We start from the raw sequence: 55108 nt of genomic DNA on the forward strand, positions 1-55108 counted from the left end.
GCGGACCTTGCGCTCGCGGCACAATCTTTAGGACGCTGGTCGCCCTATCAGGGGCGCGGCGCGCGCGAAGTCATCCAACTGGACGTGGCCGACACCCGCATGACGCTTGAGCTGATCGACGACAGTTACAACGCCAATCCAACGTCGATGGCCGCCGCACTTGAGGTTCTCGCCGCCGCCGACGTTACCCACGACATTGGGCGGGTCAGCAAGGGACGGCGCATCGCCTTTTTGGGCGATATGAAAGAATTGGGACCTAATGGCGCGGATATGCACGCGGCTATGGCCGACCTTAATACACTTGAAACCATCGACACCGTTCATTGCATCGGGCCGTTGATGCAAAGCCTGCACGCGGCCCTTCCAGCCGAAAAACAAGGCCTCTGGGCCGAAACCGCATCCGAGATGGAAAGCGCGGTGGCGCGGCATCTGGACAGCGGCGATGTGGTGCTGGTCAAAGGCTCGCTTAGCATGAAACTTGCAGGGATCGTTGACGCGATCCGCAAAATGGGCCATCCCGGTGTCACGGGCGCAGACCCACAAGATAATGCGTAGGGACGAGTATACATGCTCTATTGGTTGACAGCACTTTCGGATGGCGGGGACTTTTTTAACCTCTTTCGCTATATCACCTTTCGGGCCGGAGGGGCGTTCTTAACGGCCCTTATTTTTGGGTTTATGTTTGGTCAGCCGCTGATCAACGTGCTGCGCAAAAGGCAAGGCAAAGGTCAACCGATCCGCGATGACGGCCCCGAGGGGCACTTTGCCAAAGCGGGCACGCCGACCATGGGTGGGTTGCTGATTGTGGGCGCACTTGTGACGTCAACGCTGCTTTGGGCACGATTGGACAACCCGTTTGTGTGGATTGTGCTGGGCGTGACGCTGGCCTTTGGGATGATCGGGTTCGCCGATGACTATGCCAAAGTATCCAAACAAAACACCGCAGGTGTGTCTGGACGTGTGCGTCTGGTCTTGGGCTTTTTGATCGCGGCGATTGCGGCGTATTTTGCCGCTATTGCGCACCCTGAGGGGCTGCAAAACCAATTGGCGGTGCCGATTTTCAAGGATGTGCTGATCAACCTTGGTCTACTGTTCATTCCGTTTTCGATCATCGTGATCGTCGGTTCCGCCAATGCGGTGAACCTGACAGACGGGCTTGATGGTTTGGCGATTATGCCGGTCATGATCGCGGCGGCGACGCTGGGGATCATCGCTTACTTCGTGGGACGGGTCGATTTTACCGAGGATCTTGGGCTGCACTATGTGCCTGGCACGGGCGAATTGTTGGTCTTTACCATGGGGATCATCGGCGGGGGCTTGGGCTTTTTGTGGTACAACGCGCCGCCTGCTGCCGTGTTTATGGGCGACACAGGGTCATTGGCTTTGGGGGGGGCATTGGGTGCGATCGCCGTGGCGACAAAGCACGAAATCGTCTTTGCCATCGTTGGCGGCATCTTTGTGGTCGAGGCCTTGAGTGTGATGATCCAAGTCATCTATTTCAAACGCACCGGCAAACGTGTGTTCTTGATGGCACCGATCCACCACCACTACGAAAAAAAGGGCTGGGCCGAGCCTCAAATCGTGATCCGTTTTTGGATTATCGCCCTTATCCTTGCGATGATTGGTCTTGCCACGCTCAAGGTGCGTTGATGACGGCGCGCCTGTTTCTTTTGACTGAACATGATGTACAGGTGCGCCCTTTATGATTCCGGTTCTTGGACTTGCGGGCGCACGTGTCGCCGTTTTGGGGCTTGGGCGTTCGGGCCTGTCGGCAGCGCGTGCGTTGGCGGCAGGGGGCGCTGTGCCGATTTGTTGGGACGACAACCCGGATGCCCAACAAAGTGCCGAGGCCGAAGGGTTTGCTCTTCTCGATCTCAAAAAACAGGGCGCGTTTGATGACATCGCGCGCTTGATCGTGTCGCCCGGTATTCCGCACCTTTACCCCACGCCTAACCCTGTGGTGGCCGCAGCACTTGCGGCAGGGGTGCCTGTCGACAACGATATTGGTCTGTTCTTTCAGTCCTTTGCGACGCAGGAATGGAACAATTTCGACACCAGCCCGCGCGTGATTGCGGTGACGGGATCGAATGGCAAATCGACGACCTGTGCGTTGATCCATCACATCATGGAATTCGCGAACCGCCCCAGCCAATTGGCTGGGAATATCGGGCGCGGGGTTTTGGATATTGATCCGGCCATTGACGGCGAAGTCGTGGTGCTGGAACTGTCGAGCTATCAAACCGATCTGGCCCGCAGCCTGACGCCGGATGTGGCTGTGTTTACCAACCTAACCCCAGATCATTTGGACCGCCACGCAGGGATGGGCGGTTATTTCGCTGCCAAACGCCGACTGTTTGCCGAAGGTGGCCCGGATCGGGCGATCATCGGTGTGGACGAACCCGAGGGGCTGTATCTGGCCAATCAACTTAGCGAAGGCGCTGCGGATGACCGGGTGATGCGTGTGTCGGGCGCGACAAAACTGACAGGGCCGGGTTGGAACGTATTCGCCAAAAAGGGATTCTTGTCCGAAACCCGCAAAGGGCGGCAAGCCGCATCAATCGACCTGCGCAAGATCGCTGGGCTGCCGGGCGCGCACAACCACCAGAACGCATGTGCTGCCTATTGTGCCGCGCGCGCGGTGGGGATTGCGCCCAAGGTGATCGAAGCCGCGTTTCATACATTCGCAGGCCTGCCACACCGCAGCCAAACCATCGCGGACGCAGGTGGCGTGCGCTATGTGAACGATTCCAAAGCGACCAATGTGGACAGCGCGGCCAAGGCACTGGCGGCGTTCAAGAACATTCGCTGGATCTGTGGCGGGTTGCAAAAAGAGGGCGGCTTGGATGCGGTGAACGCGGCCTCTGGGACCGTCAAAAAGGCCTATGTGATTGGGCGCGAAGCGGCGCAATTTGCCATGCAATTGAGCGTCGAGGCGCAGGTTTGCACCACGATGGCCGAAGCCGTAGCGTCGGCGATGGCCGAGGCAGAGGATGGTGATGTTGTGCTGTTGGCGCCTGCAACGGCGAGTTTCGATCAATACGACAGCTTTGAACGGCGCGGCGAGGACTTCATCGCCGAAGTCACCGCGCGGCTTTAGCCCAAATGAGCGCGCAGTGCGCGCACGTCATGTTTTAGGTTGCGCCGACATCGACTTTCGGTACGCCGTGGATCAGCCGTGCAAGCTGCGTGCAGCGGCCATGGCTGACGACCACGCCCATTGGAAATTGTAACCGCCCAGCCACCCCGTCACATCGACTGCTTCGCCGATAAAAAACAGGCCCGGCGCGATTTTGGATTGCATGGTTTTTGAATCCAATGTGGCGGTATCGACCCCGCCGCGCGTGACTTCGGCGGTGCGATACCCTTCGGTGCCACCGGGGGTCAGCTGCCATTGGCTGAGCGCTGTGGTCAGCGCTTCGATACGCGCGTCAGACAGATCGCCCAATCGCCCACCGAGATCAAATTCACTGCTTAGGTGTTCGACCAACCGCGTTGGCAAGTGGTGTGCAAGTTCTGTGGTCAGTGCCTTTTTGCCGTCGCTGCGTCGTTTGTCTTTCAAGATAGGGGCAAGATCTGTCTGCGGGCTTAGGTTCACTGTGATCGCTTGGCCATCGTTCCAATAGCTTGACGCTTGCAGAACGGCGGGGCCGGACAGGCCGCGGTGGGTGAACAACAGTGCTTCGTCAAAGGCGGGGCCATCGGCGGCAATTCGGGCGGGACATGCAACGCCTGAAATGGCGGCAAAGCGGCCTTCGGGAAACGTAAATGGAACGAGGGCAGGGGCGAGTTCTGTGATTGGATGCCCGAACTGACGCGCGATATTATAGGCAAACCCGCTTGCGCCCATTTTGGGAATGGATTTGCCGCCCGTTGCGATCACTGCGTTGCGCGCGGTGATTTGTTGCGTGCGTCCATCGCGGGTTAAGGTGGCTTTGAACCCATCGGGGGATTTTTCAAAGTGGCTGACTTCGGTTTGTAAATGCAGATCGACGCCTGCGTCCTGCATTAAAGTGCGCAACATGGCGACAATTTCTTTGGCAGAAACATCGCAAAACAATTGCCCCAGTGTTTTTTCGTGCCAAGCAATGTCATGTTTTTCGACCAAAGCGATGAAATCCCATTGGGTGTAACGCGCCAATGCAGATTTAGCGAAGTGCGGATTCTCGCTGATGAATGCGTTTGCATCGCAATGCATATTGGTGAAATTACAACGCCCACCGCCTGAAATGCGAATTTTTTCACCCGGTGCGCGTGCATGATCCACAACCAACACACGCCCCCCCGCATGGGCGGCGCACATCATGCCTGCGGCTCCGGCGCCGATGATAAGCGTGTCGTAGTCCATGAAGCCCTCGTGCAAGATTGCACAGAAAGGTTCAAGTCTGGCGACTTGTATACTAGTTGGGAAGGGGTAAGTTACGCGCAATCTTAATCCTGAAAGGACTCGCTCATGGCAATCATCACCCCAGGTATTCCATTTCCAAAAACTGAAATCAAAAAAGTAGGCGGCGGCACCGTCACACTTGGTGACCCACAAGGCGGCCACAAATGGCAGATCGTTGTGATTTTCCGCGGCTGGCACTGCCCCAAGTGCAAAGACTACCTTGAAATTTTGCAAGGCCTGCAAGCCGACTATCATGCCGCCGGCGTTGATGTGGTCGTCGCCACTGCAGACCCGATCGAAAAAGCGCAAAAGATGTCGGACGAATTCTGCCCCAAGATCCCTATGGGTTACGACATGACAATTCCGGAAATGCACAGCCTTGGCCTGTTGGTATCCGACCCGCGCGATGCGGACGAAACCGACCGTCCATTCCCCGAGCCTGGCGTTTTTGTCATCAACCCCGATGGCAACTTGCAGATGGTCGACATATCGAACGTGCCGTTCATGCGTCCTGACCTTGCGATGGTCCTGATGGGCATCCAATTCCACCGCGAAAAAGGCTTTCCGGTGCGTGGTATGAACCAAGCCGCTTAATCGGTTAGCGCGGGCTGGCCAAGAAGGGCTAGCCCGCGCCGCTTTTTGCAGCTATACTACGCTTTGAGTACCCCGGAGAAACTGGGGACCTGAGGCAGTGTAATAGTCAGCAAGGCGGCAGATCATGACAGAGATGGTCTATGGTGCGGTTCCTGTTCGGAACGGCGAACCCATACTTCCAAAGTGGTGGCGAACCATTGATAAATGGTCGCTAAGTTGCGTTCTGATCCTGTTTGCGATCGGGCTGCTTCTAGGCTTGGCGGCTTCGGTGCCGCTGGCGGAAAAGAACGGTTTTGCGCCGTTTCACTATGTTACCAAACAAGCAATCTTTGGCGGCGCAGCGCTGCTTGCGATGATCCTGACGTCGATGATGTCGCCTCTTTTGGTGCGGCGTTTGGCTGTCTTGGGGTTTCTGGTTGCTTTTGTGGGGCTGGCGATGCTGCCCTTTTTTGGCACTGATTTTGGCAAAGGGGCGGTGCGTTGGTATTCGCTGGGCTTTGCATCGGTGCAACCTTCCGAGTTTTTGAAGCCCGGCTTTGTGGTTGCGGCGGCGTGGATGATGGCCGCCAGCCAAGAGATCAACGGCCCGCCCGGCAAAACGTGGTCCTTTGCGCTGTGCGTATCAATCGTACTGATGCTTGCGCTTCAGCCTGACTTTGGTCAGGCCTGTCTTGTGCTGTTCGGCTGGGGTGTCATGTATTTTGTCGCCGGCGCGCCCATGCTTTTGCTGGTCGCTATGGCGGGCGGGGTCGTTTTTTTTGGCACGATTGCCTATTCCAATTCCGAACACTTTGCGCGGCGCATTGATGGCTTTCTAAGCCCAGATGTCGACCCGCGCACGCAGCTTGGTTATGCCACCAACGCCATCCAAGAAGGTGGTTTATTTGGCGTCGGCGTCGGCGAAGGTCAGGTGAAGTGGTCGTTGCCGGATGCACATACTGATTTCATCATTGCTGTGGCGGCCGAAGAATATGGCCTGATCCTCGTGCTGTGTGTCATCGCGCTTTATACGGGTATTGTGGTGCGGTCGCTGACGCGGCTGCTGCGCGAACGTGATCCGTTTATCCGCCTCGCAGGGACGGGTTTGGCGTGCATGTTCGGTGTACAGGCCATGATCAACATGGGCGTTGCAGTGCGTTTGCTGCCAGCCAAAGGCATGACGCTGCCCTTTGTCAGCTATGGTGGGTCCTCGGTGATCGCGTCTGGCATTGCTGTCGGCATGTTGCTGGCCTTTACCCGTACAAGGCCGCAGGGCGAAATAGCAGACTTGCTGGGCCGGGGGCGCAGATGACGCAGCCCCTGCTTTTGATCGCCGCAGGCGGGACGGGCGGGCATATGTTCCCTGCCCAAGCACTGGCCGAGGCCATGCTGGCGCGTGGTTGGCGTGTGAAGTTAAGCACCGATGCGCGCGGCGCGCGCTACACCGGCGGTTTTCCACACACCACACAAATTGAACAAATATCGTCCGCCACCTTTGCGCGCGGCGGGTTGCTGGCCAAGGCAATGGTCCCGTTTCGTATTGCCTCGGGTATCATGGGTGCGACGTTTAAAATGATGCAGGACAAACCTGACGTTGTTGTCGGTTTCGGGGGTTATCCAACTATTCCCGCGATGGCTGCAGCGATCCTGTTGCGCAAGCCGCGGATGATCCACGAACAAAATGGCGTGCTGGGCCGGGTCAATCGCTTGTTGACCAAACGGGTCGATGCGGTTGCGTGCGGCACATGGCCCACCGACCTGCCCGAAGGGATCGAGGGTGTGCATGTGGGCAACCCGGTGCGCAAAACGGTGCTGGATCGCGCAGAATCCGGTTATATCCCACCCGGCGATTACCCGATGGAGATTTTGGTGATTGGTGGCTCGCAAGGCGCGCGCATTCTGTCGGATATAATTCCGCCCGCGATTGCCGCCCTTCCGATGGCGCAGCTGCAAAACTTGCGTGTCAGCCACCAGGCGCGCGACGAAGACGAAGACCGCGTGCGCACCTATTACGAAGACCAAGGTATCGCCGCCGACGTGCAACCTTTCTTTAGTGATGTGCCGCGCCGTATGACCGAGGCGCAGTTGGTTATCTCGCGTTCGGGTGCGTCCTCTGTGGCGGATATTTCCGTCATCGGGCGCCCATCAATTCTGATCCCATTTGCCGCGGCGACGGGCGATCATCAGACCGCCAATGCGCGCGGGTTGGTGGATGCCGGAGCTGCGATCCTGATCCCGGAAAGTCAGCTGACGGTCGACACTGCGGCTGCACAAATCGCCGCCGTTTTTGAAAATGCTGATGGTGCTGCGCATATGGCGCGCGCCGCCTCAAGCGTCGGCAAACCCGACGCCACAGAACACCTGATTGAAATTGTAGAAACCCTCGCGCAGAAAGGGAAAACATGAACGCCGCCACTAAACTACCCGGAGACGTGGGCCCCATTCATTTTGTCGGCATCGGCGGCATTGGCATGTCCGGCATTGCCGAAGTGCTGCTGAACCATGGTTATGTGGTGCAGGGTTCTGATCTCAAGGCCTCAAAAATCACGGACCGTTTGGCAGAGTTGGGTGGGCGCATTTTCGTCGGTCAACGGGCTGAAAACATTGCAGACGCTGAGGTGGTTGTGATTTCGTCCGCCATCAAACCCGGCAACGCTGAACTGGATGCGGCCCGCGCGCGCGGTTTGCCCATCGTGCGCCGCGCCGAAATGCTGGCCGAATTGATGCGCCTAAAGTCCAACATTGCAGTGGCTGGCACACACGGAAAAACCACCACAACGACGATGGTTGCCGCTTTGCTGGACGAAGGGAACTTTGATCCGACGGTGGTGAATGGTGGCATCATCCACGCCTATGGATCAAACGCGCGTAAGGGCGAAGGCGAATGGATGGTGGTCGAGGCCGACGAATCCGACGGCACGTTCAACCGCTTGCCTGCGACCATTGCCATCGTCACCAATATCGACCCCGAGCACATGGAACATTGGGGCACCGAAGAGGCGCTGCACAAAGGGTTTTATGACTTTGTATCCAACATCCCGTTCTATGGGCTGGCGGTGTGCTGCACTGATGATCCGGATGTGCAGGCGCTTGTGGGCAAGATCACCGACCGCCGCGTTGTTACCTATGGGTTCAACACACAAGCAGACGTACGTGCGCAAAACCTGACCTATAAGGCAGGCGTGGCCCATTTCGATGTGGCCCTACAGGCTGAAGACATCGTGATCGAAGGGTGCAGCCTGCCTATGCCGGGCGACCATAACGTATCTAACGCGCTGAGTGCCGTCGCCGTGGCTCGCCATCTGGGCATGAAGGGCGATGAAATCCGCAAAGCCTTGGCCAATTTTGGCGGCGTCAATCGCCGCTTTACCCGTGTGGGTGAAATCGATGGCGTCACGATCATTGACGATTACGGTCACCACCCGGTGGAAATCGCAGCCGTGCTTAAGGCGGCGCGCCAAGCCACAACAGGTCGGGTGATCGCCGTGCATCAACCGCACCGTTTCACACGCTTGCATCACCATTTTGATGAATTCTGTGCCTGCTTTAACGATGCGGACGTGGTTGGTATCACGGATATTTTTTCGGCCGGAGAAGAGCCCATCGAAGGGGCCTCGCGCGATGATCTGGTTGCGGGCCTTATTCGCCACGGCCACCGCCACGCCCGCGCCGTGATGGGCGAGGATGACCTTGAACGCCTTGTGCGCGAACAGGGACGACCCGGCGATATGGTAGTTTGCCTTGGGGCGGGGACGATTTCGGCTTGGGCGAATGCGCTGCCAGGGCGTCTGCAAAAAGGGGCGGCATAGGGGCGATGGAGGCGAACTTGTTCAGCATACTGGCCGTTGGAACGCCTGTGTTGGCAGCACCTGTCGCGCTTATGTTTGGTTTGCGCAAGACGTTGATGGCCGTTTGCCTTGTCGGGATTGTCATATTGCTCGGGCCATATGTTTATTTTGGCGTTTGGGCGTTGATTGAGGGCGTCAGCCTGTGGGCAACGCTTAAGGCTGTGGCGGTTTCGCTGGCGCCTGCTTCTATAATTGTTGGGTGGATGTTGGCGTGGTCTGCCGCATATGGCGCAATTGCTGCGCTACTGCGTTTGTGTTGGCTGTATTGGAGAGCTGAATCATGATGATGATTGGACTTGGAGTTTTGACGCTGTCGCTGGCTTTTGGCGTGGCATGGATCAACACGCGCATTGCGGGGTTGTTCTGGGTTGCAGCTAACTTTCTAGGCTATCAATGGGCGGTTGAGGTCACCAAACTGGGTCGCGATGATGTTGTCATGGCAGCGAACCTTACTTTGGTGCTGCTGATTGTCTATTTTTCCATCATGGGATTTTCCGGTATCGCAGCCGCCTATGTTGCCAAACGCGCGCAACGGCAGGCGGTGGTATGACCTTGGCTTTGGCGGGCATTGCTTGGGTGTTTGCTGCAACCGGCGTGGCGATGTTGCCAATGCGCTTACAATACATGCCGGGCGTTGCGTTGCTGGTTATTGCGCCTTTGCTGATCATTTGGATCGGTGTGGCGGTTTCTTGGTGGGCCGCTGTGCTGGCGCTGGCTGCGTTTGTTTCGATGTTCCGCAATCCTTTGCGCTTTTTCTGGGCAAAGTTACGCGGCCAAAACCCACAATTTCCACCGGAGTTGCGTTCATGAGCATATCCATCATTCTTGCCTGTCTTTGGGCGCTGATTGCCAATGTGATGGCGATGTTCCCCAGCAAGGACAATCACTGGACCAATGCCTATTGGCTGATTGGCATCGGCATTCCAATTCTAGGTTACGTCACATGGCAACATGGCCCATTGGCCGGTTTGCTGGTGCTGGCTGCAGGGATGAGCGTGCTGCGCTGGCCTGTTATTTACCTAAGCCGTTGGATCAAATCACGGTTGGCGCGATGACTTTAATTGCAGTGACTTCACTTTTTATCGGGATCTGTGTGGGCTTTGTGCTGGCACGACGCTTTGCGCTGCGCACGCTTGTGGGCTTGATCCTTGGATTGGTCGCTTTGATCGCCTTTGCAGCTTTGGCCCCAATTGACAGCCTGCCGGGCGAAGGCCGTGCAGTATTGATCGTCGCCTTTTTGATTGCGCCCCCTATGGCGTCGGGCATGTTTGGTGGTGCGGTGATTGCGTGGCTGTTTCGTGATCGAACGACGCGGACGTGACGCCCGCAAAAATGAAAGGCATTGCCGCGATATGAGCTCTTCTCTTCCTTCTGTACGGGGCAAACTGACCGCGCAACGCGACCTGTCATCGCTGACTTGGTTGCGTGTTGGCGGACCTGCCGATTGGTTGTTCCAGCCCGCCGATGTGGATGACCTAAGCGATTTTCTAGCCGCGTTGGATTCAAACGTGCCGGTGTTTCCTATGGGCGTTGGATCCAACCTGATCGTAAGGGATGGCGGCTTGCGCGCTGTGGTGATCCGGCTTGGGCGGGGGTTTAACGCAATCGAAGTTGACGGCGACACGATTACTGCCGGCGCCGCCGCTTTGGATGCCCATGTCGCGCGACGCGCGGCTGATGCAGGCCTTGACCTGACCTTTTTGCGCACAATTCCCGGCACCATCGGTGGGGCAGTACGTATGAATGCAGGCTGCTATGGCAGCTATACGGCGGATGTGTTTGTCTCGGCCCAAGTTGTGTTGCGGGACGGGACCGTCCGCACTGTTACTGGTGATGCGTTGAACTTTCAGTACCGTCAAAGCGACTTGCCCGAAGGTGCAGTGTTGACCCACGTGACATTGCGCGCGCCTTTAGGGGACGCCGACGCGCTGAATGCGCGGATGGATGATCAGTTGGCCAAACGCGACGCCACACAACCCACCAAGGACCGCAGTGCTGGATCGACCTTTCGCAACCCGGCTGGGTTTTCTTCAACCGGGCAGGTGGATGACGTGCATGACCTCAAGGCGTGGAAGGTGATTGACGATGCAGGCCTGCGTGGCGCCACAAGGGGTGGTGCCCAAATGAGCGAAAAGCACTCTAACTTTCTGATCAACATAGGTGACGCCACGGCTGCCGATCTAGAAGGATTAGGCGAAGAGGTGCGAAAAAAGGTTTACGATTCCAGTGGTATCACGCTAGAATGGGAAATTATGCGCATAGGTGATCCGGTTTAAGGAAGCCATGCGTCAGGCAGGCCGAAAAAACGTGTAAAAAGCGTATAAAAACAACGGCACAATAAACGAGGGTCCGCAAAAGGGCCCCGGGAACAGAGGCACATGGCGGGTCAGTCGAGCAGGACGACTCCGAAAGTGGTGGTATTAATGGGTGGCCCCTCGGCGGAACGCGAGGTGTCACTGGCCAGTGGGAAACCCTGCGCTGCCGCACTCCGGAGTCAAGGATATGAAGTGGTCGAGGTCGATGCAGGCCGCGATCTTGCTGGCGTTTTGCTGTCTGAAAATCCTGATGCAGTTCTGAATTGCTTGCATGGTCCATGGGGTGAAGATGGCTGTGTGCAGGGTTTGCTCGAATGGCTGCGCATTCCTTATTCCCATTCTGGGGTGCTGTCGTCGGCACTTGCGATGGACAAGCAACGAAGCAAAGATGTGTACCGCGCCGCGGGATTGCCTGTGGTGCACAGTGTGATCGCACCCGCAGCCGACGTGCGCGCGGGTCACGTGATGTCGGCACCTTATGTGGTCAAGCCGAACAACGAAGGATCCAGCGTCGGCGTCTATCTGGTGCACGAGGCGGCCAACGGACCGCCACAGTTGGCGGATGATATGCCCGAAAACGTGATGGTCGAAGCTTTCGCGCCGGGGCGCGAATTGACCACCACTGTGATGGGCCAGCGCCCCTTGGGTGTTACGGATATCATCACGGATGGTTGGTACGATTACGACGCCAAGTACAAACCCGGCGGATCGCGCCATCAGGTGCCTGCCAATGTGCCGACCGAAATTTACGAGCTGTGTCAGGATTATGCCGTGCGTGCCCATAACGCATTGGGCTGCCGGGGCATCAGCCGCACTGATTTTCGCTGGGATGAAAGCAAAGGGGCCGCGGGCCTGATCTTGCTGGAAACCAATACGCAACCCGGTATGACGCCCACGTCTTTGACGCCCGAACAGGCGCAAGTGGCGGGCATCTCATTCGAAGAGCTCTGTTCGTGGATGGTGGAGGACGCCTCATGTCAGAGGTAACGGACAACCCTATTGCGGCCAAGCTAAAGGGCCGGGCGCGCACGCAGGCGCCGGCGCGGCGCGCTGATCCTGCGCCGTCTCGCTGGGCGTGGCGCATGCAGCGTCTCATGTTGACACCGCTGTTTCGCTTGGGCCTGCGCGTCGGCATTCCCTTTGCGATCACCCTAAGTGCGGGGACGTGGTGGCTGTCTAACCCTGAAAATCAAGCTATGATCCTTGATGCAGTTGCACAAACACGCGTCTCCATCGAAGAACGCCCTGAATTTATGGTCAACCTGATGGCCATTGATGGCGGCAATCCTGATATCGATACGGCCATTCGCGCCGCTGTGCCGCTGGATTTCCCCATCTCGTCCTTTGAACTCGACCCGAGTGCAATGCGCGATACGTTGATTGGCATGGCGCCCATCAAGGAAGCCGCGGTGCGCATCCGCCCGGGTGGCATCTTGCAGGTTGATATTACGCCGCGCGTGCCGATCGCGATTTGGCGTACCGCTGAGGGGCTGACGTTGGTCGATCACGAAGGCACCCTCGTGAGCAAAATTGCGCGGCGCGACACACGTCCTGACTTGCCTGTTATTGCAGGCGAGGGCGCACATGAACATGTGATTGAGGCGATGGAATTGGTTGACGCTGGTGCGCCTTTGGGTGCGCGCCTGCGCGGGCTTGTACGGATGGGGGATCGGCGCTGGGATGTTGTGTTGGACCGCAATCAACGCATTTTGCTGCCCGCTAAGGGTGCTGTACGCGCGCTTGAGCGGGCCATCGCTCTTGATGGTGTGGACCAAGTGCTAAGCCGCGACATTGCGCGCATCGACCTGCGTTTAAGTGATCGCCCGACCGTACGCATGAACGCGGCTGCCAATGATACGTGGTGGACCACCAGACAGTTGAATTCGAGGAACCAGTAACGCCATGACGGATCTTTACCAAAATCAACGCTCTATGCGGAACATGCGTAAAATCGCGATGCAACGCGGCGTGGTGGCCATTCTGGATGTTGGCAGTTCCAAGATCGCGTGTCTTGTGCTGCGCTTTGACGGTACAGGAAAGATTGGCGAAGAGGGCGAGATCGGGTCTTTGGCAGGGCAGTCGGGGTTTCGCGTCATTGGCGCAGCGACCACACGGTCGCGCGGTGTGCGATTTGGCGAAATCCATGCCATGCAAGAAACCGAACGCGCAATCAGGACCGCCTTGCAAGCCGCGCAAAAGATGGCCGGAATTCGGGTCGATCATGTGATCGCTTGTTTCGCAGGGGCCGAGCCGCGCAGCTATGGTTTAGACGCCGAGATTGATCTGGACGGCCAAGTCGTCAGTGAACAAGACGTCGCCCAAGTCTTGTCGCGGTGCGATGTACCGGATTATGGCGAAGGACGCGAAGTGGTACATGCGCAGCCTGTGAACTTTGCGCTTGATCACCGGTCTGGTCTGTCGGACCCGCGCGGGCAACTAGGCAATCAGCTGGCTGTGGACATGCATATGCTGACAGTGGATGCCACTGCGGTGCAGCACCTTGCAACCTGTATCAAACGTTGTGATTTGGAATTGGCGGGCGTTGCATCATCTGCCTATGTCTCTGGCATCTCGGCCTTGGTTGAGGACGAACAAGAACTGGGTTCCGCATGTATTGATCTGGGCGGCGGCACCACGGGTGTGTCGATCTTTATCAAAAAACACATGATCTATGCGGACGCCGTGAAGATGGGCGGGGATCACGTGACCTCGGACATTTCATTGGGCCTGCAAGTTCCGATGGCCAATGCCGAACGGATCAAAACATTTTACGGCGGGGTTCATGCCACTGGTATGGATGATCGCGAGATGATCGAAATTGATCGTGACACCGGCGACTATGAACATGATCGCCGCACAGCGTCACGCGCCGAATTGATCGGTATCATGCGCCCGCGCGTCGAAGAAATCCTTGAAGAAGTGCGCGCCCGTTTGGACGCCGCCGGTTTCGATCACCTTCCCAGCCAGCAGATCGTGCTGACAGGGGGGGGCAGTCAAATTCCGGGCCTTGATGGGTTGGCATCCAAAATTTTGGGCCAGCAAGTCCGCCTCGGACGGCCTTTGCGCGTACACGGTTTGCCGCAGGCCGCCACAGGCCCCAGTTTTGCCAGCGCCGTCGGGCTGGCTTTGTTTGCGGCACATCCGCAAGACGAATGGTGGGACTTCGACATCCCCAACGACAGCCAATCGTCGCGGTCGCTGAAACGTGCCGTAAAATGGTTCCGCGACAACTGGTAGCCGCTAGATTTAGCGATTTTGCTGACATACTGTGAAAAACAGCGAAATACCGCCCATATTTTGCGGCAAAATTGCGTTTTTTAAGTGACCTTAGGGTCTCGGCGGGTTAAGATTGTCCTAATTTAGGCACAAAAACACCCGCGAATGCGGCAAACAGACAGGCGGACCTGCACAATGACATTGAATCTCTCGATGCCCGGCAATGAAGAGCTGAAACCCCGGATTACCGTTTTCGGTGTCGGCGGTGCAGGCGGCAACGCCGTCAATAACATGATTGAAAAACAACTAGATGGCGTCGATTTTGTCGTTGCCAATACCGACGCGCAGGCGCTGCAGCAGTCATCCGCCGCCAATCGGGTTCAACTTGGAATTAAGGTCACCGAGGGCCTTGGGGCCGGCGCGCGCGCCACAGTTGGGGCCGCCGCCGCCGAAGAATCAATCGAGCAGATTGTCGATCACCTTGCAGGGTCGCACATGTGTTTTATCACCGCCGGTATGGGTGGTGGCACCGGGACGGGCGCTGCGCCGATCATCGCGCAAGCCGCACGTGAGCTTGGTGTTCTGACTGTTGGTGTTGTGACCAAGCCTTTCCAATTCGAAGGCGGCAAACGCATGAAGCAGGCCGAAGAGGGCATCGAAACGCTGCAAAAGATGGTCGATACGCTGATCATCATTCCAAACCAAAACCTCTTCCGTTTGGCGAATGAAAAAACCACCTTCACTGAGGCGTTCTCATTGGCGGATGACGTGCTGTACCAAGGCGTTAAAGGTGTAACAGATTTGATGGTCCGTCCGGGCTTGATCAACCTTGATTTTGCGGATGTACGTGCCGTGATGGACGAGATGGGCAAAGCCATGATGGGCACAGGCGAGGCCGAGGGCGAAGATCGCGCTATCCAAGCCGCCGAAAAAGCCATCGCTAACCCGCTGCTGGACGAAATCAGCCTGCGCGGCGCCAAGGGCGTGTTGATCAACATCACCGGTGCGCATGATTTGACTTTGTTCGAACTGGACGAAGCCGCCAACCGTATCCGCGAAGAGGTGGACCCAGACGCGAACATCATCGTCGGCTCGACACTTGATCCGGCCATGGAAGGTATGATGCGCGTCAGCGTTGTTGCAACGGGCATCGATGCAACTGATGTGCACAGCGAAGTTCCGGTTCCGCGGCGTTCAATGGCTGCACCTTTGGCACAGCAATTTATCGCACCTGATGCGCCCCAAGAACCTGCCGCACAAGTGGCTGAACCAGCACCTGCACAGGTTGCGGCCGCTCCAGAACCGACTTTGTTCGAAGACATGAACGGGCAGGGCGCTGCTGATCAGGACATGGGCGCGCAAACCTATGCCCAAGAAGAAACCTATGCGCAGGATGACAGCCTGCCAGCACCTGCGTACCAGCCACAAGTGGCCGCATTCGAACCTACGCCAGAACCTGAGACGTTTGTCGCACCGCGCGCACCTGCACCTGGAACTCCTTCGCCGGAAGCGCTTGCACGTCTTCGCGCTGCGACGCAAAAGGCGAACCCTGGTCGTCCTCAGGCAGCCCCACAATCCGGTGCAGAGCACGCTCAACACGAAGCTGAAAAGCCGCGTTTTGGCATCAATTCTCTCATCAATCGGATGACAGGAACAAACGAAGGTGCACCTGCGGAAGCTCAATCACGCCAGCAACCACCCGTGCAATCGCGCGGCGCGGCCCCGGCGGCAGCACCTGCGCCTGCACCTCGGCCCACCGAGGCAGTCGACCCGGATCAAGAGCGGATTGAAATTCCAGCGTTCCTGCGTCGCCAAGCGAACTAAATTTCGCTCACAAACTAAATCAAGGGTCGCCATTTGGCGGCCCTTTTTCGTTTATATATCAGCGCTTTAAGTGGGCGTGGGCGCAATGCCGCGCATTTGTTTCAGCCATGTTTCAGTCCGTTGCAAAGTTTGAATTGAGTGTTGCTGGCTGACCTTCTAGCTATCATCGTGTTACAGAAGCGTGAAACGGGGTGTGCCCAGTGCAAGCGACAGTAAGAGGACCGGTGGTATTTAATGGACGTGGTTTGCATTCTGGCAAACCCGCGCGTTTGACCATTCGCCCGTCCATGGCCGAGCACGGAATTTGGTTCCGCCGCACTGACATCGATTCTGGGGATACGTTGATCCCTGCACGTTACGATGTTGTTCACCAATCTCCTTTGTGTACCACGCTGGTAAACAGCGCGGGCGTGTCTGTTGGCACGGTCGAACATGTGATGGCCGCCCTAGCAGGGTGCGGCGTGCACAACGCGCTGATTGAAATTGATGGTCCCGAAGTACCGATCCTTGACGGCTCAGCCGTGCCGTTTGTGCGGGGAATCATGCAACGCGGTCTGCGACGCCTTCCGGCGCAGGTGCGTGCGATTGAAGTGTTGAAAGCCGTCACTGTGACGCAGGGCGATGCCTCTGCCACGATTGCGCCTTCGGGCGTGATGCGCATCGATTTTCACATCGATTTTGACGATGCCGCTATCGGCCGACAGTCCAAATCACTGAACATGTCCAATGGTAGCTTTGCGCGTGAACTTAGCGACAGCCGTACGTTCTGCCGCAAAGGCGACGTTGAAAAAATGCAAGCCAGCGGTCTGGCTTTGGGCGGGGCAGCGGGCGAAAATGCCGTCGTCTTTGACGGAGACCGCGTGACAAGCCCGGGTGGGCTGCGTCACATGGACGAACCTGTTCGCCACAAGATGCTTGACGCTTTGGGCGATTTGGCGCTGGCCGGGGCACCCTTGGTTGGCCACTATACGGGCGTGCGGGCAGGGCACACGCTGACCAATCAATTGTTGCGCACATTATTCGCCACACCGGGGGCCACACGCATGGTCACGTGTGATGCAGGAATGGCGGCTTTGCTGCCCGGCGCGGGCCTTGTTTGGGACGAGATTCCGCAAGTTGCTTAAGCGTGATCAAATGGGCGTTTTAACCTTTGCGAAAGTTGTGTTAAAGACGGTCAAACAGCCTGCAACCGGGCGGCCTTGAGCGTCTCTGGGGGAAGCATGATCCGCGGTAAAACCATTTCTAAACTGGTCACGGTTATGGCGCTAAGCGCCTTTGTTGGTGCCTGTGCCGACGAATCGCGCCCCACCACGGGCGGGTTCTTTAACCGTGAGGACGTTCCTTTGGATACGTTCACGGCGAACCAAATCTTTGAGCGCGGCGAATTCGAGCTGGAAGAAAACAACCTAAGCGAAGCGGCGTTCTTTTTCTCCGAAATTGAGCGGATTTACCCATTTTCCGACATCGCGGAACGTGCGCTGATCATGCAGGCGTTTGCCTATCATCGTGACCGTGATTATCCCAATTCGCGGGCAGCGGCGCAGCGTTTCATCGACTTTTATCCGAATGCGGATGATGCGGCCTATGCGCAATATTTGTTGGCGCTTAGCTATTATGATCAAATCGACGAAGTTGGCCGCGATCAGGGCCTGACCTTTCAGGCCTTACAGTCGTTGCGCGAAGTGATCGAACGTTATCCTGACAGTGAATATTCCAAATCCGCGATTCTAAAATTTGATCTGGCTTTTGATCACTTGGCGGGCAAGGAAATGGAAATCGGGCGGTACTATCTGCGCCGCGATAACTTTACGGCAGCCATCAACCGGTTCCTTGTTGTGGTCGAAGACTTTCAAACCACAACCCACACCCCCGAAGCGCTGCACCGTTTGGTCGAGGCCTATCTTTCTTTGGGTCTGACAGACGAGGCGCAAACAGCGGGGGCGATTCTTGGGTTTAACTACCAATCAACGGATTGGTACGAAGACAGCTACAAGTTGTTGACCGGGCGTGGGCTTAAGCCGCGCTTGCGGGGCAATGGCACGCTGGCTCAAGCCTATCGTCAAACCATTCAGGGCCGTTGGCTCTAATAGGCCACGGCGGAGTCACCGCCTTTTGGATATTGTCTGATGCTGCGCGGCCTTGATATCTCGAATATGTTGATCATTGACCGGCTGGAACTTGAGTTCCAGCCCGGTCTGAATGTGCTGACGGGGGAAACCGGGGCGGGCAAGTCTATCCTTTTGGACGCGCTTGGCTTTGTTCTGGGCTGGCGTGGTCGGGCGGAACTGGTGCGCCAAGGCGCTGCGCAGGGCGAAGTTACGGCCGTCTTTGACCTAACAGAACATCACCCCGCGTTGGCTATCCTGCAAGAGGCGGGTCTGCCTGTGTCGGACGAATTGATCCTGCGTCGGGTGAACACGGCGGATGGGCGCAAAACGGCTTGGGTCAATGACCGGCGGTGTTCGGGCGAAGTGCTGCGCAATCTTAGCGAGACATTGATCGAATTGCATGGCCAACACGATGATCGTGGCCTTTTGAACCCGCGTGGGCACCGTGCCATCCTTGACGAATTTGCCCAAAACGATGCGACCCGTGCAGCCACACGCGCGGCCTGGCGCACGATGGGACAGGCGCGCAAAGCACTGGCCGAAACCGAGGCGCAGATGGCCGCAATCCGAGACGAAGAAGAATTCCTGCGTCATGCCGTTGCCGAATTTGACGACCTCACCCCCCAACCGGGAGAAGAGGCGACCCTCGATACCAACCGCCGCATGATGCAGGGGGCGGAACGCATTCGCGAGGATGTGCAACGCGCCTTTCAAGTGTTGGGCCATGACGGGGCAGAAGGCGCGCTTGGCGATGCGATCAGCTGGCTTGATGGCGTTGCCGAAAGCGCAGAGGGCCAATTGGATGCACCGCTTGCAGCATTGGCGCGCGCGCTGAATGCATTGGATGAGGCAAGCGACGGCATTGTGCGTGCCCTTGAGGGCATGAGTTTTGACGCCTCGGATTTGGAAAACACCGAAGAGCGACTGTTTGCCATCCGCGCCTTGGCGCGCAAACACGATGTGGGGGCGGACGAACTTGCCGTTTTCGGGGACAACCTGCGGGCAAAGCTGTCGGCGCTTGATGCGGGGGATGCGGATCTAGACCGTTTGCGTGACGCCGTGCGCGATGCCCAAGCGGGCTATGACGCGGCGGCTGACAGGTTGCACGCAGCGCGCCAAAAGGCAGCGCGCGCATTGGACAAGGCCGTGATGGGCGAACTTGCGCCGCTCAAGATGGAGCGCGCGGTGTTTACCACGCAAATCGGCGCAGGCGAACCCGGACCGGATGGCCGCGACGAAGTTGCGTTCAGTGTGGCAACCAACCCTGGCGCGCCAGCGGGTGCGTTGAATAAGATCGCTTCGGGTGGGGAATTGTCGCGTTTCTTGCTGGCGCTTAAGGTTTGCCTGACCCGTGGGCAATCTGGCCTGACTATCATCTTTGATGAGATCGACCGCGGCGTGGGCGGTGCAACGGCCGATGCGGTCGGGCGCAGATTGGCAACGCTTGCCGAAGGTGCGCAAGTTCTGGTCGTGACCCATTCGCCGCAAGTGGCTGCACTTGGTGCGCATCATTGGCGTGTGGAAAAGCGGGTCAACAAGGGCATGACGACCTCAACTGTTGTTCCACTGGCACCCGCCGAACGGGTGGATGAAATCGCGCGGATGCTGGCAGGTGACACGATCACAGAACAGGCACGGGGTGCCGCACGTGCACTTTTGACGGGCTAAGCCCCACTTTCCCCGCGTATCGCTTCGGATCAGGGTTTCGCACTTGCGGGACTTGACCTACACGGGATGCATTCCTTGCCAAGTGCGATGTGCAAAAGACCCATGGCCAGCCTGAACCGTTCCTTTGTGACCAAACACATTGCCGTTGTGATCAAAACCTTTCGCGACGGTTGGTTGCTGCTGCGGGATCGCGGACCATCTCAAATTCAATTCTGGTTCATTGCGCTTGCGATTGGGATCGCAGCAGGCTTTGCCGCGCTGTTCTTTCGCAAAGGGATCGAGGCCACGCAGGCTTGGCTTTATGGTACGGACGATGTGCAAAACTTACATAGCTTTGTGTCGTCATTACCATGGTATTTGGTGCTGATCATTCCCATCGTTGGCGGATTGCTGACGGGTTTGATCCTGCACAATTTCACCAAAGACGGAACGGTGCGCAGTGTTGCTGATGTGATCGAAGGCTCTGCATTGCGCGATGGGCAGGTCGGTACACGCGCCGGTATTGCCTCGGCATTTGCGAGCTTTATCACGCTCTCGTCGGGTGGATCGACAGGGCGGGAAGGGCCTGTGGTGCACATTGCAGCGGTCATTTCCACCAAAGTGTGCCGCTGGATCCAAGCCGACGGCATTACGGGGCGTGATTTGTTGGGCTGCGCTGTTGCGGCGGCTGTGTCTGCCAGTTTTAACGCACCGATCGCGGGCGCGTTGTTTGCACTAGAAGTGGTGTTGCGCCACTTTGCTGTGCATGCTTTTGCGCCCATTGTCATCGCTTCTGCGGCCGGTACGGTTATCAACCGGTTGGAATACGGCGACGTGACGGAGTTCTTACCGCCCGAAGCGAACGAATTGGTCTTTTATCAGGAACTGCCGGCCTTTTTATTGTTGGGGCTATTTTGTGGCTTGGTTGCGGTTGTTCTGATGCGATCCATCTTTTGGGCGGATGATGTGGGCACTGCTTTGCAGGAAAAAACGGGCATTCCGCGCTGGTTGCGCCCTGCGATTGCGGGGGCGATGCTGGGCGGGCTTGCGATTTTTTATCCCCATATCATCGGAGTCGGGTACGAAACGACGTCGATGGCGTTGATGGGGCAATTGGCGCTGAACGATGTGATGGTTTTTGTCGTGATGAAAACTGCGGCTGTGGCCATCACCATGGCGGGGCGCATGGGCGGCGGTGTGTTTTCGCCGTCTTTGATGATTGGGGCGTTGGCGGGGTTGGCCTTTGGGCTGGTGGCCACAAGTCTTTTTCCCGAGGTGTCGGGCGAAGTGTCGCTTTATGCATTGGCGGGCATGGGGGCTGTTGCGGCGGCTGTGTTGGGGGCGCCGATCTCGACCACGTTGATTGTGTTCGAATTAACGGGGGATTGGCAGACAGGATTGGCGGTCATGGTGGCGGTATCGATCTCAACCGCGCTGTCTTCGCGCTTGGTCGATCGCAGCTTTTTCCTTAGCCAGATCGAACGCAAGGGCGTGCATTTGGCTGCCGGACCGCAGGCGTATTTATTGGCGATGTTCCGTGTGAGCGGTGTAATGCGTGCGCCGGATGATCCGCGCGCTGCGGACGACGCGCGCTGTTGGGAAATGATTGGCGAGGGCATCTATGTGGATGCCAGTGCGACGCTTGAGGTGGCGTTGCCGGTCTTTGATCGCACTTTGGTTCAATTTATACCGGTGGTGACCCTGACGGGCCAAGACGCAGCACCAGAGTTGAAAGGCGCGTTGTTTCATGTGGATGCGTTGAAGGCCTATAACCGAGCCTTGGCGGCAACTGCGGCCGAGGAACACAGTTAACGACGGTGGGCGGCACTGTTTGCTTGCGCAAATGCGCCCACCCACCGGCCCTATATCTGTTCGACGGCAACGCCTTCGCTTGTGTAAAACGCCAGATGGTCTTTGATCCGCGCGACGCTGTCTAGCGGGGTCTCGTATGTCCAGACTGTGTTGGTCAGTGTCTGGGATTTGGTCACCACTGAAAAATAGGTCGCATCGCCTTTGAAGGGGCAGTTTGTGACCTTGTCCGTTTGGTCCAAAAACGCCATGGCGATGTCTGCGCGCGGGAAATAGATGACGGGCGGATAGCCGTCTTCGATCAATTCCAGCGCATTTTGACTTTCGCCCAGCACTGCGCCACCTGCGCGTACGGTCCAAGTGCCCTCGGCTTTGCGGATTGTGATTTGACCAGCCATGTTGGGCCTCCTTTTGGGGTATGTAACGCGTTTCGAATTTGGCTTTAGGCAATGGTGCGGCCGCGCTCTTTGGTCCAACAGGATAAAAGGCGCGGATTGTCCTAGGTCAAAATCCAAAAGCGTGGGGTGCGCAGTGCGCGCTGTTTAGCAGATGAATGGCAGGTGGACTAGAGCGGGCGACACGCAATCGCAAGCCACGCACGCGCAGCGTCCGATACGCGCGGACCGATGCGGGCAAGTGTCTGTGCGTGATAGGCATTGAGCCATGCGCGCGACGCGATATCCAACATGTCTGGCACAATCAAACGCCGGTCAATCGGGGCATAGGTCAAGGTGCGCCATGTCAACATGTCGCGCTGCGCATCGCCGCCTTCGGGGCATTCAGCGGCTTCAACCACCAGCAGGTTTTCGATGCGAATGCCAAAGGCGCCTTCGCGGTAATAGCCCGGTTCATTGGATAGAATCATGCCAGGCTGAAATGGAACCGTACTCACGCGGCTCAGCCTTTGTGGCCCTTCGTGCACAGACAGATAGGCCCCAACACCGTGGCCAAGCCCGTGGTCGAAATCCTGATGGGCATACCATAATGGCGCGCGCCCAATTGCCTCAATGTCGCGACCCGCCAAGCCTTTGGGCCAGATCAGGCGGGACATGGCAATCATGCCACTTAAGACACGGGTGAAAGCGGCGCAGGCTTCTTTTGGGGGTGTACCAATTGGGATGGTGCGGGTGATGTCAGTGGTGCCGTCAAGATATTGGCCGCCACTGTCCAAGACGATCAGATGCCCGTCTTGCAGCGTGCTGTCGGTGTCTTCGGTCACGCGGTAGTGCATGATCGCGCCGTTGGGGCCTGTGCCTGCGATGGTCTCAAAGCTGATGTCTTGCAAGGCGTTGTCGCGGCGGCGATATGTTTCAAGTTGGCTAACCACTTGGGTTTCACGCAAGGTGCCGGGGTCTTGCGCATCAAGCCAGGCCAGCAATTCAACAACGGCTGCACCATCGCGCAAGTGCGCTTCGGCACTGCCTTTGATTTCGGCGGCGTTTTTGCAAGCCTTGGGCAGCGCACAGGGGTCAACACCCCACTGCACGCGCGCACCAACAGTGTCGGCCACGATCATAGGCACTGACGATTTATCAAGCATGATAGGCCCATCTAGGACCTCAAGCTTGGCCAAGAACGCATCCGGCATGTGGCACGTAACGTCGCGGCCTAAATGGTCGCGCACATCGCCCAGCTTAGCGTCGTCCATGAACAAATCCACAGCGCCTGAGGCATGCAAAATTGCGAAACCCTGTGCAATCGGATTGCGGGGGATGTCCGCGCCGCGCACGTTCAACAACCAGCACAAGCTGTCGGGCAAAGTGATCACGGCACTTGCGGCACCTGCCTGCGCAATCGATGCACCAAGGCGCGCGCGCTTGTCACTATGGCTTTCACCGGCAAATTCAATTGGATGAACCTTGGCAGGCTGTGCCGCCGGGGCTGGTTGATCTTGCCAAACCCGGTCCACAAGGTTGGCACATTGTACCATTGTGATGCCTGATCCAGTCAAAGCCTCTTCAGCTTGCGCGATCTGGCTGGGCGTGTGCAACCACGGATCATAACCGACACGACCACCCTGAGGCAGCTGTTCTTTTAACCATTCAGCAAGGCTGACCTCCGGCCATGGCACGGGGGTGAATACATCTGCAACCTGTGCCTTAACCTGAGTGCGATAGCGCCCGTCAATGAAAACGCCCGCCACGTCGCGCAGGGCCGCACAAAAACCGGCCGATCCGGTAAAGCCTGTCAGCCACGCCAATCGCTCATCCCGAGGTGATACATATTCCCCCTGATGCGCGTCGGCACGCGGCACCAAAAAACCATCCAAACCCTCAGCTTCCAACTGAACCCGTAAGTCAGATAACCGGGGTGGACCCTGCTCAGGGCGGGCTGTGACCTCAAAACTCTGAAACATGATCCACCTTCATTTTGCTAAGGAAACTCTCCCCGAAGGGCCGTTTTCAACCCGCTCGGCGCATGCCCATGACGCGGGCCCGTGCGCGCGGATCACTGTCAAACAATGCCGCCAATTGTTCGGTCATTGCACCAGCCAATTGTTCCACATCCGTGATGGTCACAGCGCGGTCGTAATACCGTGTCACATCGTGCCCGATTCCAATGGCGAGCAACTCAACCGCCCGCTTGCGTTCAACCATTGCAATGACATCGCGCAGGTGTTTTTCAAGATAGTTGGCGGGATTCACAGACAACGTGCTGTCATCGACAGGCGCACCATCTGAAATCACCATCAGAATTTTACGCGCTTCTGGGCGGTTGATCATACGGCGATGCGCCCATTCCAGCGCCTCTCCGTCGATATTTTCCTTCAGCAAGCCCTCTTTCATCATCAGACCCAAATTGGGGCGGGTGCGGCGCCATGGGGCATCGGCAGATTTATAGATGATGTGGCGCAGATCGTTCAAACGACCGGGCTGGGCAGGGCGGCCTTCGTTCAACCATGCCTCGCGTGCAAGGCCACCTTTCCAAGCGCGGGTGGTAAAGCCAAGGATCTCGACCTTGACGTTGCAACGTTCAAGGGTGCGGGCCAAAACATCGGCGCAGATCGCGGCAATGGAAATCGGGCGCCCACGCATGGACCCCGAATTATCAAGCAGCAAAGTCACGCAGGTGTCGCGGAATTCAGTGTCTTTTTCGACCTTAAAGGACAAAGGCGTGGTCGGGTTCGCCACGATGCGGGCCAAACGACCTGCATCCAACGTGCCTTCTTCTAGATCAAATTCCCAAGACCGGTTTTGCTGCGCCTGCAAACGGCGTTGCAACTTGTTGGCCAACCGACTGACCGCACCCTTAAGGGGTTCAAGCTGCTGATCAAGATAGGCGCGCAAACGTTCCAATTCGACGGGATCAGCCAAGTCTTCGGCAGCGATTTCTTCGTCATGAGTGTCGAGATACACCAAATAGTTCGGATCGGCATCCGACATGGGCTGCGGGGCAGGGGGTTCAAGCGGCGCTTCGCCGTCGGGCATCTCGGCCTCTTCGCCCATTTCCTGATCCGCCATGTCGTCCATGGAAACCTGAGCCTGAGAGGCGTCCTGCTGTTCTTCCTGAGAGGATTCGGGCGAGGCGTCCTCGTCCTCTTGATCCTGATCGTCTTGGCCGGTGCTGTCTGGATCTTGTTCTTCTTCAGATCCCTCTTCGGCGTCTTCTTCCTGATCTTCGTCGATCTGATCGGGGTCGTCGCCCAACTGATCGCCATAGCCTAGATCCGTGATCACTTGGCGGGCAAACCGGGCAAAGGCAGCCTGATCATCAAGCAGATCATCCAAACGATCCAGCGTACCGCCCGCCTGATCCTCGATAAAGCCGCGCCACTGTTCCATGGCGTTTTGCGCCCCACCGGGCAAATCACGCCCCGTTGCCAAATGGCGCACAAGATAACCAGCCGCTGCGGCCAAAGGCACATCACTGGACTGTTTTACATGGTCATAGCCACGGCGCATGGCATCGTGTTTGATCTTGGCATCAATGTTACCCGCGGTGCCGGGCATGTCGCGCGCGCCCATTGCTTCGCAGCGCGCGGTTTCCATGGATTCGTACAAATCCCGCGCCATCTCTCCTTGCGGAGAATAGCGCGCATGGGTCTGACCATTGTGATAACGGCGGTGCAGGGCCAACGCGTCCGCTGTGCCGCGCGCGAGCATCACCTCGTCGCGGGTCATGCGGCGGCTGACCTGCGGCAAGCGCATCGCGTCGCCAGAGACGCCCGAAGGATCGACAGAATAGCTAACGTTCAGTTCGGGGTCATTGGCCATGACCTTGGTGGCCTCGGAGAGGGCCTTTTTGAACGCGTCGGCGGGGTTGTCGTTGTTGTTGGTCATGAGAGCCAACCCTCTTTGTTGTGGTAGCTCTCTGGGGACACAGAGGCTTCAAACAGCATTTCGTTACCTGTTTTATGAAGGTACGCATCTTGAGCGACGTAGTATAGTGTTTCCAACCAATCCGTTGGCCATCGTCTTGGCCAAAACGGCGCCGCCAGAAATTTCTCGTAATAGGCCTGTCCTTGAGCAACGATGGAAAGACGTTTGTAAAGAAATGGGTCCGCTGATCCAGATTTCCATATCAACTTCTTGTAGTGTGCCCGTGTGTCAAGCGCATGCAGTTTCTGTGCTAGGGTTTCCTGAAACCAGAATATGGTGGTTTCATCAGCCTTTGCCAACTCTGTCGTCAACGCTGACACACTAGAGGTCGAATCTGACCAACCATTGCCTTCGATGAGCGCAATGAATTTCCAAAACCTATCATCATTCGACGGCGTCACATCACCCCAAGCTCACACTCGCCGCCGATTCCGGCAGTTCTTCATCAAACAATCGTTGATAGAACTCAGCAACGGTCTGGCGCTCCAACTCGTCGCATTTGTTCAGGAACGATAGGCGGAAAGCATAGCCCACATTGCGGAAAATTTCAGCGTTTTGCGCCCATGCGATCACCGTGCGTGGGGACATCACGGTCGACAAATCGCCGTTCATAAACGCGGTACGGGTCAGGTCGGCAACCGTTACCATCTGCTTGACGGTCTTGCGCCCCTCGGCCGTGTTGTAATTCGGGTTCTTGGACAACACGATCGCGGTCTCTGCATCAATGCTAAGGTAGTTGAGCGTCGCCACCAATGACCAACGGTCCATCTGACCTTGGTTGATTTGTTGCGTGCCGTGGTACAGGCCAGTGGTATCGCCAAGGCCCACCGTGTTGGCGGTCGCAAAGATACGGAAATTGGGGTGAGGTTCGATCACCGTGTTCTGGTCAAGCAACGTCAGCTTGCCGTCCACTTCCAGCACGCGCTGGATCACGAACATCACATCCGCACGGCCCGCGTCATATTCGTCAAAGACGATGGCGCATGGGTTTCGCAAAGCCCACGGAAGGATTCCCTCTTGGAAATCAGTAACCTGCTTGCCGTCTTTCAACTTGATCGCATCCTTGCCGATCAGATCAATCCGGCTGATGTGGCTATCAAGGTTCACACGAACGGCCGGCCAGTTCAGGCGGGCAGCGACTTGTTCGATGTGGGTTGATTTACCCGTGCCGTGATACCCTTGGATCATCACACGGCGGTTGTGGCTGAAACCTGCAAGGATGGCGAGCGTGGTGTCTGGGTCGAACTTATAGGTTGGGTCCAGCTCAGGAACGCGATCACTGCGCTCTGCAAACCCTTTGACCACCATATCCGTATCGATGCCAAAGACCTCGCGGACGGAAATGTCTTCGCTTGGTAGTGCATTGATATCCATCGCGCCGTCCGCCATTTCGCCGTTCCTTCAAAAAGCATGATCGCGCCCATAATTGGGCGTCGTGATTGTCGTGCAACATAGCGGGCGCACGGACAAGGGAAAGGGGAAACTGGCCCCCATTTTTGCACGAAAGATGCACAAGCCCGTAGGCGTGAATGCACAAGAAGCTGTGAGCTTTGGTTTGTCAGCGTCTGTGACGCTAACATCCACCGTAATTTTTGCTTCCTGAAGCGGATACGGTGTACCGTCCTCCCCTAGGCCCAGTGTAGCACCTTGGTGTGTAACGTGGGCGGGATACCCGCGCGGGTTGCCGGGCTTTCTTTGCAATAGAGGATATCCGTGTACCCCACTCGCAAGCAAGACCGTCACCATCACGGTCCAGATTGTGAGGGTCACTGGACGGTCCGCCTTGGGAAAGAAAAAACCGCTGTGCTTGCCATGACGCGCCGAAGTCAGAACAGTTGCGCAAATCGTGCCCTTTCTCCTTTACGCTAGCGTCTGCTTGCCGAGAGTAGCTGGCGACGCCAAATCGTGATGATGTTCGCTGTCCGATGTAAGAACTACCGAAAGTGGCTTGCCCTCGTGAAGCCAGCTCGGTTTCCACGTATGCAAGCTGCAAAGCGCCAGTTTGAGGGTTTCGTTGCTCGGCCCAGAGTTGAATTGAAGAGGCATTTGAAACTGCCCGAGAAATAGACGCAGAGTCATTAGTCGAACATGCGGCCTGAAGCAGGAGCCCCATAAATACAAAAGCCAAAGCTCGCTTCATTGCCGTCTCCCGCTGCCAATACACCCATGCACGTTGGCCGCGGAATTGAAACGGGTCAAGGTTTTCCGTGATACACAATTTTCACTTAAAGTTGCGGCTGTCCTTGACCTGATCCCAAGCCCAAACGACCTCTTGCAGCTGTTCTTCTTGGCTGCGGTCGCCGCCGTTCATATCCGGGTGCAGTACTTTGATCAGGGCCTTGTACGATTTGCGTATCTCGGCCTTGGTCGCATCTGCAGACGCTTCCAGAATGTCGATGGCACGTTTTTCGGTGGGCGGCAGTTTGCGCGCTGCCGCGACGCCGCCGCGACCGGGGTTTTGGGTGGCGTTCTTGCCCAGAACTTGATGGGGGTCCTCGATGCCAAGGCGGGCCCATGCGCGTGCTTCGGGGTCGGCGATTGGCTTTGTGGCACGTTCCCAGACTTTGTCTTTGGATTGTTGCGCGTTGATCTCGGCCTCGGTCGTGCCGTCAAAGAAATTCCATTTCAGGTTATATTCGCGCACGTGCTGCTGACAGAACCAGAAAAAATCATCCAAAACGTCAGGCGCTTTGGGCGCGCGAAATTTGCCCGGCTCTTGGCAACCTTCGTGATCGCACAGTCGCGTCGATGTTTCAGACGCGCCAGACATGCCGCGACGGCCCCGCGGATTCTTCTTTTTTGCTGAAGAAACAGACATATCGAAACCAAAGGGATCTGACTTAGCCATGTGTTGGTCCTTTTCGACTCAGGCGGCAGAGTTTAGGCTATAGAGACGAGGATAAAAGGGGTCTGGAAAAAAAATGTCAGTGCGTCAGGAAATTGAAGAGTCGTTGAAGGCGGCGTTTGATCCCAGCCACATCGTTGTCGTTGACGATAGCGCAAGTCACGCGGGCCACGCGGGGGCTCCGGCGTCCGGTGAAAGCCACTTCAATGTCGTCTTGCGAAGCGCTGAATTTGAAGGAAAAAACCGCGTTTCACGGCACCGCGCTGTGCATGCGGCACTTGGACCGGATCTGATCGGGCGCATTCATGCGCTTGCTCTTGATCTAGACGTTTGACGCCGCGATTTAATCTGTCGATTTGTCTTCAAGTCGTTGGCTGACAAGCTTCTCAAGCGACGCTGTCACGTCGCCAGCGTCATTGATGTCTTCGACACCGTTGTCGGCCGGGGCTTGGGTAGCAGGTTGCGACTGCGCATCTAGTGTTGCGGCGGCATCGTGGTCAGAGGCGGCACTTGGCGCGGCATCTACGGGCTCAGGTGTGTCGGCTTGCGGGGTGTCCACAGCTAACGACGCCATTGGCACTGGTGATATGGTGACAGGTGGAGGCAGCAATTCCGGTTCAAAATCGTCGATGGCATCGACCAGCGCACGGCGAAAGACCAAAAGGTTGCGCCATTCAGTGTTGCTGCCAGTCAGGCCCGCACGTTCAACCGAAGGCAACGTCTCTGCACGCTGATATTCCCAGCCTTCCGCGCCCATTTGGTTCATCAACGCTTCCAAAGCATTGGCAAAGCGGTTTTCGGCCCCTTTGATGCCGGGACTTTTGATCCCCTTTTTGGGGGCAGGTACAACTTTGTATTCCCAACCAGACATGCGACGCCTCTTTTTTGATGTTGAGGCCGTATAGCGGCATGGATTGATGGTGAAAAGCCCGCCAACGACAGTTGCGGCGGCACTGTGCAAATGCGCTACGGTTTCGGAATTCCAATGCTTGCGCCCAAGCGCTTGGGACGGGGCAGAACGCTGTGCGCAGCCCCGACGCGGGACAGGTTCGCCAAAATGTCGGCAGGCATCGGGGCAACGCGCGGTCCGGATTGGTCCACATGCAGCGTCATAGCTTCGCCCGTTGCGGCCAGCCAGCCATCAGTGTGCCAGATTTCCGAATAGGAATGGAACCGTTTGGCGTCAAAATCCACAAGATGAAACGTGACTGTAACCGGATCATTCACATGCAATTCCCGCACATAGGCCAGATGAAATTCCGCAACATACGTCGTGTTGCCGGTCTTGGTGTGGTAGTCAGGCCCAAACCCCAAGTCGCCATAGATTTCGTCGGCACATTGATCGAACAACACATTGTAATATGCCATGTTCAGATGACCGTTAAAGTCGATCCATTCCGGTTTGACAGTCATAACAGAAGATCGAAACGGGGCGGGATATGGCACAGGCTTGGGCCTTTCGGGCTTGGATTAACGCGCCTATAGGATAACGCGGATGCCTGAGCGATTGCACCCCCTCACAGCCGTGATAGTTTGCGCCAAACCGACAGCAGGACATCCCCATGAGCGACCTTGATGTGCAGGCCCAATACGAGGCCTATCCCTATCCCGAACGCAAACCCACCGACGAACGCAAGCGGCTGATCACCGGGTCGCCGTCACTGCCGGTCGAGATGGACCATTGGCTGTGGGGCGGCGCGCGCGATTGGTCGCAGCCTTTGCGCGCTTTGGTTGCCGGGGGCGGCACGGGCGATGCGTTGATCCAACTGGCGCAGTTGCTGACAGATGCGGGCCGCCCGTTTGAGATCACCTATCTGGATATGTCCGTGGCCGCGCGGCGTCTGGCCGAAAAGCGGGCCGAGGTGCGCAAGCTCAAGGGCATCACCTTTGTCACCGGGTCGCTTTTAGATGCGGGCGAGTATGGGCCATTTGATTATATCGACTGCTGCGGCGTGCTGCATCATCTGGCCGACCCGCAAGCTGGGTTTAACGCGCTGGCCGGGGCCTTGGCGCCGGGGGGCGGTATGGGGCTGATGGTCTATGCGCCGCACGGGCGGTCTGGCGTGTACCCGCTGCAAGCCGCCTTTGGGCGCATGTTCGCAGGGCTGCCGCCCGAAAAGCGCCTGAAACGAGCCAAGGCGGTGTTTCGCGCGCTGCCCGACGCGCACCCGTTCAAACGCAACACACGGCTTGTGGATCACGAACAGGGCGACGCGGGGTTTTACGATCTGCTGCTGCACGGGCGCGACCGGCCCTTTAGCATCACGGAACTGATGGGCGCGCTGGACAGGGCGGGGCTGGAATACGCAGGCAGCCCGCAGGCGATGCTGTATGATCCGACACCGCTGGTTGGCGACGGGGCGGCAGCCCTTGACCCTGTCGAAACCATGCAACTGGCCGAAGACCTGCGCGGCACCTTTAAAACCCACGTGATCTATGCCCGCGCCAAAGGGCAGGTGGTGCCGCCCCCCTTGGGCCAAGACGATGCCGTGCCACACCTGCGCGGCGGCGGGGCCGAAGGGCTGGCCGCCCATGTGGCCAAGACGGGGCGGATCATCATCGACACGAGCGGCGAGGCGTTTACGTTCGATGTGCCCAAAGAGGCGGCTGCGATGATTGCGCAGGTGGACGAGGCGCGAAACCTTGGCACCATCCGTATGGGCGGCGATGCAGAGGCATGGCGCGCAGTCGAACGTGCGCTGTGCCCGTCAGGGATGATGCATTATTCGCGGTTGTGAAGCGCGCGGGTTACGCTTCCGTGGCCTCATCCCCCAACGCGTCCATGGCGGCTTGAATGTCCGCGCGGCTTCGTGTCGCTTTTTCATAGTTGAATGACATGTTTTCGGGGTCAAAGACCTCTAACGCGCCATCTACCGCAGCAAGTGCCGCCGCCAAATCATCACGGGGGTGCTGCGCATCCACGCGCTCTGCGCGCGCAAGCAAGGCAACCGCGATGTTTTCCTGCGTCATAGCCCACTGCACGGGCTGATCCGCGCGGGTGCGCACCTCAAGGGCGGCGCGAAAGGCCGTGACGGCCTGTGCCAGCAAGTTCGCGCCTTTTGGCCCATCGGTGTGGGTGCCTTGATGTTGCAGGGCTGCGCCAAGGTTGTTCTGCGTCGTGGCCCAATTCACGGGATGATCCGCGCGGGTGTACACCTCAAGGGCAGCGCGAAAGGCTGCGACGGCCTGTGCCAGCAAATCCGCGCCTTTTGGCCCGTCGGTGCGGGTGCCTTGATTTTGCAGGGCAATGCCAATGTTGTTTTGCGTCATGGCCCAGTCCACGGGATGATCTGCGTGGGTGTACACCTCAAGAGCGGCGCGATAGGCCGCGATCGCCTGTGCCAGCAAGTCCGTGCCTTTTGGCCCGTCGGTGCGGGTACCTTGGTTTCGCAGGGCTGCGCCAAGGTTGTTCTGCGTCATGGCCCAATCGACGGGATGATACGCGCGGGTGCGCACCTCAAGGGCGGCGCGATAGGCCACGACGGCCTGTGCTAGCAAGTCCGCGCCTTTTGGCCCCTCGGTGCGGGTGCCTTGATTTTGCAGGGCAATGCCAAGGTTGTTCTGGGTCATGGCCCAATCCGCGGGATGATCCGCGCGGGTGCGCACCTCAAGGGCGGCGCGATAAGCGGCGACGGCCTGTGCCAGCAAATCCGCGCCTTTTGGCCCGTCGGTGCGAGTGCCTTGGTTTCGCAATCCGATCGCTTCGGTATTTTTCCCTGCCGCCCAAAGCCATGCATTTAATGATCTAAGGTCGTCGGTTGCCGTTTGACGCATCATTTCAACGCTAAGTGGCAAGCCTGCGCCGCCAAACCGCATGTCATGTCTCATTATTTTTTCGGCATAGCCAAGTATCTTGCGCCGCGCAGGTTCCAACAGATCAACGGCGGCAAAGCTGTCGGCGGCGGCGCATAGGATGCGATAGGCTTGGTCGACCCGCCCGCGCAGCAACGCATTGTTGGCGCGCAGTTCGGCGGTTTTGGCGGCCTCTTCCAGCTCGACCTCTTGCACGCGCGATAGCAAGTCTTCGACCTCGTCCAGATTGACGCGTGCAATGGCGTCTTGGGCGGCGGCCTTGAGGTTGGAAAGGCGGATCAGCCCGTCGTCGATGTTGTCGACTTCGGATTTGAGGGCGCGGTGTTCGTCGGCCTTGAGGGTCAGCAGGCGGCGCAATTCGCCGTCGGGCATTGTGTAAACCCCGTCCAGTTCAAACCGCGCGGCAAGGTTTTGCAAATCTTCGCGGCTGAGCGCGGGGATATTGGCAAGTTGTTCGGCAGCGGGGCGGGCTTGCCGGATCGGTTCCATTTCCGCAGCCGAGATTTTTAGAACGTCGCAGAGTTTCTGGATCGTCGCCTCTTGCGGTTTTGTGTGCCCATTTTCGATTCGCGAAATATCCGCTTTGCGGCCCGGATCACCAAAGACATCACCGGCCAGTGTTTCTTGCGTCAGGCGTGCTTCGCCTCGCTTGCGCTTGATCAGCGCGCCAAATGCAATCCGGTCCAACAACTTTCCACAACTCCCCACATCTTTCCGCACCGGGCGGTCCACACCTTTGTGGCAACGCATGCGCGGGGCTGATGCCGCATCATACCCTTGCGCAAAACGTAACCAAGTCTGGCCAGACGCTCAATCACAAAGGGAAACGCCATGTATGAGCGTATGAAAAAGTTGATGAATATCTGTCTGTGTCACCGTGCAATGTATGGGTCATTAAGCGCCAGCCACGGTTGGGCGGCTTGGGTGACCGAAAAGCCCGAAGTTTATGTGCCGATGTTGCTGCTTTATGCAGTGTTGGCAGTGCGGGGGTAGGAGTGCCTTTACGCCAATGGGTGCCGCTCTCGCGCATCCCTATGGGATACGCTGCCGCGCACGGATCGTGGCGACGAAACGGGGCTATTGCCCGAGTTTTTTCGCTACGATCTCGTTCACAGCCTTAGGGTTCGCCTTGCCCCCAGTCGCCTTCATCACCTGACCCACAAACCAGCCTGCAAGCTTTGGATTTTGCAGCGCTTTTTCGACCTGTGCGGGGTTGGCGGCGATGATCTCGTCTACGGCGGCTTCGATCGCGCCGGTGTCTGTGACCACTTTCATGCCGCGCGCTTCGACCACTTCGGCGGGGTCGCCGCCTTCGGTATAGATGATCTCGAACAGGTTTTTGGCGATCTTGCCGGAAATCGTGTCCGCCGCGATCAAATCCAAGATCCCGCCCAATTGCGCCGGTGACACGGGGCTTTCGGTGATGTCGGTGTCGCCCTGTTTCAGGCGGCCAAACAATTCGTTGATCACCCAGTTGGCGGCCTGTTTGCCGTCGCGCCCATCTGCCACGGCTTCAAAATAATCGGCGGTGGCGACATCGGCGGTCAGAACCGACGCGTCATAGTCCGTAAGCCCATAGTCACCCATAAAGCGCGCCTTTTTGGCGTCGGGCAGTTCGGGCAGGGTGGCTGCGATCTGATCCACCCACGCCTGTTCGATTTCAAGCGGCAGCAGGTCGGGGTCAGGGAAATAGCGGTAGTCATGCGCCTCTTCTTTGGAGCGCATGGACCGTGTTTCGCCCTTGTCGGGGTCATACAACCGGGTTTCTTGATCGACTTTGCCGCCGCCTTCGATAATGGCGATTTGGCGCTTTGCCTCGATCTCGATCGCTTGTTGGATGAAACGCATGGAGTTCATGTTCTTGATCTCGCAGCGGGTGCCGAGGTGGGAAAAATCCTGCGTTTCCTGATACTTTTCGTATTGGCCGGGAAGGCACACCGACACGTTCACATCGGCGCGCATGGCACCGGACTGCATGTCGCCGTTGCACGTGCCCAGATAGCGCACGATCTGGCGCAGTTTGGTCAGAAAGGCGGCGGCTTCTTCGGGGCCACGGATGTCGGGTTTGGAGACGATTTCCATCAACGCCACACCTGTGCGGTTCAAGTCGACAAAAGACAGGCTTGGGTCCATGTCGTGAATGGATTTGCCCGCGTCCTGTTCCATGTGGATGCGTTCGATGCGCACAAGGCGCTTTTTGCCTAGCTCGGGGCCGGGGCCCATTTCGACCAACACTTCGCCTTCGCCCACGATGGGGTGGTACAGTTGGGAAATCTGATAGCCTTGCGGCAGGTCGGGATAGAAATAGTTCTTGCGGTCAAAGGCCGACGTCAGGTTGATCGCGGCCTTCAGGCCCAGCCCCGTGCGCACGGCCTGTTCGACGCAATATTCGTTGATCACGGGCAGCATGCCGGGCATGGCCGCGTCCACAAAAGCGACGTTGGCATTGGGCTCGGCCCCGAATTGGGTCGATGCACCGGAAAACAGCTTGGCGTTGGAACTGATTTGGGCGTGGACTTCCATGCCGATCACCAGTTCCCAATCGTGCTTGGCCCCTGCGATGGTTTTGATCTTGGGTGTCTCGTAAGTCAGATCCAGCATGGCGCGTCTTTTCCGGTTGGTCAGGGTACGAAACGGGAATAGATCAGCCCTTGCGTCGCCGCAAGAGGGCATCGGTTCAACATGCACCGTTCAGGGGCGCGACGATTGCGCACCTTGGCGTGGCCATGTTTTGTGGCAAAGTGTCTTCATGGACATCAAAGAAACATCCGCTCCGTCCGGCAGCCTGATCGCGGCTTATTCTGCGCGCGATGGCTACTATACCGATTGCTTTGAAACCCCTTGTGAACAGGACGTCACGTTGCCCGACTTTATGAACGCGTTTTATACGCAATTTCTGTTTCGCGCCGAACGTGTGGTGCTGCGTTTTGCAGCGCGCGCGCCTTCGACGGATTCAGAGGTCGCCGCATTGGCCGCCGGAACATCCACGCGATTGGCCATTTGGCAGGTCGAGGACCGGCGCGCTGATCAAGTGCTGTTGCGCGAAAAAAGCGGGCGGACTGCGTCGTGGTTGCAGGTCGATGACGGGCTTCTAAGATTTGGATCGGTCGTTGTTCCGGTCGCAGGGCGCGGGGGAAAGCCAACGTTAGGGCCTGTGTTTGACAGCCTTATGGGCGCACACAAAGTGTATTCACGCGCGCTGTTGTCTGGGGCTGCACGCCGATTGGCGCGATCTTAACCTCTTAGTGTTAGGCAGCGCGGGCTTCGGGGCCGTCTTTGGTGAAAATGATCTGCTTGCCAGCTGTAAGTTCGCGGCGAAACACTTCGGTTAGGAAATGCAGCGCGTCTGCATGGCCGGACGCGGCAAAGCGTTCTGGGCATCGGATGCGCAAGGCATTGTCAAACCCGCGCGCTGCATGGGCCCACAATAAGGGGTGCAATTCGTTAAGGTAGTCGCGCACGATCCAATCAGCTGCTGCGGCAATTTGCATGCGTACATAATCTGTTTCATCGTCCCCGGTTTGGGTCGCGCCCATGGTGTTGGCGCAATAGGCCAGCAACAGGTTGACGGTGTGTTGGTCGCTGGAATTGTGCAGGATATCGTGAAGCCCATCCAAAAAGAACTCAAGATCGATTTGTGCGCAGGCGTCGGGGTCGTGGGAAATTGCGTCAAACATGACCCAAGTATAGGCCCCAGCCCCCCAAACATCATGGGTGCGGCCCGCAGCGCGGCGCGCCTGTAGTTCAAGCTGTTGAAGACTGCCATTCCAGCGCGGCAGCAGTTGCACCCCAAAGGCGCGGTAACTGCGCGGGTTTTTGGGATCAAGGTCTATCCAGGTTTCGAACTGGCGTGCAACCTGGCGCGGGGTGCTGCTGCGCCCCGCCAATAATGCGCACTGGGTCGACGCAAGCAGAGGTGACTCCAGTGCGGCAGCATCGAATTCGGCCATGATATTTGTGGCACGGTCGAAATGCGCTGCAAACGCTTCGCGGTTCGTGCTTGGGACTTCGATGTCCCAACCAGTGCCACGCCATGCCCAGCCCAAATCGATATGGGTCAACGCCACAATACAGGCGAGAGCAGGGTTATCAGGGTTTTCAGCAAGGATGCTTTCCATGGCTTCAATGCCGGCCATCATAGGTGCATCACGATCGGGCCGCCCGCCGATCAAGGCGTGCTCGGCGGCGCCGACCACATCTGCACGCGCGCCAAAGGCCAGAAGTTCAGCAATCGGCATCCCGCCGAGGGTCTTGAGACGCTGCGAGTCTGCTTCGAAAATCTCTTTGGTTAGCCGTTCCCAATCTTCGATTCTGGCAAGCTTTTGGCCGTGCGCTTGATGCATGTCACGTAGCCGCTCTTCGGCGGTCGGGTCCGGGCAGGAGATCGAGACACCGTCTTTCAGGGCTGCTGCCACTTGTCTTGGCATGTCGGGGCAACGGGGGGCGATTTGCAGAACGCCATCATGCGCCATATTCATTCGCTGGGCGGAAAAGCGCGCCTTAAAAGTCGCGAGTGGTGCTAAGATGCGTTCTGCAAAGTCCATACTTAAAAATCCGTACTGGTTACTGACAACAGGTATGCTTCTGAATTGGGTCACAAAGAGGGCAAAGGCAGGACATGTTCAGGCTACTTTAAAGGAGATTTCGCGCTGATTTTCTCGGAGAACGGGATAAACGAGGTGATCTATGCCGATTGTTGCGTATTCTGGCTCAAAAGGGTCCAAAAATGGCGTTGTGCTAGACAGCAACGGCATCAGGCGGTCATATTGCGCGCCATGTATATATCACGATCTTTTTGTGCGGCAGTTGCTTTGCTCGCAGCATCGTCCGTCGCGCTTGCACAACACGCCGCTGTGTTACCTGATGATGCGTCTGCGTCTGCGTCTGCGTCTGCGTCTGCGCCCGCAATCGAAGGCGCACCAGACGTGGCCGCGTCTGAACCCCTGCCAAAGCTTGTAGTCGCAGCGCCCCCACATTCTAAGGTGCGCCCCATAGCACGGACGCCCAATGTGCCTGCGACCCGTTGGACGCACCAACCGGGTCACGTTCTTTGGAACCGCACAGCGCTGAGCGCCCTTAAAACCCATGGCAAGCCGCTGGTGGATGTTGTCCCGGCCGACATTGGTGACTGGTGCCCACGCTACCCTGATGCCTCTTCTGATTTGCGCGCTGCGTTTTGGGTCGGCTTCATGTCCGCTTTGGCGAAATTCGAAAGCACCTACAAACCCGAAGCGGTTGGTGGGGGCGGGCGTTGGTATGGGTTGCTTCAAATCCTGCCTGCAACGGCACGTGGTTACGGATGTAACGTTGGAACCGGGGCCGCTTTGCAAAGCGGGGCTGCGAACCTCAGCTGTGCTGCGCGTATTATGGCGGTAACTGTTCCGCGTGACGGTGTGATCTATGCCCCCGGAGGGCGAGGTGTTGCAGCAGATTGGGGGCCAATGCGATCGAGAACCAAGCGGGCTGACATGGCATCTTGGCTACGGCGTCAGTCTTATTGTGAACCGGTGTCGTCGACGCGCCCGCAATCCCGGCCCTTCAAACTGGCTGCGGACTGAATGACTTGCGCGGGCGAGTGTCGCCCGTTTGGTGCGAGTTGGGCATTTATCCCACCAACGAAAAGTGGTGCCGCTCAACTTTGATGCCGCGCGCGCTTAGCACGTCTTCGAAGATGTCCGCGGGGGGCGTGGCTTCCAAGGGCAAACGTATTTTTCGCCCCGTGATCAGCACGGCACTGACGCGCACCGAAAAATCCAGTCGGGTATCAAGGCGCATGTGGCTGATCTGATCCCATGTGATCTGACCTGTGCCTTTGCCGGCAAACCAGCTTAGGCCATTTGGCCCAAGCGCCACACCGGCACGCCGTGCCGCGATCAGATCATAAAGGGCAGGGGCCGTGCACAGCGCAATCCCACCCATCAGCCAGATCGAGGCCTGAAGCCATACGACAGCGCAGGCGATGGCCGCCCATACCATTCCAAGTGCGACCAGTGTTTTACGGTTTCTGCCCGTGGCTTCATAACGATAGGGCGTCATGGGGCCTTAACGTCCGCCGGTCACATCAAGGGTCGATCCCGTCACATAGCTTGCCTGATCTGAGGCCAGCCATAGGATCGCTTGCGCCACTTCTTCGGCGGATCCTTCGCGCTTCATTGGTACCATGTGTGCCAAGCGCTGGGCGCGACCGGGTTCGCCCCCTTTGGCATGGATTTCTGTGTCGATCAGACCCGGACGGATCGCCATCACGCGGATGTTGTCTGCGGCGACTTCATCTGACAGCCCTTTGGTAAAGATGTCGATCGCCGCTTTGGAGGCCGCATAGTCGACATATTGATTGGCCGACCCCAACCGTGCCGCTGCGGACGAGATGTTGATGATCGCCCCGCCTGAGCCTTGGGCTTGCATGCGGATGACGGCCTCTTTTGCGACAAGCATAGCGCCGATTACGTTGACATTCATCATCTCGGTCAACCGCGCATGATCTATCTCGGTCAACTTGGCGGATTTGCCGACGATGCCTGCATTGTTGATCAGGACATTCACCCGGCCAAACGTGTCATCTGCGATCTTGTAAACCTTATCGATGTCGGCAGGGTTCGACACATCGCCCTGCGCCAGAACTGCGCGGCCACCTGCGGCCTCGATGGCCGCCTTAGAGGCTTCGGCTCCCACGGTGTCGCGGCGATAGTTCAGCACAAAATCATAAGTCCCGGCACCAAGGCGCGCACAAGCGGCACCAATCCCGGCAGAGGCACCTGTTATCAGGCAAATAGGGCGTTGGGTCATCGCAGCGTTCCTTTGCAAATTCGCGGCAAAGGTGCCTTGCGCGGCGGGGCTCTGCAAGGGTGAAAACTGCTGTGGATTTAAGGCAAAAGCGCTTTCTCAAGCCCGCATTAAGGTTTGAGGGTGTCTGAAGACGGGAACCCGAATGTTCAGACCTCCATGCTGATCGTCAAGAAAGGAAAGTGGATGATACCAAGCATTTCCCCCCATATCGGCACGCATGGCACCAGCTTCGCCAGTCAGCGCCTGGACACCGACCAGACCGACAAGTTGAGCGCAATTTTGTCGAATTATGACACCAAAGGTCTGGATGGTGACGCTGCCAAGAAAATCGTGACCGAGATAAAAGATGCAGGCATTGGGCCCGGCGCAGGGCTTGCAAATGCGTTGGCGGACAATGGGATCGATGCGCGTGATCTTCGTGACGCGGCCGGGTTGGGTGGCCCGCCGGGTGGTCCCCCGGCTGGCGGACCTGCGGCGGGCGGACCGCCGGGCGGTGGTCAATTCGGTGGTGGTGGCGGGCCAACAAGTGCCGGTGCCGCATCGGTGGACGCCGCCGTTGTGTCTTTGTTCGAAGAAGCGGCCACCATTTATGAAGCGGACGAGACGGGGCAGGCCTTTGTCGAAATCCTTGCACAGCGCCTGGAAGCTGAGGGGCTGACCTACAACCAGCCCCTTGTTGATTTTCGCGCCTAAAGAGCCCCGCCGTGGCGGTGGGGCTGTGCGGTTCTTAAGCTTCGCGGATGCGCGTGATCATTTCGGTTGTGTCGCGGCTTAGGTCTGGCGTGGCCGCGATGCGATCCAGTTCCTTGCTGATCATGGATTGCCGTATCGCGTCATAGCGCCGCCAAGTCTGGAACGCAGAACACATGCGCGCGGTGGTTTGTGGATTGACGGGATCAAGCTTGATCAACCAATCGGCCAGCAACGTATATCCGGACCCATCCTTGGCGTGGAACCCGGCGTGGTGGCCTGCCAGCGCACCAAGGGTGGCGCGAAAGCGGTTGGGGTTCTTCCAGTTAAAGGCAGCATGACCTGTCAGCGCTTTGGCGGTGTCGGCAGCATCGTCGGGCTTTGCGGTGCCCACTTGCAGGCCGAACCACTTGTCCATCACAAGGCGGTCATCTTTCCACTGCGCTTCGAATTGGGCCAAGGCGGCATCGCCGCGCCCTGCGCGGATCAGGTTGGCCAGCGCGCTTAGCTGCAAGGTCATGTTGTCTGCACTGCCGTATTGCGCCTGTGCCTGATCGCCGCCGTCTTGGCGTGTCAGTAAGTTCAGCACGGTGCTGCCAAGGGCGCGCATGCCCGATTGGGCGGCGTCGGGGGCGTATGCGTCGCTGACTTGGTTGGCGGCATAAAGCGCGGGCAACGTGTCGGCCATCGTGTCCGACAGCGCCTGTATCAACCCATGCACCGCATTCCAGATCGCATCCGGGTCAGGCGTGTGCCCGTCGCGGTGCAGTTGCGCGGCCAGCTCGGATTGACCGGGCAAGTCCAGCATCAGCGATCGATAGGCCGGATCCAGCGCGTCATCATTTAGCAATTGCGCAATGCCTGCCAGCCAAGCGGGGTCAGGCGCGCTGCCTTTGGTGATCGTGCTCAATAGCGAGGCATGGGCCAATTTATTGGCCGCCTCCCATCGGTTGAACGGATCGGTGTCATGCGCCAGCAAGAACGCGTGATCGGCGGCGTGATCCAGCACCACTGGCGCGGAAAACCCGCGCAAGATCGAGGGCACAGGCTTGGCGGCCAATCCCGGAAAGGTAAAGGATTGGCGGGCTTCGGTCAGCTCAAGGATTTGCGTGGGCAGGGCTTCGGAGCCATCGGCGGCCAACAGCCCAACGGCGACCGGGATCACCTGCGGTTGCGGATCGGCGGTGGTGGCCGAGGGCGGCGTGTCTTGCTCAAAGCTCAGGGTATAGGTGCCATTCTCAAACGCCTCAGAAACCGCGACGCGCGGCGTACCCGCTTGGGAATACCAACGTTTGAATTGGGTCAGATCGCGACCTGTCGCGTCTTGGAACACGGCCAGCCAGTCCTCGATTGTGCAGGCCTGCCCATCGTGGCGGTCAAAATACAGGTCCAACGCTTTGGAATAGGCCGCGTCGCCCACAAGCGTTTTCAGCATGCGGATGACCTCGGCGCCTTTTTCATAGATGGTGGCGGTGTAGAAATTGTTGATTTCTTGAAAGCTCTCGGGGCGCACCGGGTGGGCGAGGGGACCTTGATCTTCGGGGAACTGGCGGCCACGCAAATCGATCACATCGCTGATGCGTTTGACGGGTTCAGATCGCATGTCGGCGGTGAACTGGCTGTCGCGGAACACGGTCAGCCCTTCCTTGAGGCACAGTTGGAACCAATCACGGCAGGTGATGCGGTTGCCCGTCCAGTTGTGAAAATACTCGTGGGCGATGATCGCTTCGATGCGTTCGAAATTCATATCCGTCGAGGTTTCAGGGCTGGCCAGCACCGCAGAGGCGTTAAAGATGTTCAGCCCCTTGTTCTCCATCGCCCCCATGTTGAAATCGTCAACGGCGACAATGTTGAACACATCCAAATCATAGGCGCGGCCATAGACGTCTTCGTCCCATTTCATCGAGTCCTTGAGGGCCTGCATGCCAAAGGCGCATTTGCCTTCGTCGCCCGCACGTACATAGAGCGCCAGATCAACCTTGCGCCCCTCAGATGTGGTGAAACTGTCGCGGTGCGCGATCAACTCGCCTGCGACCAGCGCAAACAGATACGCGGGTTTGGGCCATGGGTCATGCCATTCGGCCCAGCCGTCCCCTGACGCGACCGGGTTGCCGTTGGACAGCAACGTGCCGTGGGGGCCGTTGATGCGCACGGTAAAGGTGCTCATGACATCGGGGCGGTCGGGGTAATAGGTGATCTTGCGAAAGCCCTCGGCCTCGCATTGGGTGCAGTACATGCCATTGGACAGGTACAACCCTTCAAGGGCGGTGTTGGCGGCGGGGTCGATCTTGACCTCGGATTCCCAGGTAAAGGGCATGTCTGGCACGTCGCATGTTAGCCCTTCGGGGGTGATTTTTGGGGTGACGACCTCGCCGTCGATTTTGGCAGATATCAGCGTCACGTTTTCGCCGTGCAAGAAAAACGTCTTGTCCGCAGCGCCTTTGATTGGGGCAAAGCGAATGCGCGCGGTCACATGCGTCGCGTTTGGGGCCAGATCAAAGGTCAGGTGAACATCCTGCACTTGAAAGCCAAACGGCGTATAGTCCTTGAGAAAGATCGTCTGGGGGGCCGCGTCGCGCATAACAAGTCACTTTCTCAGGTTGGGGCAGGGCTACCTTAGGACGTAACGCGCAGGCAGGCCGGCTTCAAGCTTTGGTGCACGGCGCTTCGGCCTTGAAATGCCGATGGGGTGCCACATTCTCTTGAGGCAGGTGGCCGATAACCTGCTGGGCGCAAACCAGTGCCCGCCAAACAAGGACAGTGTCTAGATGGGACGAATGCGCAAAAAAGCAGACCTGCCGCAAAAGACATGCCTCGTGTGTAAGCGTCCGTTCACGTGGCGCAAGAAATGGGAAAAGGTCTGGGAAGAGGTGCGTTATTGCTCTGAACGATGTCGCAGGCAGGTTTAATTTGACCAAAAATCCACAGTAAATTTGTAGGCTAGAATAAGTTTGGTAAAATTAATTGACCAATGATGTTTACGATAGGAAACTTTTTCACTAATCCTGACGACGACTCGAAATTTATCGTCAGGAGAGCATCGCATGTCGACATATGTAGAACGCGCAGAACTGCGGGTGGCGGATACGCTGGCACAGTTTATCGAAACCCACGCCTTGCCGGGCACCGGTGTGGCCTTGGCAGATTTCTGGGCTGGGTTTTCGGCTTTGGTGCACGACTTGGGCCCCAAAAATCGCGCCCTACTGCAAACCCGCGAAGACATTCAGGCCAAGATCGACGCATGGCACGTGGCCAATCGTAGTTCTGATTTCGACGCTGATGCCTATACCGCTTTTCTGAAAGACATCGGTTACCTTGTGCCCGAGGGCGGTGATTTCGAAATTGATACCGCCAATGTGGATCCTGAAATCGCGCTTGTGCCCGGTGCGCAGCTGGTGGTGCCGATCACCAATGCGCGCTTTGCGCTGAACGCGGCCAATGCCCGTTGGGGCAGTCTTTATGATGCACTTTATGGCACCGACGCGCTGGGCGATTTGCCAAGCGGCAAGGGGTATGACGCAGGCCGCGGTGCGCGTGTGATTGCATGGGCCAAGGCATTTTTGGACGATTCCACGCCGCTGGCAGGCGCCAAATGGGCCGACGTCACGGGTTTGGCGCAAGACGCTGATGGCTTGGCGCTTAGCACGGCCAATGGTGTGGCGCGCCTTGCCACACCTGCACAATTTGCGGGTATCAAAGACGGTGGCGCAGAAGTTCTTTTGAAGAACAACGGCCTGCACATCATTGTTCAAGTGGACAAAACCAGCGTCATTGGCGAAAGCGATCCTGCAGGCATCGCAGATGTGCTGCTTGAATCCGCACTGTCGACCATCATGGATTGCGAAGATTCCGTGGCCGCCGTAGACGCGCCTGACAAGGTGCTGGCCTATACAAACTGGCTCGGCCTGATGAAGGGCGACTTGTCCGAAACCTTTGAAAAAGGTGGCAAGACGGTCACGCGTCGTATGCATGACGACAAGTATTTTGAGGCAAGCAACGGGACAAAGGTAAGCGTCAAAGGGCGCAGCCTGATGCTGGTGCGCAATGTGGGCCACCTGATGACCAACCCTGCCATTCTGGACCGTGATGGGCTGGAAATCGGCGAAGGTCTGATGGATGCGATGATCACTTCGCTGATTGCCATGCATGATTTGCAAAAGTCAGATGGCTTGCGTAATTCGGTGGCGGGGTCTGTTTATGTGGTGAAACCCAAGATGCACGGGCCTGTCGAAGTCGCCTTTGCTGACGAGATTTTCACCCGTGTCGAAAAGGTTCTGGGCTTGCCTGGCAACACCGTCAAACTGGGCATTATGGACGAAGAGCGCCGCACCTCGGCCAACCTCAAGGAATGTATCCGCGCTGCCAAATCGCGTGTGGCCTTTATCAACACCGGCTTCCTTGATCGCACAGGCGACGAAATCCACACGAGCATGGAAGCAGGGCCAATGGTGCCCAAAGGCGAAATGAAAGGCGCGCCATGGATCGCGTCTTATGAAGATCGCAATGTCGACATCGGTCTGGCGTGTGGCCTGAAGGGGCGCGCGCAAATCGGCAAAGGCATGTGGGCGATGCCCGATCTGATGGCCGATATGCTTGAGGCCAAAATCGGCCACCCGCAATCAGGTGCCACATGTGCTTGGGTGCCATCGCCAACTGCCGCCACACTGCACGCCACGCACTATCACAAGGTCGATGTGCTGGCGCGTCAGGACGAATTGCGCAGCACGGGTGCGCGCGGCACTCTAAGCGACCTTTTGACCATCCCCGTCGCTGTCGGGCGCAACTTTTCAGACGCGGAAATCGCGCGTGAATTGGAAAACAATGCGCAAGGCATTTTGGGCTATGTGGTGCGCTGGGTCGATCAAGGTGTTGGGTGTTCCAAGGTGCCGGACATCAACGATGTGGGCCTCATGGAAGATCGCGCAACCTGCCGCATCAGCGCGCAGGCTTTGGCAAACTGGCTGCACCACGGCGTGGTCAGCGAGGACCAAGTGATGGCTGCGCTGAAAAAGATGGCGGATGTCGTCGATCGTCAAAACGCGGGCGATGCCGAATATACGCCAATGGCGCCCGGCTTTGATGGCGTGGCGTTTCAGGCGGCATGTGATCTGGTAATTTCGGGCCGTGTTCAGCCGTCGGGCTATACCGAACCTGTGTTGCACGCGCGCCGTTTGGAATTCAAAGGGGCTTAAAGACAGCCCCCATGCCGACTAGGGCATAAACGATATAAACGCGCCCACTCGGGCACAGACCATAAAAGGGCCGCCACAGGCACGCCCAAAAAGGAGACGGATATGACGATTTCACTGAACAAGGCGCGCACGATCATTCGCAAGACCTTTGAAAAGGGACGCGAGTTGGAGCTAAAACCCCTGTCGGTTGTTGTGTTGGATGCAGGGGGTCATGTGCAGGCGTTTGAACGCGAAGACGGGGCCTCGGTTGGGCGTTTTGCGATTGCGCATGGCAAGGCCTATGGCAGCGTGATGCTTGGCATGGCGGGGACGGCACAGATGGCCCGCGCCGAAGCGCAACATTACTTTATGACTGCTGTGAACGGGCTTTTTGACGGGCAGGTTGTGCCTGTGCCGGGTGGCGTGTTGTTGCGCGACAAAAAGGGCGCGATTGTCGGGGCTGTAGGTGTCACGGGCGACACATCCGACAATGACGCCCTTGCGGCCGTGGCCGGTATCGAGGCCGCCAACCTTACGCCTGAAGTTTAAGCAGTTCTTGCTTCGCGGCTTTGTGCACAGTGACATGCGCGCAAGGCCGCACTAGGCGCGCGCGGTATTGCTGGGTATACAGCTCACAATCGCGCGAATTAAGAGGACACTATGGCCCGCCCCATCATTGGTATCATTTCCAATCTGCACTGCATCAATGACCAATATCATGTTCAGGGCGCTGGGGTGATCAACATATCGGCTGTGGCGGATGTGTGCGAAGGCTTGCCTTTGCTTGTGCCTTGCGAGCCGGACAGCGTGCGCGTGTCTGACCTTTTGGAACAGTGCGCTGGGTTTGTCTTTACGGGCGCGCGCGCGAACGTGCACCCCGAAGAATACGGCGAAAATGCAACCCCGGCCCACGGCGATTTTGATCGCAACCGGGATGCAGTCACGTTGCCATTGATCCGCGCGCTTGTGGAACGCGGCCAGCCATTCTTGGGCATCTGCCGCGGTTTTCAAGAGGTAAACGTCGCGATGGGGGGCACGCTTTATCCTGAAATTCGTGATTTGCCGGGCCGAGAAAACCACCGCATGCCCCCTGATGGGACGTTGGAAGAGAAATTTGCCCTGCGCCACAATGTATCGTTTTCGCAAGACGGTGTGTTTCACAAACTGATGGGCGCGCAATCGGTGCTGACCAATACGCTGCACGGGCAGGGGATCAAAACCGCCGGTCCGCGCGTGGTCGTGGATGGACATGCCCCCGATGGCACGGCTGAGGCGACCTATATCGATGGCGCACCCGGCTTTACCTTGTCGGTACAATGGCACCCCGAATGGAATGCCAAAGCCGACCCTGTATCGCGCCCTCTGTTTGAGGCCTTTGGTGAGGCATGTCGCGACTGGGCCGATGGCAAACGTGCGCGCCCCATGCTGCGCAGCGCCTAAAGCTGGATTAAGTTAGAATTAACCATGCGGCGCATAGCCTGCGTCCATGTCGAATTACACCCGATCGCGCCACGCTGGTGGCACCTACTTTTTTAGCGCACGCGCGGCCCGTCGTGGCAGTGATATTTTGCTGCGCAAAATCGATCTGCTGCGCAACGTCATGCGACAGACCCATCAGCGACATCCTTTTGAGATCGAAGAGATCGTTGTGCTTGGGGATGCGATCCACACGATTTGGACGTTGCCGGAAGGGGATGCGGACTATTCCAAACGTTGGCGCATGGTGAAAAGCTTGTTTTCACGGGCGTGCCCGACATCTGATGTGGGTGAATCGATGCGCCTGCGCCCCGGCGAAAAGGGCATCTGGCAACGCCGCTTTTGGGAACATGCGATCCGCGATAAGGACGACTTTGAAGCGCACCGACACATGATCTTTTCGGCGCCGGTGCAGGCTGGACTTGTTCGCAGGCCCATTGACTGGCCGCATTCATCCGTTCACCGCGCAATTGGTCGCGGCACTTACGATCCAAATACACCCGTGGGTACGGCCTATGGCCCTTGGCAGGGGCGCAGGACACTTGCGCCTTACGGACAAACCACTTTTGTCGCATAACCAAATAGCTTGCGGATGTTTCTGTGCATATGAGTTGATCGTAAGGCGGATCATGATCCGCCCTTACCGGGTGGCGCAATTTAGGTTGCACCAACAGTTTGGCCAAACCAACGTTCCATCGTTTTGGGCTCAATTGATTGACACGCTGGACGGGTAAGGGCAGCGTCAGGCTTGAGGTGCTCAAATGAAGAATATTCTCGATATTCCACCGGTGTGGTTGGTGATGGCATTGCTCGTGGCATGGTGTCAGGGCCGATTTTTCCCGCTGGGGTATAGCATCGATCACCCGCTGACGCGGACGATGGGTGGTCTATTGATTGGGGCTGGGGCTATTTTGATCGGTGCGGCGGCCTTCGCCTTTTGGCGCGCGCGTACAACAATTGTGCCGCATCAAACGCCAACACATTTGTTGACGACGGGAATTTTCGCACGAACCCGCAACCCGATTTACCTTGCCGATGCTCTTATATTGACCGGACTCATCTTGTGCTTTGACGCGTTGCCGTCTTTGGTGTTGGTGCCGCTGTTTGTGTGGTGGATTGAACGCCACTTTATTGTGCACGAAGAGGATCGCATGCGTCACGCGTTCCCGGTCGACTTTCCGCGTTATGCGTTAAAAGTAGGCCGTTGGGTGAATTTTTGAACGAAGGACCTGCCACTTTTGGTTGCTTGGCTTGAAACCCAGCGGTGGGGACGATAGTGGAGCGTGATGCGGCGAGCACCGACTTGCACCCGGTCCTTGCCGCACCATCATTGCCACGCACGCCAGAAGGAGAGCTCCGTATGAAGATCGGGACACCCAAAGAAACCTTTGCCGGAGAGCGCCGGGTCGCCATGACGCCGGACAGCGCCACAGCCCTGCAAAAACTGGGCCACACATGCGTGATCGAAACGGGTGCGGGGCTAGAGGCCGGGTTTGACGACGCCGCATACACAGCCGCCGGTGTCGAGGTTGTTAAAACCGCAGCCGCCCTTTGGAAAGCCGCTGACGTGCTTGCCAAAGTGCGCGTACCGGACGCAACCGAGATGAAGCGCCTGCGCGAAGGTCAGACGTTGATTTCCTTCTTTAGCCCGGTCGCTGACGAGAAAAAGATGAAATCCGCCGCCACAAAAGGCGCGACCGTTGTTGCGATGGAAATGATCCCACGGATCAGCCGCGCCCAAAAAATGGACGCGTTGTCGTCGATGGCGAACATTGCGGGTTACCGCGCGGTGATCGAGGCCGGCAACAACTTTGGCCGCTTCTTTACCGGACAAATTACAGCTGCGGGCAAGGTGCCTCCGGCCAAAGTGCTGGTTGTTGGCGCAGGCGTCGCAGGCCTTGCCGCGATTGGCACATCGACGTCGCTGGGTGCAATCACTTTGGCCTTTGACGTACGCCCCGAAGTGGCGGAACAAGTCGAAAGCATGGGCGCAGAATTTGTGTACCTCGACTTTGAAGAAGAACAAACAGATGGCGCGGCGACGGGTGGCTATGCCTCGGTTTCTAGTCCTGAATTCCGCGAGGCCCAGCTGGCCAAATTCCGCGAATTGGCCCCCGAAGTTGACATCGTCATCACCACGGCGCTGATCCCGAACCGCGAAGCGCCAGAGCTGTGGACCGAAGATATGGTCGCGGCCATGAAGCCCGGATCGGTGATTGTAGACCTTGCGGCTGAAAAGGGCGGCAACTGTAAGCTGACCGTCATGGACGAAAAAGTCGTGACCGAAAACGGTGTGACCATCATCGGTTACACTGATTTCCCAAGCCGGATGGCATCGCAGGCGTCTAGCCTTTATTCCACCAACATTCGCCACCTGATGACGGACCTGACGCCGGAAAAAGACGGCGAAATCAATCACAACATGGAAGATGACGTGATCCGCGGCGCCACCATTGCGCATGCCACGGCCGTCACTTTCCCGCCGCCACCACCCAAGGTGGCCGCCATCGCTGCGGCCCCCAAAAAGGAAGCGGCCAAAGAACTGACGCCAGAAGAAAAGCGCGCCGCAGAAACGGCTGCCTTCAAGCAACAGACCAAAACCCAAGTCGGCCTGTTGGCCATCGGTGGCGCGCTGTTGCTTGCTGTCGGTCTGGTCGCACCAGCAAGCTTTATGCAGCACTTCATCGTGTTCGTTTTGGCCGTCTTTGTTGGCTTCCAAGTGATCTGGGGCGTGGCGCACAGCCTGCACACACCACTGATGGCGGTAACCAACGCGATCTCGTCCATCATCATTTTGGGCGCGCTTGTGCAGATCGGATCGGGGTCTTTCCTGGTCATTCTGCTGGCGGCTTTGGCGGTCTTTATGACCGGTATTAACATCTTTGGTGGCTTTTTAGTCACGCGGCGCATGCTTGCCATGTTCCAGAAATCGTAAGGAGGCGGGATCATGGCACTTGGTTTCACAACAGCGGCCTATGTGGTTGCAGCTATTCTTTTCATCCTTAGCCTTGGCGGGTTGTCCGGTCAGGAAAGCGCCAAACGGGCTGTTTGGTATGGTATCGTAGGCATGGGGTTGGCCATCGCGGCGACCATCATCGGGCCCGGATCTGGTTATTGGTTTCTGTCGGTCATTTTGATCGGTGCAGGTGGTGCGATCGGCTATCAACTCGCCACCAAAGTACAAATGACGCAGATGCCCGAACTTGTCGCCGCCATGCACTCGCTTGTGGGTCTGGCTGCCGTGTTCGTCGGCTTGGTTGCGCACGTCGAACTCGGTCGCGTCTTGGCCATGGACGAAGCAACGCGCAAGGGGCTTGAAGGCTTTGCCGCATTGCTGGCCAAAAAGGACGGCGTCGAAATCGCCATTCTGCGGGTTGAGCTGTTCCTTGGCATCTTTATCGGTGCGATCACCTTTACCGGGTCGGTCATTGCCTATGGCAAACTGGCGGGCAAAGTGGATTCTGCAGCGACAAAGCTGCCGGGTGGTCACATGCTGAACATCGGGGCGGCTGCGGTCTCGCTTTTGACGTTGATCTGGTACTTTAACACCGGCGGCTTTTTCCCACTGTTCATAATGACGCTGGCGGCGTTGTTCATCGGCTACCACCTGATCATGGGCATTGGCGGCGCGGACATGCCTGTCGTTGTGTCCATGCTGAACAGCTATTCCGGTTGGGCGGCTGCGGCGATTGGTTTCAGCCTTGGCAACGATCTGTTGATCGTGGTCGGCGCGCTGGTTGGTTCCTCTGGGGCGATCCTGTCCTACATCATGTGTAAGGCGATGAACCGATCGTTCATCAGCGTGATCTTGGGCGGCTTTGGTGGCCCTGCGGGCGAACAGATGGCGGTTGAGGGCGAACAGATCGCCATCGAAGCGGACGGCGTTGCGTCGGCCCTGAACGAAGCCGACAGCGTGGTTATCATCCCCGGTTACGGCATGGCTGTGGCGCAAGCGCAGCAAGGCGTCGCCGAACTGACGCGTAAACTGCGCGCGGCGGGCAAAAATGTACGCTTTGCGATCCACCCCGTTGCGGGGCGTTTGCCGGGCCACATGAACGTTCTGCTGGCCGAAGCCAAAGTGCCATATGACATCGTGATGGAGATGGACGAGATCAACGACGACTTCCCAGAAACGGACGTTGCCATTGTGATTGGGTCAAACGACATCGTTAACCCAGCGGCACAAGACGATCCGAACTCGCCTATCGCAGGCATGCCGGTTCTGGAATGCTGGAAAGCCAAGCAAGTGTTTGTGTCCAAGCGGGGGCAGGGGACAGGGTATTCAGGTATCGAAAACCCACTGTTCTTCAAGGATAACACGCGGATGTTTTATGGCGATGCGAAAGCGTCGATTGATAAGCTTTTGCCATTGATCGACTGACCCGGCACGAGGGCGCGCTAGGTCGCGCAACCCTCATCTGAGAACACATGAACAAAATGAGGGCACCGCTTGATAAAGAAGCGGTGCCCTTTTTTCGTGAGTGGTCTGCCTTTGCGCGTTTAAACGCCGAAATATGTGAGGTTATACGAAGGCCCTCGCGCATTCCGTTGCTGGTTTGGTAAAAAGAACTGTTAATTGTGAAACTTATCCGCGGCGCGGCGTAACGCGCCACACCAGCGCCGACCGTGCGGCGGGAACCCTTGCAACCGCGTCAAAGGAAAGTCGCCAGTGACGTTGATCAAAGCCATTCTTGAGGCATCTGCCAAATCCGGGCGGCAAGGGTTCATCCGCAACATGCCCGGTCATTGTGCGGTGTTTATGCCGCGCAATAAAAAGCTGTTGGTCAGCTTTGATCATCTTGGCTCTATCCATTCCGTTCCGCCGCGCTTGCCGTGGGGCTATGGGTTGGCCGAGGAAATGGGGTGGTCGCACTTGGGCAACATGACCAAGCAGAACGACTGGTTCCGTCACAAAGACATGTTCACGATGTACCGCGAATTGCGCGACGATAAGTTCTTTCGCGGCTTTGACGAGGTGGTGTTTTACGGCGCGTCTATGGGTGGTTATGCGGCTTGCGCCTTTTCGATTGTGCATCCGGGGGCACGGGTGGTGGCGATTTCTCCGCAATCGACGCTGCGCAAATCGATCGTCCCATTCGAGATGCGTTATCCGGGTGGGCGTAAATTGGGCCAGTGGTCTGGCCCTTGGGTGGATGCCACCCAAACCGTGTTCAAAGCCGCATCGGTGAAGCTCATTTATGACCCTTGGTGGGGGGCTGACGCGGCCCATGCGGTGCGCTTTTCCGGGCCACAGGTCGAACATTATCGCACACCTTTCTTAGGCCATCGCGTCCCCCAGCAACTCAAAGCCATGGGCCTTATTTCGACGGTGGCCAGCCGTGCAATCAAAGGCGGGATGAGGCCCTTAAAATTTCACCAACTTTTGCGCAAGCGGCATTCGGATCGTGACTTTGTTTTGGGGTTGCTGAAGCTGGCAAAAGCCAAGGGCCACGGTGCTCTTGTTGCGCGCGTTTTGCAAAACGGCGACCTGCCTTTGACGCCCAAAGACCGCAAAGATTTGAACGGTTGAAAGTAGCCTACGGCCACGTGTTGGCTGCGGCACCCACCAAAAAATGCTGTAAATGAGCTTGCCAAATTTGACTTTGATAAAGGTTTAAATGGTTGCCGATGATTGATTAATTCACCTCTGGTGAGACAATCGGGCGGGAGGGTGCGTTAAGAACACACCTTACTTGGCAGATAGATACAATCTGAAAAGCACCGCCCGGATATCTGTGTGGTGTTTTTTCATTTGCGCCCCATCGACGTGCGGGCCGCTAACCTGTTGGGCACACGAGTGGGTGTGGAGTGTTCAGTTCAAAACCAAGCACTGCTGGAAAGCATGGACAAACGGTCCGATCTGCAACTGCGCCTGCAACGCACGGTCGAGGCGCTGTCGGTGGTCGCCATCAGCTACTACGCGGTGTTGTTGGCGTCGTATTCGCTGTATACGATGGGCGGGCTGACGGGCCTGAGCAAGGGTGCTCTGACGGCAATGATCACGCTGCCAATAGTGGGGCTGGTCTGGGCCGGAGTGCTGCGGTTGCGGCGCGACGTTGAGACGTAGGGGGGCTTAATGTCAGCAATGAGCCCAGACCTAGCAATGGTAGCAGACTGCAGCTATACACTCCGATTATGAAATGGTTTTTTCTCGCACTGGGTATCGTTCTCTTAGTGATAAGCTACCTGATCCTGCAAATAGCAAAGGGCTACACATTCACCTATGGTGGTTATGAAGAATGGAACGACGAATTTCTCAATAGATACAATGCTTGTTGCCTAATGACCGACTTAAAATCTATCGCCCCTTTTGCTTTAGGTGGTGTGTTTTGCCTTCTCATCTTCGTCTGGCGACTTTGGCGTGAGCGATCAAAATGCTAACCAAACTGAGTGAGTCCTCTGGGTCAGGTCCATCCACCCAGCAATCCCTAGCCTTCATTAATCCCTAGAACCTCAACGCCCCCGGATCCGTGGATCAAGCGCGTCGCGCAGGCCATCGCCAAGGTAGTTCACCCCCAAAACCGTCAGTGAAATCAAGATACCGGGCAGGATGACACGCTCGGGGTATTGCTCCATCCGCTGCACTGAATCCGCCAAAATTTTACCCCATGTGGGGAAATCTGATGGAAAGCCAACACCAAGAAACGACAACGCGCTTTCGGTGATGATCGCGGTGGCCAGCCCCAGGGTGGCCGACACCATGATGGGCGAAATCACGTTGGGCAGCAGGTGCCGTAGGATGATGGACGTCGACGTTGTGCCAATGGATCGGGCCGCCAAGATGAACTCGCGTTCCTTGAGGGCCAGAATATCGCCGCGCACGATGCGGGCGGTTTGCATCCATGAGGTCAGGCCAATGACCCCCACGATCAGAATAAACATGCCCCCCTCGGGGCCAAAGTTGGCGCGCAACGGTTGGCGAAACAAGGTCACAGCCACCAGCAGTAGGGGCAGGATGGGCAAGGACAGCACAAGGTCGGTAAAGCGCATCAGCCAAAAGTCAGCCTTTTTGAAATAACCTGAAAGCACGCCTACAAGCGTGCCGATCAACAGCGCCAACACCATTGCGGCCCAGCCCACAGCCATAGACGCACGCCCACCTGCAATCAGGTTGGCAAGGATATCACGCCCAAGGTTGTCGGTGCCCAAGGGGCGGAACCAGCCGACCTTGGCCGTGCCATCCCAAAGGGCGGTGAAAATGGGGCGCATGTCCTTGTTGCGGATATCGACCTTTTGCGGGTCGACTTGCCAGACATAGGGGCCAATCAGCACGGCCAGTGTGATGAACACCAGAAAGCCGCCACCAAACAGTGCGCCCTTGTGGTGCTTGAATTGGTCCCACACGTCCTTCCACTGGCTGCGCGGAGGCTTTGGTGGCTCTTTGTCTTGTAGGGCCGCGTAGGGGTCGATTGCTTGATCAGTCATAGCGGATCCTCGGGTCGAGCACGCCGTAAAGCACATCGGCAATAAGGTTAAAGAGCACGATCAGGATCGCAAAGATAAAGGTCAGCGTCATCACCATTGGGATGTCGTTGGCAAACAACGCGGTCAGCAAAAGCTGCCCGATGCCGTTCACCTTGAACACGTTTTCAGTGATGATCGCGCCGCCAAAGATCGCAGGGATCCCCAGTGCGATGACTGTAATCACCGGGATCATCGAATTGCGCAGCACGTGTTGCATGACAACGACGCCTTCGCGCAGACCCTTGGCGCGCGCCGTGCGCACGTAATCTTGGCCCAGATTGTCCAGCATGGATGACCGCATATAGCGCGAAATTTGCGCTGTGGTCTGCAAGGCCAGCACCATCACCGGCATGACCATCTGCATGAATTGCAGCTTAAAGGTGGCCCAATCCGTCACCACAAGGGTGGTGTCATAAATTGACGGCAACCATCCCAGTTGCACGGAAAACACCACGATCAGCAAAGGCCCGGTAAAGAACGGCGGGATTGAAAAGCCGATCATCGTGATGAACGTGCCGGATTGATCAAACACGGAATACTGTTTGTAGGCCGAATAAATCCCGATCGGCAGCGCAATCAGAATGCCCACCATGTAGGACAGGCCGACAACCCAAAGGGTTTGGGGCAGGCGCTGCACCACGATGTCCATGACAGGGCTGCGGGTTTGCCACGAAATCACGCGCTGCTTGCCTTCGGCAAAGCTGGTGCCGAACCAATGGTCAAACAACACCTGCGGTTCGATCCAGAAAAACTGCACAATCCATTTGTAATATTGCACGTGGATCGGCTGCCCAAGGCCAAGCGCTTGGCGCATTTTTTC

General features: G+C 57.5%; 54 protein-coding genes and 1 pseudogene. 37 read left to right on the top strand and 18 right to left on the bottom strand.

Annotated elements, in window-relative coordinates:
• The 3 genes from ABJF76_RS03780 to murD all read left to right on the top strand — a co-directional run.
• A partial coding sequence (locus ABJF76_RS03780) for a glutamate ligase domain-containing protein (RefSeq protein ID WP_413822510.1) occupies positions 1-555 on the top strand: 555 nt, incomplete at its 5' end.
• 12 nt (positions 556-567) lie between these two features.
• Positions 568-1650, top strand: coding sequence for a phospho-N-acetylmuramoyl-pentapeptide-transferase (mraY, locus tag ABJF76_RS03785; protein WP_413821233.1), 1083 nt, complete (start codon positions 568-570; stop codon positions 1648-1650).
• A gap of 52 nt (positions 1651-1702) precedes the next feature.
• Positions 1703-3097, top strand: a complete 1395-nt coding sequence (murD, locus tag ABJF76_RS03790) for a UDP-N-acetylmuramoyl-L-alanine--D-glutamate ligase (protein WP_413821234.1) — start codon at positions 1703-1705, stop codon at positions 3095-3097.
• A gap of 72 nt (positions 3098-3169) precedes the next feature.
• Here the strand turns inward: murD and ABJF76_RS03795 are convergent, their stop codons facing one another.
• Entirely contained in the window at positions 3170-4345 is a 1176-nt protein-coding gene (locus ABJF76_RS03795; protein ID WP_413821235.1) for an NAD(P)/FAD-dependent oxidoreductase, read from the bottom strand.
• Between the two features lie 105 nt (positions 4346-4450).
• Between ABJF76_RS03795 and ABJF76_RS03800 the strand changes: the two genes are divergently transcribed.
• The 18 genes from ABJF76_RS03800 (at position 4451) to ABJF76_RS03885 (ending at position 21727) form a co-directional block, all read left to right on the top strand.
• The gene (locus tag ABJF76_RS03800; protein WP_413821236.1) at positions 4451-4978 is read left to right on the top strand and encodes a redoxin domain-containing protein; all 528 of its coding nucleotides are present in this window, start codon (positions 4451-4453) and stop codon (positions 4976-4978) included.
• A 124-nt stretch (positions 4979-5102) separates the two neighbouring features.
• A complete protein-coding gene (ftsW, locus tag ABJF76_RS03805; RefSeq protein ID WP_413821237.1) occupies positions 5103-6269 on the top strand; it encodes a putative lipid II flippase FtsW in 1167 nt (388 codons plus the stop codon).
• The gene (locus ABJF76_RS03810; RefSeq protein WP_413821238.1) at positions 6266-7363 is read left to right on the top strand and encodes a UDP-N-acetylglucosamine--N-acetylmuramyl-(pentapeptide) pyrophosphoryl-undecaprenol N-acetylglucosamine transferase; all 1098 of its coding nucleotides are present in this window, start codon (positions 6266-6268) and stop codon (positions 7361-7363) included. The genes ftsW and ABJF76_RS03810 overlap by 4 nt, the downstream gene beginning before the upstream one ends.
• Positions 7360-8766: a UDP-N-acetylmuramate--L-alanine ligase gene (gene murC / locus ABJF76_RS03815; RefSeq protein ID WP_413821239.1), complete on the top strand. Its 1407-nt coding sequence runs from the start codon at positions 7360-7362 to the stop codon at positions 8764-8766. The genes ABJF76_RS03810 and murC overlap by 4 nt, the downstream gene beginning before the upstream one ends.
• Before the next feature lie 17 nt (positions 8767-8783).
• A complete protein-coding gene (locus ABJF76_RS03820; RefSeq protein ID WP_413821240.1) occupies positions 8784-9089 on the top strand; it encodes a hypothetical protein in 306 nt (101 codons plus the stop codon).
• Positions 9086-9355, top strand: coding sequence for a hypothetical protein (locus tag ABJF76_RS03825; protein ID WP_413821241.1), 270 nt, complete (start codon positions 9086-9088; stop codon positions 9353-9355). Before ABJF76_RS03820 ends, ABJF76_RS03825 begins: the two co-directional genes overlap by 4 nt.
• Positions 9352-9615, top strand: coding sequence for a DUF2484 family protein (locus ABJF76_RS03830; RefSeq protein WP_413821242.1), 264 nt, complete (start codon positions 9352-9354; stop codon positions 9613-9615). The genes ABJF76_RS03825 and ABJF76_RS03830 overlap by 4 nt, the downstream gene beginning before the upstream one ends.
• Positions 9612-9860, top strand: coding sequence for a DUF2484 family protein (locus ABJF76_RS03835; protein WP_413821243.1), 249 nt, complete (start codon positions 9612-9614; stop codon positions 9858-9860). Before ABJF76_RS03830 ends, ABJF76_RS03835 begins: the two co-directional genes overlap by 4 nt.
• Positions 9857-10126, top strand: a complete 270-nt coding sequence (locus tag ABJF76_RS03840) for a hypothetical protein (RefSeq protein ID WP_413821244.1) — start codon at positions 9857-9859, stop codon at positions 10124-10126. The genes ABJF76_RS03835 and ABJF76_RS03840 overlap by 4 nt, the downstream gene beginning before the upstream one ends.
• A 31-nt stretch (positions 10127-10157) precedes the next feature.
• Complete coding sequence (murB, locus tag ABJF76_RS03845) at positions 10158-11081, top strand: UDP-N-acetylmuramate dehydrogenase (RefSeq protein WP_413821245.1); 924 nt, start codon at positions 10158-10160, stop codon at positions 11079-11081.
• 102 nt (positions 11082-11183) lie between these two features.
• On the top strand, positions 11184-12107 hold the full coding sequence (locus tag ABJF76_RS03850) for a D-alanine--D-alanine ligase (protein ID WP_413821246.1): 924 nt from the start codon (positions 11184-11186) through the stop codon (positions 12105-12107).
• A complete protein-coding gene (locus ABJF76_RS03855; protein ID WP_413821247.1) occupies positions 12095-13018 on the top strand; it encodes a cell division protein FtsQ/DivIB in 924 nt (307 codons plus the stop codon). The genes ABJF76_RS03850 and ABJF76_RS03855 overlap by 13 nt, the downstream gene beginning before the upstream one ends.
• A gap of 4 nt (positions 13019-13022) precedes the next feature.
• Positions 13023-14357 carry a cell division protein FtsA gene (ftsA, locus tag ABJF76_RS03860; RefSeq protein ID WP_413821248.1) on the top strand — a complete coding sequence of 445 codons (1335 nt, stop codon included), beginning with the start codon at positions 13023-13025 and terminating at the stop codon, positions 14355-14357.
• Positions 14358-14531: 174 nt separating this feature from the next.
• Entirely contained in the window at positions 14532-16160 is a 1629-nt protein-coding gene (gene ftsZ, locus ABJF76_RS03865) for a cell division protein FtsZ (RefSeq protein WP_413821249.1), read from the top strand.
• 200 nt (positions 16161-16360) lie between these two features.
• Positions 16361-17284, top strand: a complete 924-nt coding sequence (gene lpxC / locus ABJF76_RS03870) for a UDP-3-O-acyl-N-acetylglucosamine deacetylase (protein ID WP_413821250.1) — start codon at positions 16361-16363, stop codon at positions 17282-17284.
• 96 nt (positions 17285-17380) lie between these two features.
• Complete coding sequence (locus ABJF76_RS03875) at positions 17381-18247, top strand: outer membrane protein assembly factor BamD (RefSeq protein WP_413821251.1); 867 nt, start codon at positions 17381-17383, stop codon at positions 18245-18247.
• A gap of 39 nt (positions 18248-18286) precedes the next feature.
• Complete coding sequence (gene recN / locus ABJF76_RS03880) at positions 18287-19936, top strand: DNA repair protein RecN (RefSeq protein WP_413821252.1); 1650 nt, start codon at positions 18287-18289, stop codon at positions 19934-19936.
• 102 nt (positions 19937-20038) lie between these two features.
• Positions 20039-21727 (top strand): chloride channel protein, encoded by a 1689-nt coding sequence (locus tag ABJF76_RS03885; RefSeq protein ID WP_413821253.1) that lies wholly within the window; start codon positions 20039-20041, stop codon positions 21725-21727.
• A gap of 50 nt (positions 21728-21777) precedes the next feature.
• On the opposite strand, the gene ABJF76_RS03890 is transcribed toward ABJF76_RS03885, so the two are convergent.
• The 7 genes from ABJF76_RS03890 to ABJF76_RS03920 form a co-directional block, all read right to left on the bottom strand.
• Positions 21778-22122 (bottom strand): DUF427 domain-containing protein, encoded by a 345-nt coding sequence (locus ABJF76_RS03890; protein WP_413821254.1) that lies wholly within the window; start codon positions 22120-22122, stop codon positions 21778-21780.
• A 167-nt stretch (positions 22123-22289) separates the two neighbouring features.
• On the bottom strand, positions 22290-24080 hold the full coding sequence (locus tag ABJF76_RS03895) for an aminopeptidase P family protein (protein WP_413821255.1): 1791 nt from the start codon (positions 24078-24080) through the stop codon (positions 22290-22292).
• 46 nt (positions 24081-24126) lie between these two features.
• Complete coding sequence (cobT, locus tag ABJF76_RS03900; RefSeq protein WP_413821256.1) at positions 24127-26004, bottom strand: cobaltochelatase subunit CobT; 1878 nt, start codon at positions 26002-26004, stop codon at positions 24127-24129.
• Positions 26001-26444: a DUF4240 domain-containing protein gene (locus tag ABJF76_RS03905; protein ID WP_413821257.1), complete on the bottom strand. Its 444-nt coding sequence runs from the start codon at positions 26442-26444 to the stop codon at positions 26001-26003. Before ABJF76_RS03905 ends, cobT begins: the two co-directional genes overlap by 4 nt.
• Before the next feature lies 1 nt (position 26445).
• On the bottom strand, positions 26446-27432 hold the full coding sequence (gene cobS, locus ABJF76_RS03910) for a cobaltochelatase subunit CobS (protein WP_413821258.1): 987 nt from the start codon (positions 27430-27432) through the stop codon (positions 26446-26448).
• Positions 27433-27616: 184 nt separating this feature from the next.
• Complete coding sequence (locus ABJF76_RS03915; RefSeq protein WP_413821259.1) at positions 27617-28183, bottom strand: excalibur calcium-binding domain-containing protein; 567 nt, start codon at positions 28181-28183, stop codon at positions 27617-27619.
• Positions 28184-28264: 81 nt separating this feature from the next.
• Complete coding sequence (locus tag ABJF76_RS03920; RefSeq protein WP_413821260.1) at positions 28265-28891, bottom strand: DnaJ domain-containing protein; 627 nt, start codon at positions 28889-28891, stop codon at positions 28265-28267.
• 73 nt (positions 28892-28964) lie between these two features.
• On the opposite strand from ABJF76_RS03920, the gene ABJF76_RS03925 reads away from it, so the two are divergent.
• Positions 28965-29222 carry a BolA family protein gene (locus ABJF76_RS03925; protein WP_413821261.1) on the top strand — a complete coding sequence of 86 codons (258 nt, stop codon included), beginning with the start codon at positions 28965-28967 and terminating at the stop codon, positions 29220-29222.
• Between the two features lie 9 nt (positions 29223-29231).
• Here the strand turns inward: ABJF76_RS03925 and ABJF76_RS03930 are convergent, their stop codons facing one another.
• Positions 29232-29759, bottom strand: a complete 528-nt coding sequence (locus tag ABJF76_RS03930; RefSeq protein ID WP_413821262.1) for a DUF4177 domain-containing protein — start codon at positions 29757-29759, stop codon at positions 29232-29234.
• Between the two features lie 95 nt (positions 29760-29854).
• Positions 29855-30301 carry a thioesterase family protein gene (locus tag ABJF76_RS03935; RefSeq protein ID WP_413821590.1) on the bottom strand — a complete coding sequence of 149 codons (447 nt, stop codon included), beginning with the start codon at positions 30299-30301 and terminating at the stop codon, positions 29855-29857.
• 149 nt (positions 30302-30450) lie between these two features.
• Between ABJF76_RS03935 and ABJF76_RS03940 the strand changes: the two genes are divergently transcribed.
• Positions 30451-31626, top strand: coding sequence for a class I SAM-dependent methyltransferase (locus ABJF76_RS03940; protein WP_413821263.1), 1176 nt, complete (start codon positions 30451-30453; stop codon positions 31624-31626).
• Positions 31627-31636: 10 nt separating this feature from the next.
• On the opposite strand, the gene ABJF76_RS03945 is transcribed toward ABJF76_RS03940, so the two are convergent.
• On the bottom strand, positions 31637-33388 hold the full coding sequence (locus tag ABJF76_RS03945) for a helix-turn-helix domain-containing protein (protein ID WP_413822511.1): 1752 nt from the start codon (positions 33386-33388) through the stop codon (positions 31637-31639).
• Positions 33389-33532: 144 nt separating this feature from the next.
• On the opposite strand from ABJF76_RS03945, the gene ABJF76_RS03950 reads away from it, so the two are divergent.
• Complete coding sequence (locus tag ABJF76_RS03950; RefSeq protein ID WP_413821265.1) at positions 33533-33694, top strand: hypothetical protein; 162 nt, start codon at positions 33533-33535, stop codon at positions 33692-33694.
• 84 nt (positions 33695-33778) lie between these two features.
• Here the strand turns inward: ABJF76_RS03950 and gatB are convergent, their stop codons facing one another.
• Positions 33779-35302: an Asp-tRNA(Asn)/Glu-tRNA(Gln) amidotransferase subunit GatB gene (gatB, locus tag ABJF76_RS03955; RefSeq protein WP_413821266.1), complete on the bottom strand. Its 1524-nt coding sequence runs from the start codon at positions 35300-35302 to the stop codon at positions 33779-33781.
• A 148-nt stretch (positions 35303-35450) separates the two neighbouring features.
• Here gatB and ABJF76_RS03960 point away from each other — a divergent pair, with 148 nt between their 5' ends.
• Positions 35451-35939: a hypothetical protein gene (locus ABJF76_RS03960; RefSeq protein ID WP_413821267.1), complete on the top strand. Its 489-nt coding sequence runs from the start codon at positions 35451-35453 to the stop codon at positions 35937-35939.
• Positions 35940-35949: 10 nt separating this feature from the next.
• Here the strand turns inward: ABJF76_RS03960 and ABJF76_RS03965 are convergent, their stop codons facing one another.
• Entirely contained in the window at positions 35950-37245 is a 1296-nt protein-coding gene (locus tag ABJF76_RS03965; protein ID WP_413821268.1) for a hypothetical protein, read from the bottom strand.
• 267 nt (positions 37246-37512) lie between these two features.
• Between ABJF76_RS03965 and ABJF76_RS03970 the strand changes: the two genes are divergently transcribed.
• The gene (locus ABJF76_RS03970) at positions 37513-38259 is read left to right on the top strand and encodes a transglycosylase SLT domain-containing protein (protein WP_413821269.1); all 747 of its coding nucleotides are present in this window, start codon (positions 37513-37515) and stop codon (positions 38257-38259) included.
• A gap of 46 nt (positions 38260-38305) precedes the next feature.
• Here ABJF76_RS03970 and ABJF76_RS03975 read toward each other — a convergent pair whose 3' ends face one another.
• Both ABJF76_RS03975 and ABJF76_RS03980 read right to left on the bottom strand, forming a co-directional pair.
• Positions 38306-38737, bottom strand: coding sequence for a hypothetical protein (locus ABJF76_RS03975; RefSeq protein ID WP_413821270.1), 432 nt, complete (start codon positions 38735-38737; stop codon positions 38306-38308).
• A 6-nt stretch (positions 38738-38743) separates the two neighbouring features.
• Complete coding sequence (locus ABJF76_RS03980; protein WP_413821271.1) at positions 38744-39487, bottom strand: SDR family oxidoreductase; 744 nt, start codon at positions 39485-39487, stop codon at positions 38744-38746.
• A gap of 183 nt (positions 39488-39670) precedes the next feature.
• On the opposite strand from ABJF76_RS03980, the gene ABJF76_RS03985 reads away from it, so the two are divergent.
• Entirely contained in the window at positions 39671-40180 is a 510-nt protein-coding gene (locus ABJF76_RS03985; RefSeq protein ID WP_413821272.1) for a hypothetical protein, read from the top strand.
• Positions 40181-40214: 34 nt separating this feature from the next.
• Here ABJF76_RS03985 and pepN read toward each other — a convergent pair whose 3' ends face one another.
• The gene (pepN, locus tag ABJF76_RS03990; protein ID WP_413821273.1) at positions 40215-42758 is read right to left on the bottom strand and encodes an aminopeptidase N; all 2544 of its coding nucleotides are present in this window, start codon (positions 42756-42758) and stop codon (positions 40215-40217) included.
• A 196-nt stretch (positions 42759-42954) separates the two neighbouring features.
• Between pepN and ABJF76_RS03995 the strand changes: the two genes are divergently transcribed.
• The 10 genes and pseudogenes from ABJF76_RS03995 to ABJF76_RS04040 form a co-directional block, all read left to right on the top strand.
• The gene (locus tag ABJF76_RS03995; RefSeq protein ID WP_413821591.1) at positions 42955-43086 is read left to right on the top strand and encodes a DUF2256 domain-containing protein; all 132 of its coding nucleotides are present in this window, start codon (positions 42955-42957) and stop codon (positions 43084-43086) included.
• 135 nt (positions 43087-43221) lie between these two features.
• Positions 43222-45369 carry a malate synthase G gene (locus ABJF76_RS04000; protein ID WP_413821274.1) on the top strand — a complete coding sequence of 716 codons (2148 nt, stop codon included), beginning with the start codon at positions 43222-43224 and terminating at the stop codon, positions 45367-45369.
• 102 nt (positions 45370-45471) lie between these two features.
• A complete protein-coding gene (locus ABJF76_RS04005; protein WP_413821275.1) occupies positions 45472-45897 on the top strand; it encodes a GlcG/HbpS family heme-binding protein in 426 nt (141 codons plus the stop codon).
• Positions 45898-46008: 111 nt separating this feature from the next.
• Complete coding sequence (locus ABJF76_RS04010; protein ID WP_413821276.1) at positions 46009-46788, top strand: gamma-glutamyl-gamma-aminobutyrate hydrolase family protein; 780 nt, start codon at positions 46009-46011, stop codon at positions 46786-46788.
• 46 nt (positions 46789-46834) lie between these two features.
• Positions 46835-47401 carry an REP-associated tyrosine transposase gene (locus ABJF76_RS04015; RefSeq protein ID WP_413821277.1) on the top strand — a complete coding sequence of 189 codons (567 nt, stop codon included), beginning with the start codon at positions 46835-46837 and terminating at the stop codon, positions 47399-47401.
• A 184-nt stretch (positions 47402-47585) separates the two neighbouring features.
• Positions 47586-48044 (top strand): methyltransferase family protein, encoded by a 459-nt coding sequence (locus ABJF76_RS04020; RefSeq protein ID WP_413821278.1) that lies wholly within the window; start codon positions 47586-47588, stop codon positions 48042-48044.
• A gap of 140 nt (positions 48045-48184) precedes the next feature.
• Positions 48185-49759 (top strand): Re/Si-specific NAD(P)(+) transhydrogenase subunit alpha, encoded by a 1575-nt coding sequence (locus ABJF76_RS04025; protein ID WP_413821279.1) that lies wholly within the window; start codon positions 48185-48187, stop codon positions 49757-49759.
• A 12-nt stretch (positions 49760-49771) separates the two neighbouring features.
• Positions 49772-51205: an NAD(P)(+) transhydrogenase (Re/Si-specific) subunit beta gene (locus ABJF76_RS04030; RefSeq protein ID WP_413821280.1), complete on the top strand. Its 1434-nt coding sequence runs from the start codon at positions 49772-49774 to the stop codon at positions 51203-51205.
• A 288-nt stretch (positions 51206-51493) separates the two neighbouring features.
• Positions 51494-52354, top strand: a complete 861-nt coding sequence (locus tag ABJF76_RS04035) for a hypothetical protein (protein ID WP_413821281.1) — start codon at positions 51494-51496, stop codon at positions 52352-52354.
• 237 nt (positions 52355-52591) lie between these two features.
• A pseudogene (locus ABJF76_RS04040) lies at positions 52592-52891 on the top strand (DUF3422 family protein); the annotation flags it as partial.
• A 386-nt stretch (positions 52892-53277) separates the two neighbouring features.
• On the opposite strand, the gene ABJF76_RS04045 reads toward ABJF76_RS04040, so the two are convergent.
• Both ABJF76_RS04045 and ABJF76_RS04050 read right to left on the bottom strand, forming a co-directional pair.
• On the bottom strand, positions 53278-54249 hold the full coding sequence (locus ABJF76_RS04045; RefSeq protein ID WP_413821282.1) for an ABC transporter permease: 972 nt from the start codon (positions 54247-54249) through the stop codon (positions 53278-53280).
• Positions 54242-55108, bottom strand: an 867-nt coding sequence (locus tag ABJF76_RS04050) for an ABC transporter permease (protein WP_413822512.1), incomplete at its 5' end; no start/stop codon positions are given. The genes ABJF76_RS04045 and ABJF76_RS04050, both read right to left, overlap by 8 nt.

The sequence above is a fragment of the Tateyamaria sp. genome (assembly GCF_039940735.1).
Taxonomy (GTDB): Bacteria; Pseudomonadota; Alphaproteobacteria; order Rhodobacterales; family Rhodobacteraceae; genus Tateyamaria.

Coding starts and splice junctions, on each gene's coding strand:
- ABJF76_RS03995 (WP_413821591.1), top strand. CDS start 42,955: ATGCGCAAAAAAGCAGACCTGCCGCAAAAGACATGCCTCGTGTGTAAG.
- ABJF76_RS03825 (WP_413821241.1), top strand. CDS start 9,086: ATGATGATGATTGGACTTGGAGTTTTGACGCTGTCGCTGGCTTTTGGC.
- ABJF76_RS03975 (WP_413821270.1), bottom strand. CDS start 38,737: ATGACGCCCTATCGTTATGAAGCCACGGGCAGAAACCGTAAAACACTG.
- ABJF76_RS04015 (WP_413821277.1), top strand. CDS start 46,835: ATGTCGAATTACACCCGATCGCGCCACGCTGGTGGCACCTACTTTTTT.
- ftsZ (WP_413821249.1), top strand. CDS start 14,532: ATGACATTGAATCTCTCGATGCCCGGCAATGAAGAGCTGAAACCCCGG.
- ABJF76_RS04010 (WP_413821276.1), top strand. CDS start 46,009: ATGGCCCGCCCCATCATTGGTATCATTTCCAATCTGCACTGCATCAAT.
- ABJF76_RS03795 (WP_413821235.1), bottom strand. CDS start 4,345: ATGGACTACGACACGCTTATCATCGGCGCCGGAGCCGCAGGCATGATG.
- ABJF76_RS03830 (WP_413821242.1), top strand. CDS start 9,352: ATGACCTTGGCTTTGGCGGGCATTGCTTGGGTGTTTGCTGCAACCGGC.
- ABJF76_RS04005 (WP_413821275.1), top strand. CDS start 45,472: ATGACGATTTCACTGAACAAGGCGCGCACGATCATTCGCAAGACCTTT.
- ftsA (WP_413821248.1), top strand. CDS start 13,023: ATGACGGATCTTTACCAAAATCAACGCTCTATGCGGAACATGCGTAAA.
- ABJF76_RS03935 (WP_413821590.1), bottom strand. CDS start 30,301: ATGACTGTCAAACCGGAATGGATCGACTTTAACGGTCATCTGAACATG.
- ABJF76_RS03800 (WP_413821236.1), top strand. CDS start 4,451: ATGGCAATCATCACCCCAGGTATTCCATTTCCAAAAACTGAAATCAAA.
- ABJF76_RS04000 (WP_413821274.1), top strand. CDS start 43,222: ATGTCGACATATGTAGAACGCGCAGAACTGCGGGTGGCGGATACGCTG.
- ABJF76_RS03855 (WP_413821247.1), top strand. CDS start 12,095: ATGTCAGAGGTAACGGACAACCCTATTGCGGCCAAGCTAAAGGGCCGG.
- ABJF76_RS03985 (WP_413821272.1), top strand. CDS start 39,671: ATGATACCAAGCATTTCCCCCCATATCGGCACGCATGGCACCAGCTTC.
- cobT (WP_413821256.1), bottom strand. CDS start 26,004: ATGACCAACAACAACGACAACCCCGCCGACGCGTTCAAAAAGGCCCTC.
- ABJF76_RS04025 (WP_413821279.1), top strand. CDS start 48,185: ATGAAGATCGGGACACCCAAAGAAACCTTTGCCGGAGAGCGCCGGGTC.
- murB (WP_413821245.1), top strand. CDS start 10,158: ATGAGCTCTTCTCTTCCTTCTGTACGGGGCAAACTGACCGCGCAACGC.
- ABJF76_RS03925 (WP_413821261.1), top strand. CDS start 28,965: ATGTCAGTGCGTCAGGAAATTGAAGAGTCGTTGAAGGCGGCGTTTGAT.
- ABJF76_RS03950 (WP_413821265.1), top strand. CDS start 33,533: ATGTATGAGCGTATGAAAAAGTTGATGAATATCTGTCTGTGTCACCGT.
- gatB (WP_413821266.1), bottom strand. CDS start 35,302: ATGCTGGATCTGACTTACGAGACACCCAAGATCAAAACCATCGCAGGG.
- ABJF76_RS03890 (WP_413821254.1), bottom strand. CDS start 22,122: ATGGCTGGTCAAATCACAATCCGCAAAGCCGAGGGCACTTGGACCGTA.
- ABJF76_RS04045 (WP_413821282.1), bottom strand. CDS start 54,249: ATGACTGATCAAGCAATCGACCCCTACGCGGCCCTACAAGACAAAGAG.
- ABJF76_RS03965 (WP_413821268.1), bottom strand. CDS start 37,245: ATGGACTTTGCAGAACGCATCTTAGCACCACTCGCGACTTTTAAGGCG.
- ABJF76_RS03810 (WP_413821238.1), top strand. CDS start 6,266: ATGACGCAGCCCCTGCTTTTGATCGCCGCAGGCGGGACGGGCGGGCAT.
- pepN (WP_413821273.1), bottom strand. CDS start 42,758: ATGCGCGACGCGGCCCCCCAGACGATCTTTCTCAAGGACTATACGCCG.
- recN (WP_413821252.1), top strand. CDS start 18,287: ATGCTGCGCGGCCTTGATATCTCGAATATGTTGATCATTGACCGGCTG.
- ABJF76_RS03960 (WP_413821267.1), top strand. CDS start 35,451: ATGGACATCAAAGAAACATCCGCTCCGTCCGGCAGCCTGATCGCGGCT.
- ABJF76_RS03920 (WP_413821260.1), bottom strand. CDS start 28,891: ATGGCTAAGTCAGATCCCTTTGGTTTCGATATGTCTGTTTCTTCAGCA.
- ABJF76_RS03840 (WP_413821244.1), top strand. CDS start 9,857: ATGACTTTAATTGCAGTGACTTCACTTTTTATCGGGATCTGTGTGGGC.
- ABJF76_RS03940 (WP_413821263.1), top strand. CDS start 30,451: ATGAGCGACCTTGATGTGCAGGCCCAATACGAGGCCTATCCCTATCCC.
- ABJF76_RS03930 (WP_413821262.1), bottom strand. CDS start 29,759: ATGTCTGGTTGGGAATACAAAGTTGTACCTGCCCCCAAAAAGGGGATC.
- ABJF76_RS03850 (WP_413821246.1), top strand. CDS start 11,184: ATGGCGGGTCAGTCGAGCAGGACGACTCCGAAAGTGGTGGTATTAATG.
- ftsW (WP_413821237.1), top strand. CDS start 5,103: ATGACAGAGATGGTCTATGGTGCGGTTCCTGTTCGGAACGGCGAACCC.
- ABJF76_RS04020 (WP_413821278.1), top strand. CDS start 47,586: ATGAAGAATATTCTCGATATTCCACCGGTGTGGTTGGTGATGGCATTG.
- murC (WP_413821239.1), top strand. CDS start 7,360: ATGAACGCCGCCACTAAACTACCCGGAGACGTGGGCCCCATTCATTTT.
- ABJF76_RS03875 (WP_413821251.1), top strand. CDS start 17,381: ATGATCCGCGGTAAAACCATTTCTAAACTGGTCACGGTTATGGCGCTA.
- ABJF76_RS03885 (WP_413821253.1), top strand. CDS start 20,039: ATGGCCAGCCTGAACCGTTCCTTTGTGACCAAACACATTGCCGTTGTG.
- murD (WP_413821234.1), top strand. CDS start 1,703: ATGATTCCGGTTCTTGGACTTGCGGGCGCACGTGTCGCCGTTTTGGGG.
- cobS (WP_413821258.1), bottom strand. CDS start 27,432: ATGGCGGACGGCGCGATGGATATCAATGCACTACCAAGCGAAGACATT.
- ABJF76_RS04030 (WP_413821280.1), top strand. CDS start 49,772: ATGGCACTTGGTTTCACAACAGCGGCCTATGTGGTTGCAGCTATTCTT.
- ABJF76_RS03980 (WP_413821271.1), bottom strand. CDS start 39,487: ATGACCCAACGCCCTATTTGCCTGATAACAGGTGCCTCTGCCGGGATT.
- ABJF76_RS03915 (WP_413821259.1), bottom strand. CDS start 28,183: ATGAAGCGAGCTTTGGCTTTTGTATTTATGGGGCTCCTGCTTCAGGCC.
- ABJF76_RS03835 (WP_413821243.1), top strand. CDS start 9,612: ATGAGCATATCCATCATTCTTGCCTGTCTTTGGGCGCTGATTGCCAAT.
- ABJF76_RS03895 (WP_413821255.1), bottom strand. CDS start 24,080: ATGTTTCAGAGTTTTGAGGTCACAGCCCGCCCTGAGCAGGGTCCACCC.
- mraY (WP_413821233.1), top strand. CDS start 568: ATGCTCTATTGGTTGACAGCACTTTCGGATGGCGGGGACTTTTTTAAC.